This is a genomic window from Actinoallomurus sp. NPDC050550, from assembly GCF_040655075.1.
Classification (GTDB): domain Bacteria; phylum Actinomycetota; class Actinomycetes; order Streptosporangiales; family Streptosporangiaceae; genus Actinoallomurus.
Genome location: NZ_JBFAJC010000009.1, coordinates 171,458 through 227,735, shown reverse-complemented (window position 1 = coordinate 227,735; position 56,278 = coordinate 171,458). Strand labels below are relative to the sequence as shown.

General features: G+C 69.0%; 57 protein-coding genes (2 of these 57 cut by a window edge). 22 read left to right on the top strand and 35 right to left on the bottom strand.

Going from position 1 to position 56,278, the window contains the following annotated elements:
• Both menC and AB0I04_RS15720 read left to right on the top strand, forming a co-directional pair.
• Positions 1-888, top strand: the 3' portion of a protein-coding gene (menC, locus tag AB0I04_RS15725) for an o-succinylbenzoate synthase (protein WP_360884479.1). 237 nt of this gene lie to the left of the window's left edge; only the last 888 of its 1,125 coding nucleotides appear in the window; its start codon lies beyond the left edge, outside the window; it ends in the stop codon at positions 886-888.
• A gap of 59 nt (positions 889-947) precedes the next feature.
• A complete protein-coding gene (locus AB0I04_RS15720) occupies positions 948-1,847 on the top strand; it encodes an ABC transporter substrate-binding protein (RefSeq protein ID WP_360884476.1) in 900 nt (299 codons plus the stop codon).
• Positions 1,848-1,872: 25 nt separating this feature from the next.
• Here the strand turns inward: AB0I04_RS15720 and AB0I04_RS15715 are convergent, their stop codons facing one another.
• The 6 genes from AB0I04_RS15715 to AB0I04_RS15690 form a co-directional block, all read right to left on the bottom strand.
• Entirely contained in the window at positions 1,873-3,483 is a 1,611-nt protein-coding gene (locus tag AB0I04_RS15715; protein ID WP_360884473.1) for a helix-turn-helix domain-containing protein, read from the bottom strand.
• Positions 3,484-3,513: 30 nt separating this feature from the next.
• Complete coding sequence (locus tag AB0I04_RS15710; RefSeq protein WP_360884470.1) at positions 3,514-5,136, bottom strand: D-aminoacylase; 1,623 nt, start codon at positions 5,134-5,136, stop codon at positions 3,514-3,516.
• Positions 5,137-5,291: 155 nt separating this feature from the next.
• Positions 5,292-5,948 (bottom strand): isochorismatase family cysteine hydrolase, encoded by a 657-nt coding sequence (locus AB0I04_RS15705; RefSeq protein ID WP_360884467.1) that lies wholly within the window; start codon positions 5,946-5,948, stop codon positions 5,292-5,294.
• Positions 5,949-6,164: 216 nt separating this feature from the next.
• On the bottom strand, positions 6,165-6,590 hold the full coding sequence (locus tag AB0I04_RS15700; protein ID WP_360884464.1) for a hypothetical protein: 426 nt from the start codon (positions 6,588-6,590) through the stop codon (positions 6,165-6,167).
• Positions 6,591-6,789: 199 nt separating this feature from the next.
• Positions 6,790-8,214 (bottom strand): FAD-binding oxidoreductase, encoded by a 1,425-nt coding sequence (locus tag AB0I04_RS15695; protein WP_360884461.1) that lies wholly within the window; start codon positions 8,212-8,214, stop codon positions 6,790-6,792.
• Positions 8,215-8,250: 36 nt separating this feature from the next.
• Positions 8,251-9,105 carry an antibiotic biosynthesis monooxygenase gene (locus AB0I04_RS15690; RefSeq protein ID WP_360884458.1) on the bottom strand — a complete coding sequence of 285 codons (855 nt, stop codon included), beginning with the start codon at positions 9,103-9,105 and terminating at the stop codon, positions 8,251-8,253.
• Between the two features lie 50 nt (positions 9,106-9,155).
• Here AB0I04_RS15690 and AB0I04_RS15685 point away from each other — a divergent pair, with 50 nt between their 5' ends.
• A complete protein-coding gene (locus AB0I04_RS15685) occupies positions 9,156-9,704 on the top strand; it encodes a nucleoside deaminase (protein WP_360884455.1) in 549 nt (182 codons plus the stop codon).
• Positions 9,705-10,416: 712 nt separating this feature from the next.
• Positions 10,417-10,851, top strand: a complete 435-nt coding sequence (locus tag AB0I04_RS15680) for a DUF6196 family protein (protein WP_360884452.1) — start codon at positions 10,417-10,419, stop codon at positions 10,849-10,851.
• Between the two features lie 67 nt (positions 10,852-10,918).
• Here AB0I04_RS15680 and AB0I04_RS15675 read toward each other — a convergent pair whose 3' ends face one another.
• Complete coding sequence (locus tag AB0I04_RS15675; RefSeq protein ID WP_360884449.1) at positions 10,919-11,302, bottom strand: DUF5997 family protein; 384 nt, start codon at positions 11,300-11,302, stop codon at positions 10,919-10,921.
• A 55-nt stretch (positions 11,303-11,357) separates the two neighbouring features.
• Between AB0I04_RS15675 and AB0I04_RS15670 the strand changes: the two genes are divergently transcribed.
• Entirely contained in the window at positions 11,358-12,041 is a 684-nt protein-coding gene (locus AB0I04_RS15670) for a LysR family transcriptional regulator substrate-binding protein (protein ID WP_360884446.1), read from the top strand.
• 216 nt (positions 12,042-12,257) lie between these two features.
• Here AB0I04_RS15670 and AB0I04_RS15665 read toward each other — a convergent pair whose 3' ends face one another.
• Positions 12,258-12,860 (bottom strand): hypothetical protein, encoded by a 603-nt coding sequence (locus AB0I04_RS15665; protein ID WP_360884442.1) that lies wholly within the window; start codon positions 12,858-12,860, stop codon positions 12,258-12,260.
• A gap of 107 nt (positions 12,861-12,967) precedes the next feature.
• The gene (locus tag AB0I04_RS15660) at positions 12,968-13,207 is read right to left on the bottom strand and encodes a hypothetical protein (RefSeq protein WP_360884439.1); all 240 of its coding nucleotides are present in this window, start codon (positions 13,205-13,207) and stop codon (positions 12,968-12,970) included.
• 199 nt (positions 13,208-13,406) lie between these two features.
• Between AB0I04_RS15660 and AB0I04_RS15655 the strand changes: the two genes are divergently transcribed.
• Positions 13,407-13,805 carry a MarR family transcriptional regulator gene (locus AB0I04_RS15655; RefSeq protein WP_360884436.1) on the top strand — a complete coding sequence of 133 codons (399 nt, stop codon included), beginning with the start codon at positions 13,407-13,409 and terminating at the stop codon, positions 13,803-13,805.
• Positions 13,806-13,922: 117 nt separating this feature from the next.
• Here the strand turns inward: AB0I04_RS15655 and AB0I04_RS15650 are convergent, their stop codons facing one another.
• Positions 13,923-14,207 (bottom strand): hypothetical protein, encoded by a 285-nt coding sequence (locus tag AB0I04_RS15650; protein ID WP_360884433.1) that lies wholly within the window; start codon positions 14,205-14,207, stop codon positions 13,923-13,925.
• A 60-nt stretch (positions 14,208-14,267) separates the two neighbouring features.
• Complete coding sequence (locus AB0I04_RS15645; RefSeq protein ID WP_360884430.1) at positions 14,268-16,043, bottom strand: alkaline phosphatase family protein; 1,776 nt, start codon at positions 16,041-16,043, stop codon at positions 14,268-14,270.
• A gap of 488 nt (positions 16,044-16,531) precedes the next feature.
• On the opposite strand from AB0I04_RS15645, the gene sigJ reads away from it, so the two are divergent.
• From sigJ to AB0I04_RS15620, 5 genes are all read left to right on the top strand, one after another.
• Complete coding sequence (gene sigJ / locus AB0I04_RS15640) at positions 16,532-17,422, top strand: RNA polymerase sigma factor SigJ (RefSeq protein ID WP_360884427.1); 891 nt, start codon at positions 16,532-16,534, stop codon at positions 17,420-17,422.
• A gap of 200 nt (positions 17,423-17,622) precedes the next feature.
• Entirely contained in the window at positions 17,623-17,832 is a 210-nt protein-coding gene (locus AB0I04_RS15635; protein ID WP_360884424.1) for a hypothetical protein, read from the top strand.
• A 70-nt stretch (positions 17,833-17,902) separates the two neighbouring features.
• Positions 17,903-18,997 (top strand): PP2C family protein-serine/threonine phosphatase, encoded by a 1,095-nt coding sequence (locus AB0I04_RS15630; protein WP_360884421.1) that lies wholly within the window; start codon positions 17,903-17,905, stop codon positions 18,995-18,997.
• A gap of 2 nt (positions 18,998-18,999) precedes the next feature.
• A complete protein-coding gene (locus AB0I04_RS15625) occupies positions 19,000-19,140 on the top strand; it encodes a hypothetical protein (RefSeq protein WP_360884418.1) in 141 nt (46 codons plus the stop codon).
• Between the two features lie 64 nt (positions 19,141-19,204).
• A complete protein-coding gene (locus tag AB0I04_RS15620; RefSeq protein WP_360884415.1) occupies positions 19,205-20,122 on the top strand; it encodes an NADP-dependent oxidoreductase in 918 nt (305 codons plus the stop codon).
• Positions 20,123-20,185: 63 nt separating this feature from the next.
• On the opposite strand, the gene AB0I04_RS15615 is transcribed toward AB0I04_RS15620, so the two are convergent.
• The 18 genes from AB0I04_RS15615 to AB0I04_RS15530 all read right to left on the bottom strand — a co-directional run bounded on the left by AB0I04_RS15615 (position 20,186) and on the right by AB0I04_RS15530 (position 37,060).
• Complete coding sequence (locus AB0I04_RS15615; protein WP_360884413.1) at positions 20,186-20,854, bottom strand: hypothetical protein; 669 nt, start codon at positions 20,852-20,854, stop codon at positions 20,186-20,188.
• Between the two features lie 47 nt (positions 20,855-20,901).
• Complete coding sequence (locus AB0I04_RS15610; protein WP_360884410.1) at positions 20,902-22,095, bottom strand: SGNH/GDSL hydrolase family protein; 1,194 nt, start codon at positions 22,093-22,095, stop codon at positions 20,902-20,904.
• A 108-nt stretch (positions 22,096-22,203) separates the two neighbouring features.
• Positions 22,204-22,827, bottom strand: a complete 624-nt coding sequence (locus AB0I04_RS15605; protein ID WP_360884407.1) for an A24 family peptidase — start codon at positions 22,825-22,827, stop codon at positions 22,204-22,206.
• Positions 22,828-22,849: 22 nt separating this feature from the next.
• Entirely contained in the window at positions 22,850-23,788 is a 939-nt protein-coding gene (locus AB0I04_RS15600; RefSeq protein WP_360884403.1) for a pilus assembly protein TadG-related protein, read from the bottom strand.
• A gap of 110 nt (positions 23,789-23,898) precedes the next feature.
• Positions 23,899-24,459 carry a hypothetical protein gene (locus AB0I04_RS15595; protein WP_360884400.1) on the bottom strand — a complete coding sequence of 187 codons (561 nt, stop codon included), beginning with the start codon at positions 24,457-24,459 and terminating at the stop codon, positions 23,899-23,901.
• A 91-nt stretch (positions 24,460-24,550) separates the two neighbouring features.
• Entirely contained in the window at positions 24,551-26,062 is a 1,512-nt protein-coding gene (locus tag AB0I04_RS15590) for an OmpA family protein (RefSeq protein ID WP_360884397.1), read from the bottom strand.
• Positions 26,063-26,212: 150 nt separating this feature from the next.
• On the bottom strand, positions 26,213-26,440 hold the full coding sequence (locus AB0I04_RS15585) for a hypothetical protein (protein WP_360884395.1): 228 nt from the start codon (positions 26,438-26,440) through the stop codon (positions 26,213-26,215).
• Between the two features lie 147 nt (positions 26,441-26,587).
• On the bottom strand, positions 26,588-27,244 hold the full coding sequence (locus tag AB0I04_RS15580; RefSeq protein ID WP_360884393.1) for a response regulator transcription factor: 657 nt from the start codon (positions 27,242-27,244) through the stop codon (positions 26,588-26,590).
• Complete coding sequence (locus tag AB0I04_RS15575) at positions 27,245-28,426, bottom strand: ATP-binding protein (protein WP_360884391.1); 1,182 nt, start codon at positions 28,424-28,426, stop codon at positions 27,245-27,247. It lies immediately after the preceding gene.
• Positions 28,410-29,297 carry a type II secretion system F family protein gene (locus AB0I04_RS15570; RefSeq protein WP_360884388.1) on the bottom strand — a complete coding sequence of 296 codons (888 nt, stop codon included), beginning with the start codon at positions 29,295-29,297 and terminating at the stop codon, positions 28,410-28,412. Before AB0I04_RS15570 ends, AB0I04_RS15575 begins: the two co-directional genes overlap by 17 nt.
• Positions 29,298-29,306: 9 nt before the next feature.
• A complete protein-coding gene (locus AB0I04_RS15565) occupies positions 29,307-30,239 on the bottom strand; it encodes a type II secretion system F family protein (RefSeq protein ID WP_360884385.1) in 933 nt (310 codons plus the stop codon).
• Positions 30,236-31,564: a CpaF family protein gene (locus AB0I04_RS15560; RefSeq protein WP_360884383.1), complete on the bottom strand. Its 1,329-nt coding sequence runs from the start codon at positions 31,562-31,564 to the stop codon at positions 30,236-30,238. Before AB0I04_RS15560 ends, AB0I04_RS15565 begins: the two co-directional genes overlap by 4 nt.
• 3 nt (positions 31,565-31,567) lie before the next feature.
• On the bottom strand, positions 31,568-31,921 hold the full coding sequence (locus AB0I04_RS15555) for a TadE family protein (RefSeq protein WP_360884380.1): 354 nt from the start codon (positions 31,919-31,921) through the stop codon (positions 31,568-31,570).
• The gene (locus AB0I04_RS15550) at positions 31,918-33,471 is read right to left on the bottom strand and encodes an AAA family ATPase (RefSeq protein WP_360884377.1); all 1,554 of its coding nucleotides are present in this window, start codon (positions 33,469-33,471) and stop codon (positions 31,918-31,920) included. Before AB0I04_RS15550 ends, AB0I04_RS15555 begins: the two co-directional genes overlap by 4 nt.
• A 6-nt stretch (positions 33,472-33,477) precedes the next feature.
• Complete coding sequence (gene cpaB / locus AB0I04_RS15545) at positions 33,478-34,182, bottom strand: Flp pilus assembly protein CpaB (protein WP_360884375.1); 705 nt, start codon at positions 34,180-34,182, stop codon at positions 33,478-33,480.
• 40 nt (positions 34,183-34,222) lie between these two features.
• A complete protein-coding gene (locus AB0I04_RS15540; RefSeq protein WP_360884373.1) occupies positions 34,223-35,164 on the bottom strand; it encodes a hypothetical protein in 942 nt (313 codons plus the stop codon).
• A 93-nt stretch (positions 35,165-35,257) separates the two neighbouring features.
• Entirely contained in the window at positions 35,258-36,133 is an 876-nt protein-coding gene (locus AB0I04_RS15535) for a hypothetical protein (protein WP_360884370.1), read from the bottom strand.
• 36 nt (positions 36,134-36,169) lie between these two features.
• Positions 36,170-37,060: an SGNH/GDSL hydrolase family protein gene (locus AB0I04_RS15530; RefSeq protein WP_360884367.1), complete on the bottom strand. Its 891-nt coding sequence runs from the start codon at positions 37,058-37,060 to the stop codon at positions 36,170-36,172.
• A gap of 118 nt (positions 37,061-37,178) precedes the next feature.
• Here AB0I04_RS15530 and AB0I04_RS15525 point away from each other — a divergent pair, with 118 nt between their 5' ends.
• Positions 37,179-38,408, top strand: a complete 1,230-nt coding sequence (locus AB0I04_RS15525; RefSeq protein WP_360884364.1) for a helix-turn-helix domain-containing protein — start codon at positions 37,179-37,181, stop codon at positions 38,406-38,408.
• A gap of 474 nt (positions 38,409-38,882) precedes the next feature.
• On the opposite strand, the gene AB0I04_RS15520 is transcribed toward AB0I04_RS15525, so the two are convergent.
• Both AB0I04_RS15520 and AB0I04_RS15515 read right to left on the bottom strand, forming a co-directional pair.
• Entirely contained in the window at positions 38,883-40,319 is a 1,437-nt protein-coding gene (locus AB0I04_RS15520; RefSeq protein ID WP_360884361.1) for an MFS transporter, read from the bottom strand.
• A 109-nt stretch (positions 40,320-40,428) separates the two neighbouring features.
• Positions 40,429-40,797: a nuclear transport factor 2 family protein gene (locus tag AB0I04_RS15515; RefSeq protein ID WP_360884358.1), complete on the bottom strand. Its 369-nt coding sequence runs from the start codon at positions 40,795-40,797 to the stop codon at positions 40,429-40,431.
• 124 nt (positions 40,798-40,921) lie between these two features.
• On the opposite strand from AB0I04_RS15515, the gene AB0I04_RS15510 reads away from it, so the two are divergent.
• Both AB0I04_RS15510 and AB0I04_RS15505 read left to right on the top strand, forming a co-directional pair.
• Positions 40,922-43,117 carry an ATP-binding protein gene (locus AB0I04_RS15510; RefSeq protein ID WP_360884355.1) on the top strand — a complete coding sequence of 732 codons (2,196 nt, stop codon included), beginning with the start codon at positions 40,922-40,924 and terminating at the stop codon, positions 43,115-43,117.
• A 64-nt stretch (positions 43,118-43,181) separates the two neighbouring features.
• The gene (locus AB0I04_RS15505) at positions 43,182-43,619 is read left to right on the top strand and encodes a LuxR C-terminal-related transcriptional regulator (protein ID WP_360884352.1); all 438 of its coding nucleotides are present in this window, start codon (positions 43,182-43,184) and stop codon (positions 43,617-43,619) included.
• A 137-nt stretch (positions 43,620-43,756) separates the two neighbouring features.
• On the opposite strand, the gene AB0I04_RS15500 is transcribed toward AB0I04_RS15505, so the two are convergent.
• The 3 genes from AB0I04_RS15500 to AB0I04_RS15490 form a co-directional block, all read right to left on the bottom strand.
• A complete protein-coding gene (locus tag AB0I04_RS15500) occupies positions 43,757-44,626 on the bottom strand; it encodes an ABC transporter permease (RefSeq protein ID WP_360884349.1) in 870 nt (289 codons plus the stop codon).
• 3 nt (positions 44,627-44,629) lie between these two features.
• On the bottom strand, positions 44,630-45,610 hold the full coding sequence (locus AB0I04_RS15495) for an ATP-binding cassette domain-containing protein (RefSeq protein WP_360884347.1): 981 nt from the start codon (positions 45,608-45,610) through the stop codon (positions 44,630-44,632).
• Positions 45,611-45,674: 64 nt separating this feature from the next.
• Positions 45,675-46,379, bottom strand: a complete 705-nt coding sequence (locus AB0I04_RS15490) for a PadR family transcriptional regulator (RefSeq protein ID WP_360884344.1) — start codon at positions 46,377-46,379, stop codon at positions 45,675-45,677.
• A gap of 189 nt (positions 46,380-46,568) precedes the next feature.
• On the opposite strand from AB0I04_RS15490, the gene AB0I04_RS15485 reads away from it, so the two are divergent.
• Entirely contained in the window at positions 46,569-47,795 is a 1,227-nt protein-coding gene (locus AB0I04_RS15485) for an isochorismate synthase (protein ID WP_360884341.1), read from the top strand.
• Between the two features lie 18 nt (positions 47,796-47,813).
• Here the strand turns inward: AB0I04_RS15485 and AB0I04_RS15480 are convergent, their stop codons facing one another.
• On the bottom strand, positions 47,814-48,581 hold the full coding sequence (locus tag AB0I04_RS15480) for a TetR/AcrR family transcriptional regulator (protein ID WP_360884339.1): 768 nt from the start codon (positions 48,579-48,581) through the stop codon (positions 47,814-47,816).
• 103 nt (positions 48,582-48,684) lie between these two features.
• Between AB0I04_RS15480 and AB0I04_RS15475 the strand changes: the two genes are divergently transcribed.
• The 7 genes from AB0I04_RS15475 to AB0I04_RS15445 all read left to right on the top strand — a co-directional run.
• Positions 48,685-49,677: an ATP-binding cassette domain-containing protein gene (locus tag AB0I04_RS15475; protein ID WP_360884337.1), complete on the top strand. Its 993-nt coding sequence runs from the start codon at positions 48,685-48,687 to the stop codon at positions 49,675-49,677.
• Positions 49,674-50,501 (top strand): ABC transporter permease, encoded by an 828-nt coding sequence (locus AB0I04_RS15470; RefSeq protein WP_360884335.1) that lies wholly within the window; start codon positions 49,674-49,676, stop codon positions 50,499-50,501. The genes AB0I04_RS15475 and AB0I04_RS15470 overlap by 4 nt, the downstream gene beginning before the upstream one ends.
• 322 nt (positions 50,502-50,823) lie before the next feature.
• Positions 50,824-51,606 carry a tyrosine-protein phosphatase gene (locus AB0I04_RS15465; protein ID WP_360884332.1) on the top strand — a complete coding sequence of 261 codons (783 nt, stop codon included), beginning with the start codon at positions 50,824-50,826 and terminating at the stop codon, positions 51,604-51,606.
• Between the two features lie 60 nt (positions 51,607-51,666).
• The gene (locus tag AB0I04_RS15460) at positions 51,667-52,797 is read left to right on the top strand and encodes a winged helix DNA-binding domain-containing protein (RefSeq protein WP_360884329.1); all 1,131 of its coding nucleotides are present in this window, start codon (positions 51,667-51,669) and stop codon (positions 52,795-52,797) included.
• A gap of 97 nt (positions 52,798-52,894) precedes the next feature.
• Positions 52,895-53,317, top strand: coding sequence for a MarR family transcriptional regulator (locus AB0I04_RS15455; RefSeq protein WP_360884326.1), 423 nt, complete (start codon positions 52,895-52,897; stop codon positions 53,315-53,317).
• Positions 53,314-55,146: an ABC transporter ATP-binding protein gene (locus AB0I04_RS15450; RefSeq protein WP_360884323.1), complete on the top strand. Its 1,833-nt coding sequence runs from the start codon at positions 53,314-53,316 to the stop codon at positions 55,144-55,146. The genes AB0I04_RS15455 and AB0I04_RS15450 overlap by 4 nt, the downstream gene beginning before the upstream one ends.
• A protein-coding gene (locus AB0I04_RS15445) for an ABC transporter ATP-binding protein (protein ID WP_360884320.1) crosses the window boundary here: on the top strand, positions 55,143-56,278 show its 5' portion. Its footprint extends 649 nt past the window's final position; 1,136 of the gene's 1,785 nt are visible here — the first part of the coding sequence; its start codon is at positions 55,143-55,145; the stop codon falls past the right edge of the window. The genes AB0I04_RS15450 and AB0I04_RS15445 overlap by 4 nt, the downstream gene beginning before the upstream one ends.

Genomic DNA, 56,278 nt, shown 5'->3' with positions numbered 1-56,278 from the left:
CCGCCGCCTTCGGGGACGACGGTCGGCTGGCTCCGATCCGTCCTGAAGGACGTGCCCGGCAGCCCGATCGCCAAGGCGTTCGTCGAGTCGGCCCTGCTCGATGCCCAACTGCGCCGGCATGGCATGCCGCTGGTGGACTTCCTGGGCGCGGCGGCGGGCCGCATCCCCGTCGGTGTCTCCGTGGGCATCCCCGATTCCATCGACGAACTGATCGATTGGGTCGGCGGCTACCTCAAGGACGGCTACTCCCGGATCAAACTCAAGATCCAGCCAGGATGGGACCTCGAGCCGGTCCGCGCCGTCCGGGCGACGTTCGGGGACGACCTGCCGCTGCAGGTGGACGCCAACCAGGCGTACGAGCCGAGCGACATCCCTCACCTGCGCCGCCTCGACGAGTTCAACCTGCTCCTCCTGGAACAGCCGTTCGACCGCGACCATCTTCTCGCGCACCAGGCTCTCGCCGCCGCCTCGACGACGCCCATCTGCCTGGACGAGTCGATCAGCGGGGTACACGACACCATGGTCGCGATCCGCCTGGGCGCGGTGAACGTCGTGAACATCAAGCCGAGCAGGGTCGGCGGATACCTGAATTCGCGCGCGATCCACGACGTCTGCCAGGCCAACGGCATACCCGTCTTTTGTGGTGGCACCCTCGAGACCGCCGTGGGGCGCGCGGCCAACCTCGCCCTGGCCAGTCTGCCCGGCTTCACCCTTCCCGGCGACATATCGGCGACCAGCCGCTACTACACCAAGGACATCGCCCGCCCGTTCGAACTCGAGGACGGATGCCTCGCCGTGCCCACCGGGCCGGGCACGGGGGTCGATGTGGATCTCGGCACCGTCGAGGAACTCACCATCGACAAGCGCACCGTGTCACTCGGCCTCTGAACCACATGCGAGTGACGCGTGCACGTACACCAGGGAGAACGATGAAAAGGACATCGCAGATGACCGCCGCTCTCGCGGCGGTGACGCTCGCCTTCGGCGCGGGATGCACCAACGCATCCCAGACCGGCTCCGCGGAGAAGGCCAAGCCCGGCCTCTCCGCCCAGGCGGCCGACAGGACACTGAGCGCGATGGTGCCGGCCAAGATCAGGACGGCCGGCACGATCCGGGTCGCCACCGACGCGACGTATCCGCCCTTCGAGTCGGTGGCCAAAGACAACAAGACGCTCGAAGGGGCTGACATCGATCTCATCAACGGGATCGCCTCGTTGCTCGGTCTGAAGGCCGGGCTGCAGAACGCCAGCTTCGACGCCATCGTCCCCGGAATAGCCGCGGGAAAGTTCGACGTCGCCGTCTCCGGAATCCTTGACCGTCCGTCACGCCGGGAGCACATCGACTTCGTCGACTACGCGATGAACAGCACGATGTTCTTTGCCAAGGCCGAGAACAAGGGCAAGTTCCCGACCTGGGCGAATACCTGCGGTTTCTCGATAGCGGTACAGACCGGCACGTCGATGGCCGACGACGCCCAGGCCGTCACCAAGAAGTGCGCCGCCGCCGGAAAGCGGGCCATCAAGATCAACAACTTCCGCACCCAGGACGAGGTGGTTCTGGCCGTACAGAGCGGTCGGGCCGACGTCGGGGTGTCGACCGGTGGTTCCACGGCAGCGATCGTCAAGCAGACCGGCTCCCTCTTCGTCACGAGCACCCCGCCGGACGCACCCACCAAGCCCGGTGCGCTCGGCATCGCCGTCCAGAAGTCCGACCCCGAACTCGTCAAGGCCGTTCAGGCGGCGCTGAAGAAACTCATTGAGAACGGCACCTATGACCAGATCATGAGCACATGGGGCCTCAAGGACTGCTGTAGCAACAAAAGCGCCGAGATCAACGGCGGTACCTGATCGAGTGCCGGAAGAGCGGCACCGGTCAGATCGGCCGTTGGCCGGCCGGCCGGTGCCGATCCAACAGCAACCGTAGCTGCAGCCACATCACCTGCCGCAATCGCGGATCACTCGCGTCAAAGCCGAACTTCTCCTTGATACGGGCGAGCCGGTACCGGTAGGAGTTCTCATGGATCCCCAGTTGCCTGGCCGCGGCGCGGGCGTCGCCGAAGTGATCGAAGTGAGCCAGCAATGTCGCCGCATACGCCGTCTGGTGCCGCTCGTCGTACCCGAGAAGGTCCCGGACGTGCTGGACGAGACGATCGGCGTCCGCAACACCCGAACGCCGGATCTCCTCGAGAATGACCAGGTGCCGCTGCTCATCGACGTCGATGACGGCATGTCGTGAGCCCTGCATCGCCCTCAGGACCGTGGAGATGTCCCGCCGCGCTCTGATCACCTGATCGGTGTCGTTGATCGCGGCGATGAAGGCACAACCCAGCCTCCCGCCGTTGCTCGAATTCGCCGACCTGCCGACGTCCTCGGCGAGCCGCCTGAGCCGGGCCGATGAGCACCCGGCCGCCCTGGGCACCAGAGCGAAGATCGCGTCCTCCACCCGAGCACAGGCCGCCTCGGGCGAAATACGCTCGACATTGAGCCGGATGATCTGGGTGAGGCGCTGCTCATCGAGGTCCGGAGCGTCGGTCAGCGGGCCGAACCCCATGATCGCCAGGGGTAGCCGGTCGCGCAGCGTGCTCGTGTGATCCGATCCGGTGGCGCCGAGCTGCGCCGCGAGCTGCTCGGATCGGCGCCGCCGGGCCGCGTCCTCGCGGAACCCCACCGACATGATCGCCAACGCGACGGCGGGAGCAGCCATCTCCAGCGCTGCCACGGCACGGCTCGCAGAACCGGGTTCGCCGTCGTCAATGGCCCAGATCGAGCCGAGAAGGCGGCCGCCGATCCGGACGGGGACCACGACACGCGCCAGTTCGTGATCCGCCTGCGACGGGAACCGGACGTGGCCCTCGGCGCGGGCCACCGCGAGGTATTCGGCGTCGTACTCCGGGATCGCCTGCACCTTGCGGTCCAGGATCGATTCTTGGCGTACGGCGTCGATGGCCTGTCCCTCGATGCTCGAATACGCGAGAACCCGGCGTTCGAGGTCCTCGATGGTGATCGCCGCGCCGGCGATCGACGCGATGGCGTTCGCCATGCCGAACAGGTCGTCGGTCGCTTCGAAACCGGCGCGCCGCACCGTCGTGGCGCACGAGGCGATCGCGCCTGCCAGCAGGGCCTCCACGGTGCTCCACGGAAGCTCGTCACGCGCGACGAGCATGATGAGACCCGCCCGTCGCGCCGTCTCAACGATCCCGGTGAGGTCCTGCCCACGTCGTTTAATGACGGCCGCGACGTAACCGGCCTCGCCCGCGTCCACCAGGAGCGAGCCGAGTTGGGGGTGCATCACGGACGCACCGACGAGCAGCAGCACTCCGCCCGCAGCTGAAGGAAGCTCTTCGAGAGGGTCCCAGACCACGCAGTCGCAGACGGTCTGGTCGGTGACCGCCGTGCCGGGCGCCACGACGACGACCTCTCGATCGATCGACTCGAGGACCCCGGCCAAGGGGGCAACAGGTCCGATGAGCTGCGAGTCTTCCATTCGCGGCAGTCTACGAGGGGATCGTTCTCCTCAACGCGGCCGCAGTCTCCGCCCGCGCCGGACCCCGAGCCACCGCCCTGACCGTACGACGAGGCGCCCCTCCTGCATGACCCACTCGATACCGGCGACAGGCCGGTCAGGCGTCGCGTAGTCGCCCGGATGGCTGATCGCCAGTGGGTCGAAGCACACCAGGTCCGCGACCGCGCCGGGCGCGATGACCCCCCGGCCGGGAACGCCGAAGACGGCCGCCGGCAAGGAGGTCATGCGGCGAACCGCCTCGGCCAGGTCGACGATCCGCCGCTCACGGACGAACCGGCTGATCACGGTCGGGAAGGTGCCGAAAAGCCGTGGGTGCGGCTTGCCACCCGAACCCGGCGGCGTCCCGTCCGACCCCACCGAGGTGAACGGCGAACGGAAGGCGTCGTCGAGGTCCTGGTCGGCCATCGAGAACTCGACCATCGTGACACGCAGCCGCTCGGCGACCAGCACGTGCACCAGGGCGTCGAACGGCTCAAGCCCGAGCTCGTCCGCCACCTGGCGGAGGGTCATGCCCTCGTGGTCGTGTGATGCCGTCGAGGCGATGAGGATACCGTCGTACCCGCCCGCGCCACCGATCAGGTTCTCCCAGTCCTGCGCCTGCGGCGACTCGATGGAGCGGCGGGCGCGAGCCAGCGACTGCCGATCCTCCAGCCGGGCGAGCAGGTTCGTGTCGCCACCGTCGTGCATCCACGGCGGTAGGCAGGCCGCCAGGATCGTCGAGGCGGCGGTGTACGGATAGATGTCCTGGGTCACGGCCACGCCGTCGTCCCGCGCCTCGTCGAGATACGCGATCGCCTGCGGGATCGACCCGTGGTTGTCCTGGCCGGTCGCCTTGAGGTGGGAGATCTGGAGCCGGCACCCGGCCTCGCGGGCGAGCCGGACCGACTCGGTCAGGCTGGCCGCCAGGTCGAAGCTCTCGTTGCGCATGTGCGTCGCATAGACCCGGTCCGGGCCGAGAACCCGTGCCACCTGGACCAGTTCCTCGGCGTCGGCGTAGACGCCGGGGGCGTAGATCAGGCCGGTGGACATCCCGAACGCGCCGGCCTCCAGCGCGTCCTGAAGCATCACGCGCATCCGGCGGATGTCCACGGATTCGGCGGCACGCGCCCCTGACCCCATCGCGGCCATCCGCAGGGCTCCGTGCCCGACCAGGGGGCAGACGTTCACCACGGTGCCACGGTCGTCGACCATCTCATAGAGCTCGGGAACGCTTCCCCAGGTCACCTCGTCGATGGGAAACAGCTTCCGCAGCGCGGACGTGGCCTCACGCGCCTGCTCCCCTGCCGGGATCGGGGCGAGCGAGAAGCCGCAGTTGCCGGTGACCTCGGTCGTCACCCCTTGGTTGATCTTGGTCAGATCGTCCTCGACCAGCAGCGGGGCATTGTCGGCGTGGGAGTGAACGTCGATGAATCCGGGACAGACCACAAGGCCCTGGGCGTCCAGGGCGGCGCCGGAGTCCAGCACGACACTTCCGGGCGCGCCGAGGCCCCGGATACGCCCCGCATCGACGACGATGTCCGCCTCCGCACTCGGCGCACCGGTACCGTCGACGACCGTCGCGCCTCGGATCACGAACGGCGCCGAGCCGTCGACCTCCCAACCCCCCACGGCCATGAGACCTCGCCTTCCCGCAGACCGACTCGACAACCGGACACGGCCATTCTCGTGCCGGCGCCCGCTCCCGCCCTGGTGCCCGAGACCAAACGATCGCCCAGGATTTGGCGAGATACACAAGGTTGGGGGGCCGACCTGGACGGTGCCGATATCGGTCAGGCCTGGACCATGTCGAGCAGGTCGGACGTCGAGCGCACGTCGCCGAAGGACCGGTAGATGGTATGCAGCGTGGCGTTGTGGTCCTGGTCGCGCCGGGCCGCATTGGCGTCCGCGACCAGGATGACCCGCAGTCCGAGGGCGGCGGCGTCGCGGGCGGAGGATTCGCAGCACACATTGGTGACGGTTCCGCTGATCAGAACGGTATCGACTCCGCGCTCTTCCAGCACTCCCGGAAGGACACAACGGCCGGGGAAGAACGCGCTGGGAGCGGATTTCTCCACCAGCACATCACCGGGACGGACCACCAGTTCCGGCCACAGCCGCCCGGGCAGCGGACCCGTCCCGCCGGACACGCGGTAGGCCTCGGCTGTTTCCGGCCCGAAGAACTCATCCAGCACCGGCGTCCTTTCGCCGACTGCGGGAAGGACCCAGGCGACCGTACCGCCTGCTACTCGAAGGGCATCGGCGATGCGGCCGATGTTCGGCACGATGCCGCGGCAGTACGGGTTCTCGGACACGAAGAACGGCACCATGTCGATCACCACGAGCGCGGTACGGGCCGGGACAAGGTTCACGAACGCGAACCGGCGGCCACGGCGAGCCTCATGCCGGGCATACTCCCGAGGATCGATCCACCACTCGTGCTGTCGCACCTCGGCATCCGACGGCAAAGCCCTCTCGATCCGGGGAAAGTCGCCGGCAGAACTCATGCGATCTTCGCCCATCTTGTACGGGGAATCCGAGTCTGGCGAATTCACAAGGGGCCTCTCTTTGAACCCGGATGGTGAGCCGAACGGCGCTGTTGTCAAGCGAACGTCCTGGGACGGCGAGTTTCCGTCCCAGGACGTTCAGTGACCATAGCGGTCAGGTCATCGGACGGTGACCTTGACGAGGTTGGAGGCTCCCGCGCCCCAGGCGTGCCAGTGGTGGTGGCGGTCCTGCCGGTAGGCGACGGCCCGGAAGGTGTAGGTGCCCTTGTGGACGGCGGGCTTGAGGGTCAGGGTGAACCGTTCGGCGCCGCTCTTGCCGGTGCGACCGTGGGTGGTGCAGAGCAACTTCTCGTAGCCGGGGCCCTTGGGCAGGGCTCGCTGCAGGCACAACTTGAGCCCGTGGATGTGGTCGCCGCTGCTGTCGGAGAAAGCGTCGGCGCGGAAGGTGACGGTGCGTCCGTGCTGGACGGTGTGGTGGTCGACCGAAAGGTGCAGGCCGGTCTTGGCCTGGGCGGCCCCGGCGGCGAGGATGACGGTTCCGGTCGCGACGGCGGCGACTCCCGCCACGGTGAGCGTCTTGCGCATGTCCTTCTTCCAATCGTTGTTGAATCGTCCGAACGGGTGAGATGTGAAACGGTCAATTAGAGTTCGACAGAAGGTCGATTTTTACGGGCTTTTAACCCGGAGACCCGTGGGCGCCCACCGACTCGAGAAGCACGGATTGTCCGGCGAGCAGTAGGTGCCGTTCAACAGACGCAGATCATCCTTGGAAGGGCCACGTTCGTCACCACCGGGATGCCTTCCGGTCCCGACATGAGGGATCCGGACCATGCCACGGTCGTCCGGCGGCGTACGGGTCAGGTCGTCGTGAGGTACGTCTGGAACACACCACCCGGGTCGTACGCCGCCAGACGCTCCCAGGCGGCCGGTGTGAACGAGCGCCGGGCGCGTGACGGGGCGGCCGGCAGGTCCGTCTCCGCGACATAGTGTCCGACTCCGAGGGCTCCACCGCCCGCATCGTCTGGTGCAGCCAGCGGAGGTTCACCTCGTCCTCCGACCGGTCCGCCCAGATGGCGTACGGGACGAGGAAGGTCCTGCCGAGCGCCGCGAACGCCGTGTCCGGCGTCGCGGGCGCCTCGGGCCCGCCCGGCGACAGGAGCGCGAGGACGAGGGACTTGTCGGATGGCGCCCGTTCGACGTGACCGGCGATCCGCGGCAGCAGAATCCGGAAGTCCTCGTGCGACCACAGGGTGTCGACGGCGGCGCGGTGGCGTTCGGGCCAGAACGCCGCGGAGTCCGCGTACAGCGACTCGAAGGTCGTCGGCCGGTCCACCTCCCGGACCAGGGCACGCCCCGCGAGCGGGCAGTCCCGTAGTGGTCCGAGCGCCCGTACGGCCTCATCGCGTGAGCCCGCGAAGGCGATGGCCGTGACGGTGGCGATCGGCGGTCGCGGGCGCCCCGCCTCCGGCGCCTCACCCGGCGTGAGGGCCATTCCGAACTCGACGCTCGCCGGCAGCTCCTCCGCGATCTCGTCGGCCCAGCGTGCGATGTCCTCGACTTCCGCCAGCGGAAAGACGTATCGCGTCCTCATGATCGCCGTAGGGAGGGGATGCAGGCGGAGCCGGAAGGAGGTGACGGCGGCGAAGAATCCGGGCCCCGCGCCGCGCGCCGCCCAGAACAGGTCCGCGTTCTGCTCCTCGTCGCACCTGAGCAGTTCGCCGTCGGCGGTCACGGCCTCGATCCCCTGGACGCTGTGGCACGCGGGCCCCCAGACTCCGGGGTTCCAGCCGAGGCCGCCGCTGAGCAGGAATCCGCTCAGTGCGACGGTCGGGCAGTGGCCCGTGGGGAAGGCCAGACCGTGTTCGGCGAGCGCCAGGGACAGCGTGCGTCCGGTGACACCGGGCTCGGCGACCGCCGTCGCGGCGCCGGGATCGATGGCGTGACCCCGGAGGCCGGAAAGGTCGATCAGCATCCCTCCGTCGCGCAGTGGTGAGCCACACCAGCCGTGTCCGCTCCCACGTACGGCGATCCGGAGCCCGCGGTCACGGGCGAGGCCGACCGCCTCCCGTACGATCTCCGCCGAGCCGGCCCGGACGATCACGTCCGGGAACCGCTGCGGTTTGAGGTCGTTCCACAGCATGCCCGCCCAGAGGTCCGGGTAGCGCGCGTCGTCCCGCCACGTCAGGGCGTCCTCCAGCCGATCAGGCACGGGGCACCTCCTCGTGTCACCATCCGCCGCGGCCGGCTAACCCGCGATCACGCCGAAGATCCCGACGAACAGCAGGTAGCAGAGAACGACCACGGCGACGCCCGCCACCTGCCGAGGGAGCGCCCCTCCGGGCGCCAGCCAGAAGGCCAGAACCCTGTTCACCAGCGGCATCATCAGCCAGGTGAGGATGCTGACGCTCAGCACGTTGCTGAGGAACATCGCGGCGTATCCCGGTATCCCCGCCATCTCGAAGACCTTGCCGGCCGTCAGCGTGAGGATCATTACGGTGGGATACAGGGCGAGCAGCACGCACATGGCCTGCTTCCAGTTGGGCGGAAGCCCTGCCTCGGATTCGCCGCCGAACCGGAACCAGCCGCTGAAGGCCGAGCCGATCTTGCTGAGCTCGTATTCGGCGAAGTATCGGCGGCCTTCCGCCAGCAGTTTCTGCCGGGTTTCCGACTCGAGCCAGTCATTCAGATGTTCACGCGTGTCGAACCTGAATATGGCGACCCAGTTCTCCTGAATACCCGGCACCGGTCTGAAGAGTTCGAAGCCCATGAAGCCGGGGAACCGCCCCTGGGCGTTCCGCGCCTTCTCCTGCCAGCGCACGAAGTCCTGCTCGCGACCCGGTCTCACCCGGTGCGAGATGACCGCGGTGATGGCATCCTGCCTCGGCGCCTCCCCGGCGAGGACCTCCTGCTTCGCCGGACCGTCGAACAGCGGCCGGCCCTCGTCGAGCAGCTCTCCGCGCGCTGGGGAGCCGAGCCACGCGGTCAGCCGGGTGAGGTCGGAGAACCGGTAGATGACCACCCATACATCCTGAGCTCCGGGCCCGGGCGGGTGCGCCTCCGTCTCCTCGAATCCCTCGAAGGCGCGCGCGACCGTGTTCACGCGTTCCTGCCAGCGCCGATAATCGTCTTCGCGGCCTTTGCGAGGACTTCATGGCGGAAGCCGTGCGCCTGGCCACCGAGTCCGTCCGTAACGCCTGGGGCGGCCCCTTCGGCGCGGTCATCACCCGCGACGGCGAGATCATCGCTCGCGGCCAGAACCGTGTCCTTCTCACCGGCGACCCCACCGCCCACGGTGAGGTCGAGGCGATCCGCAAGGCCGTGCAGATCCTGAACCCCCGCGCTCCCTCCATACCGGAGGAGCACAACAACGAGGCGACGCTGACGCTCATCCCACGTCCCGAGGGATCCCCTGACATCGTTCCCGAGCGAGCACGGATGCTGAAGGGCTGCTCGGTCTACAGCAGTGGCGCCCCCTGCCCCATGTGCATGAGCGCCATCTACTGGTCGCGGATCGACGCCGTCTACTTCGCCTGCGACTTCAAGGCCACCCGGGAGATCGGGTTCGACGACGCCTTCCAGTACGAGGACTTCGAGAAGCCCATCGAACAGCGGAGGCTCTCGATCAAGCAGATCCACCCTGAACTCGGCGCCCGGGCGTACCATGCCTGGGCGGACAAGCCCGACCGGCACCCGTATTAGTGCCGCGTTCAACCAACGTTGGTCGTGTATCGACCGTGTTGGTCGATCTTCGCCTGGCGGGCGAGCGACTCCCCACGGAGCCGGGGAAGACGCCTGCTGGGCACCGATCCGTCCCTGCGCCACTCCGCACGGGCTTCGCCAGCCCCACCCGTGTCTGGATGGATGACGACGACATCCCTGAAGTGCCGAAACACGAGCGTCTGCGCGGGTGTCACCCGGTGAGGATCGTCACGTTGGGTACCGCACTGGCCTGACCGGCGAAGAAGCGCGCGATCTACTCGGCGCCTTCGATCGGGTGGAGTTCGGCGCTCGGTTCGACGAGACATCGCATCGAACTGTGAGGTCGGCGCGTCGCCTGACATTCCGAGGGGCTGTGTCGTCGTACTACTGAGACCACAGGGACCGTCGCCAGGCGAACTGGTGGCGGTCAGATTTCCTGAGCGGAGGCTGCAACAATGACTTCGAACGATTCCGAGATCAGGGTGCTCCTCGACAGCCGAGTCGATGCCATTACGCATGAACATATCTCAATGGCAGGCACCTGGCCTTCTCCTGGTTCAGAGGCCGAACAGGCACGGCCAGGAACGAAATAAACGAGGCCGCGACGGCGTTACGATGGCCGTCGACTTGCCGAGGCGCCACGTCTGGCATGGGACGACCCTCCGATAACCCCCAGAGCAGATCCCTGCCGCAAGAATCAGGAGACCTCGCCATGGTCAGTGTCAGCGTGGAGACTCCGCAGCAGACAGAAGAACGTCTACGTCGTGTGATCGCCCTGGCCGAGATTGTCGTGCACGACGGCATCTGGTGCTTCGAAGAATCCCCCGCAGACCGGCCACCGGCGCTCACCGGTGACACACTGGCGGTAGTCCGAGACAGCGAGAGCTGGAGCCGACTTGTCCCGCTCGCACAAGAGCACCGGGATGTCGAACAATTCGGGATCTTCTCCTTCCACTTCCCGCCCGAACTGGACAACAGCGGCTTCGTCGGATGGCTGGCCACCCACCTGAAGACCGAGCTGGGCACCGGAGTATTCGTCATCTGCGGCAGTAACCGTGCTCGCGGAGGCATCTACGATTACTGGGGCTGCCCCATCGACTTGGTGGACGAGGCCACCGCGATCATCAATGCATTGCGCACCAGCTGAGCTGAGCGCATCACGGCTGCGGCCAATCCGTGCCCGGTACCGCAGAGTCCTACCGCGTTCCCGTGGGTCAGGCCTTGGCGCGCTGCTGCTTGAGGCGGAACTCCTCTTGGCGGACCCCGGTTTGGATGGCCTGCTCGCGTTCTAGCCAGTCGGGGTTTTCGGCCTTCAAGGTCTCGATCTCGGCGGTGGTGAGGGGGGCCGTGATGCCGGCGCGGGCCAGGCCCGAGGCGGAGACGCGGAGCTTGGCGGCGACGACCTGGCGGGGGTGGGGACCCTCGCGACGCAGCTCGGCGAGCCAAGAGGGCGGGTCGGCCTGGAGCGCGTTCAGCTCGTCCCGGGAGACGACGCCCTCCTGGAATTCGGCGGGCGCTGCCGACAGCAGGATCCCCAGCTTCTTGGCCGCGGTCGCCGGCTTCATGGTCTGGGGGGTCTTCGCCTTGGACGTGCTCATGACGTCAAGGGTAGCCAGCGGGAGGGAGCCGTCTGGACGCGGCTAGGCTGAGAAGGTGACGACGGGTGAGTTCCGGTTGGCCTACGCGCCGGGGGTGACGCCCGGGAAGTGGGCCGGGGTGTGGGCCGAGCGGGTGTGGGAAGTGCCGCTTCGGCTGATTCAGATACCCGCCGCCGAGGCTGTCCCCCTGCTGCGGGACGGCGGCGTGGACGCGGCGTTCGTGCGCCTGCCCGTCGACCGCGAGGCCCTCCATGTGATCCCGCTATACCTGGAGACGACCGTGGTGGTGGTGCCGAAGGATCACGCGGTGGCCGCGGTCGAGGAGGTGGAGCTTGCCGATCTCGCCGACGAGGATGTGTTCGAGCCGCTCGACGAGGTCTTGGCCTGGGTCGACCGCCCCGGGCAGCCTGCCTTCACCCGTCCCAAGAGCACGGCGGACGCGATCGAGCTGGTGGCGTCGGGGGCCGGCGTCCTACTGCTCCCCCAGTCTCTGGCCCGCCTTCACCACCGCAAAGACCTCACCTACCGCACCGTGACCGACGCCCCCCAGTCCCAAATCGGCCTGGCCTGGATCGAGGCCGCGACGACCGACCTCATGGAGGAGCTGATCGGCATCGTCCGCGGCCGCACCCCCAACAGCTCCCGTGGCCGCACCCCCCAACAACAACCCGCCCGTAAGAAGCCCCCGCAAAAGCACTCCGCTCCCAAGCATCGCCGCCGGACGCGCCGCCGGACGTGACAACCGTGCTCACGCTCCTGACACGAGGATGACCTTTCCCGCGACCGTGCGGGCACCAGATCCTCGGTATCGTTCGATATCGGGCCGGTGGTGACGATTTCGCTGTGCCGGTTCACGGGCTTCTCCTCTACCGGATGCCGTGGGTGAGTTCGACGCGGAGCAGGGCGGCGTTGCGGACGACGCCCTGCGGCGGCGCGGTCGTGCCGCCGTCCGTGGTCACGTACAGCACGCGGCCCTCATCGCTACTGGGGACGCGAGCCCGCGCACGCCGTTGACGCCGGGCTGCGGCGGCCAGGGGATTTCGCCGTCGGGGTCCTCGGCCATGGTGTCGTGCTCGGCCCAGACCCGCGCGGTCGCGCCGCGGGCCCCTTCGGTCAGGTCGACCCGCCAGATCAGGCCGGCGAAGCAGTCCGCGACGGCCAGCACGCCCGGCCCGAGCAGGCAGCTGCCGTTCAGCGCTCGCACTCGGTCGTCGAAGGTGAAGATGACCTCAGGGGTGACCGGGGTGCCCGGGGCCCAGCCGTTCAGGTCGAGCCGGACCAGGTGGGACTCGTGCGTGGTGTAGCCCTCGGTGAGGCTCAAGACGAACATGTCCGGCTCGACCTCGACGATGCCGGTGACTGGGTGGTCGAAGGCGTGCACGAGCACCGGGTCGGCGAGCGCGCGGGCGGGGCCGGGAACGTACCAGAGCTCCTGCTGGAGCACGGCGGTGATCAGCACCGACCCGTCGGCGCGCACGGCCAGGTTCTCCAGGAAGTACTTCTCGGGGAAGTAGGCGATCGGGGTGACGGTGACCTCGGGCAGTGGGGCGATGGCCATGGCATGCTCCTGCCATTCGGATGGGTATCAACCGCCCGAACGTGCCGAACGCGTCCGGATCCTCAAGCAGGGCCCTGGTCTCATTGATATCGGGCATGACCTCCTCCTTAGGGGAGCCAGGCGACGGCACGGCCCGCGGGGACGTCGTACGCGTTGAGCAGGGTGCCGAGCGCCAGGTAGTGGATGACGATGAACACCACCGCGTCGAAGCCCGGCCGGCCGAGCCGGGCGACCGCGGTGTCGGATAGCAGCCCGGGCGGCGCGCCGCAGGCGTCATACAGGGCACGCTGCCCGGTGGTCAGCTCCGCCGGGCGGAGCAACGGCAGCCGCGTGGATCTTCTCCTCACATCGATTTCGACGCGCTCCGCACTTGAAAGCGCCAGTTGGTCGTTCCGCTGGTCCCCAAGGCCGGACATCGAATATTAGAAGTCTAGCTTTGCAAGGTCGACCTTGCAAAGCTAGACTTCTAATGTGACTTCACGAGCATCGGACGACCGCACCGAAACCCTTGACTCGAACCCCGCGTTGATCGGGGTTGCCACGAGGTTGCGGATCAGCATCAGCACGTTCAGGCGCCGCAGTCACGAAGCGCTGAGCGAGGGAGATTTGACGGGCCCGCAGCTGACGGCCCTCTCGCGGCTCGAACGGCTGGGTCCGGTCACCACTGCAGAACTGGCCAGGCGTGAGCAGATCACTCCCCAGGCGATGGGCGCCACCGTCGCGGTTCTGGAAGACCGTGGGCTGGTGACCCGTACCGCTGATCCCACTGACGGGCGTCGCTGGCTGCTCACGGTCACCGATCCCGGCCGGGCCGCGCTGAGTTCCGAGCGCAGCGCCGTCGCCGACAGGATGGCAGCGGCGATGGCGACGTCCTTCACTTCCGAAGAGATCGCGACTCTCGACGCCGCGGCGCCGCTGATCGAGCGGCTGGCCGACCTGTTCTGACCGGCGACCGTGATCGTTGAGTCTCACTCCAAGGAGCGGAGGGCGTGCCATGCCCGAGCCGGAGTCTGACGTCGTCGCAAGCGCCCGGAGCGAGGCGTCGGGTGCTGCGCGTTCGGGTCACACGCAGCTCGGCGAGCAGTACATGATCGGCCAGTCCTGGCTGTGCTCCTGGCGCACGCGGGGGTGGGCCCCCAGAACGCAGCCGGGAAGTTCTTCCACGGCCTGCAGCAGGCCCCACACGAAATGGGCCGCGTATGAGCGCCGGCGGCCGCCATCGGGTGCGGAGAAGATCACGTGCCATCGGCTTGGTACCGATTCGGCCTGGTGCCGGACTGGCGCGAACCGTTCGGCCACGTCGTTGACGACATACCGCCACGGGGCCAGGTCGTCAACCTCACCCACTACCGGAGCCATGCGCCTGTGCCGCGCCTCCCATGCGTGAGATCAAGGCCGCGCACGGGGTCATGGCCACACGTCGTTGAGCGGTACGGCGTACTTGTCGTTCCTGGTCAGGGTGGCCAGGCCGAGCGCGCTCTCCATCGTCCGCAGCATGCTGTAATGCGTGTAGTGGACGTCGGACCGGTAGCCGGTCCTGGTCGTGCCGGGCGAGCCCACCACGATCGTTGGGATGCGCTGGGCGTGCGCGTCGTCGTCCTCGTCGAACGTGATGATCAGCAGGGAGCGCTGCCGGGTCCAGGCCGGCGAGTTGAAGATCTTCGGCATGTTGTTCCTGAACCAGGTGTCGCCCGTCGCGGTGTCGCAGTTGTGCATGCTGTTGCAGCTGTTCGGCTCGAACCAGACGAAGTTCGGCGTGGTCGCGGCCGTTCCCAGGTCGGTCCAGAGTCCGGTGATCGGCTGGATCTTGTCCTGGCACCGGGCGCCGCCCACCGGCATGAGGTCCTTGAAGAACCAGAACGGCACGTCGTCGGGGTCGTAGTTGCCGTTCTTGGTGGAGTTGCACGGCGTCCCCATGTCCTCGACGTACGAGCGCCACGTCTTGCCGACACTCTCGATCCGGTCGCCGATGTGCGGGGCATTGATCTTGCCGATGTCGGACGGGAACGGATTGCTGGTGTAGCCGAACGTGCTGCCGCCCGCGACGGCCATGTAGTTCGGGTCGCTCGGGTGCACCACGCCGTACGACTGGGCGAGCGTGACGTTGCCGCCCGCGAGCCCGGTCAGGTAGGGGGCGGCGCTGTTGCCGATGACCTGGTCGTACGCCCGGTTCTCCAGAACGGTGAAGAACACGTGGTCGAAGCCCGGGACGCTGGACGGCGGTGGCGTGAGCGTGCCCGGAGTGACCGAGGCGCCGGTCAGGCTGAGGGAGAGGCTGTCGGCGTACGCGTCGTTGTACTTGTTCGCCGTGTCGCGCGCCGGGTCGCCGGTGAGCGAGACGACGACCGCGATGCTCCGGGTTCCGGACGGCACGCCACCGGACGCCGCGCGCTGAAGTAGGGACGTCGTGTTACCGCGGTCCGAGGCGGTGACCGGCCCGATCTGGCCCGTGCCGAGCGATGATCCGCCCGCGTTCTGGAACGTGATCTTCACCGTCGCCGACGACATCTCACCGGCGTAGCCGCCGAGCCAGCCGGACAGCGAGTACGTCACGCCGCCGCCGTCGATCTGACTCGCGGCGCTCGACACGTCCACGGTCTGGGTGAGCGATCCGCTGCCCACCGGCCCGCCCGCGAAGAACGCGCCGCCCCGGTTCGACGGGCCGGGCGTGGAGGAGGTGGGAAAGCCCGCTCCGACGCTGTACGAGACCGCCGTGGGGGTTCCGGTGACGGTCCAACCGGGCAGCGTCACGCTGTCGTACCCGCTGGTGGACGGGTCACCCGACTCGGCGTCGCCGTTCACGATCAGGTTGGTGCCGGCGGAGGGAGCCGTCACGGTGAACGGCTGCGGCCCCGCGAGGACCGTGTACCCGTCGTTGTAGAGGAGGTAGGCGACGTAGCTGCCGGTCGCCAGCGAATCGGTCGCGAAACTGACGCTCCCCGACGCGTTCGGTGCGTACCTCCACATCGTGGACGCCACACTGCCCGGCGTCTGGCCCGACTTGTAGATCCCGACCCAGTTCGTCGAGCTCACCTGGGCCGCGGTGTAGGAGGCGACGATCGTCTGGCCCTGCACGTACGAGCTCTGGTCCAGGCTCAGCGAACTGGTCGCCGCGGACGCGGGCGTCACCCCGGCCAGTGCCGCCGCCACCACGACCAATGCCATCAGCACACGCTTCAGCATCGCGTTGCCCTCCACCGCCTCGCCGGCCCTCGACACTGACAGCCAATCCCCAATTTCGCCCTAATACCAGAAGAAGTTTCGGGTTACCTCGGCTGCCGGACCGAGACCGGGGCCGACGAACAACCCGGCGGCGCTTCGCCGGGTCGGCGAAAGGCCTCTCACCGGTCGTGGTCGTTGAGGCCGGTGAGAGGAGCACGCGATCGCCGTGCCCGTCGCCGCCGGCGGTGGGCAACTGGTCCAGCCGCTCGTCCCGGGTGTACCGAGCGCGGATCCGCCTCCGCGGCGAACACGTCGTATCCGTCGAGCCTGGTCACAGCCAGGACAGCACGTCGGGCGATGTCATCGTCGGTGCTTCCGAAGATCTCCGCAACGCCCCGGGGGGTGTCTTCCCTGTTCACAGGGTTGTGGTCATGGAATCGGGGGGCGAATAGTTGGGCTTAGGCAGCCACGCCGGCCGGCGTCCGAAGTTGGAGGAGGTTGCGATCTGTATGGGTGACGGGCACGGGCCCGGACGGTCTGAGCAGGAGGACCCGCTCGGAGCCGATTGGGAGAGGCACCGGCCTGCGGTTTTCGGTGTGGCCTACCGGCTGCTGGGGAGTGTGGCCGATGCCGAGGATGTGACCCAGGACGTGTGGCTGCGGGCGGCCGGAGCCGATCTGCAGGGCATCGGTGATCTGCGGGCCTGGCTGATGACGGTGGCCGCGCGACGGTCGTACGACATTCTCAAGAGTGCCCGTTTCCGCCGGGAGACCTATGTCGGGCCGTGGCTGCCGGAGCCGCTGCTGACAGGACCGGATGCGTCGAAGCCGGTACTCGTCGACGAGTCCGTCAGTTCGGCGATGCTGCTGATTATGGAAGAGCTGAGCCCGCCGGAGCGGGTGGCCTTCGTCCTGTACGACGTCTTCGGTCTTGAGTTCGGCCGGATCGCCGAAGTGCTGGATGTCTCTGTACCGGGTGCCCGGCAGCTCGCCTCGCGGGCACGACGGCGGGTGGCCAAAGCGAAGCAGTCCACGCCGCAGGCGTCGAAGGCGGAGCGTAAACGCGTCCTAATGGTCTTCCGCGCCGCCTACGAGGCCGGGGACCTGGCCGGCCTGATCAGGCTCCTGCACCCGGACGCCGTCTACGTCACCGACGGCGGCGGCGAGGTCTTCGCGGCACGCAAGCTCATCCACGGCGGTGAGCGCGTCGCCGAGGTGATGGTGCGTGTGGGGCGCCAGTGGCGTCCGGACCGCATCGACTTCGTCGAGGTCGGCGGTGAGCTGGCCCTCGTGTTCCACCGGGAAGGCCGGGTCTACTCCGTCGACACGGTTCAAATCACAGACGGTCTGATCACCGCGTACCGCAGGGTCATCAACCCGGACAAACTTGTGCGCGTCTGAGCTGTCACATCCGGAGGGGCTACCTCGTCTCCCTAATGAGAACGCAAAACGGCGTGACGGAATGCGCCCGAGCAGGTGAGATCGATCATGCGCAACGGTATATATCCACCTGCTGCATCGCCTCGATGACGAGCCGCTATGGCCCTGCGTGTGCAGGGGCTGCGCGCTCGAATCGTCCCCCTCCCCCAGTAAGGACCTGTATGCGAGCCATCACTGTTCGAGACCGTGACGCCGGTCTTGCCGGGCTGTCCCTGACGGACATGCCCTACTCTCACGCCGCCGAGAAGGACGTAATCGTACGGGTGTACGCCGCGGGCTTCACTCCTGGAGAGCTGGACTGGCCGGCAACGTGGACCGATCGCGCCGGCCGCGTCGCCCGGCTGAGCGTCCTAACCGTCGAAGAGAGCTGATATGCACTGGTTTGGCCCTGCCGCCCTACCGCGGACGCGGATACCGAGACAAGCACTGATCGTGATCCCCGTGTTCCTGGTCCTGGCCGTCCCGGCGATCGACCATGTGACGCCGCCCTACGTTCATCTCGCTCCGACGCTGTTCGTGGCGGCCGCCATGACCGCGACGTTCGCATCGGCGCTGGTCACCGCGTTGATCGGCGTGGGGGCGGTCGCTGCGGTGATCGTCGCCGCGCTGGACCGCGGCACCCTGACCAGCGAGGACGTGATCATGCAACTCGTGGGCCTGATGGTGCTGTCGGGGTGCATGGTGCTGTTCTGCCACCTGCGGAAGCGGCACGAGCGGGACCTGGTGCGAGTGCGGTCGATCTCCAAGGCCACGCAGCGGGTGGTCCTGCGCCCGTTGCCGGAGCGGTCCGGGCCGGTCTCGATCGCCTCGGCGTACCACGCCGCCGAGGCCGACACCGACCTCGGCGGTGATCTGTACGCCGTCACCCGCACCGCGGACTCCACCCGGGTGCTAATCGGCGACGTACGAGGCAAGGGACTCGCCTCGATCAGCGGTACCGCGATCATGCTGGAGGCCTTCCGTGCCTCCGCGCGGCTCCGGACGTCGCTCCAGGAGATGGTCGCCGACCTGGAGGAGAGTGTCCGCTGGGGAATAGCGGAGTTCTCCGGCGCCGGCGTGGACGCCGGTGAGCGGTTCGTCACGGCGGTGGTGGTCGACATACCGGACGACGAACCCGTCGTACGCCTGGTCAGCCGTGGGCATCCGCCGCCGTTGCTGCTCCACCACGGTAAGGCGTCGCCGTTGCAGGTGTCCCAGCCCGCGCCGCCGTTCGGGCTGGGGGACCTTGACTCCTACGCCGTGGAGGCCTTTCCCTTCGGAATGGGCGACCTGCTGTTGCTCTATACCGACGGCCTCACCGAGGCCCGGAACCTGGACCGGACCTTCTATCCCCTGGCCCAGCGGGCTGCGGCCTGGTCCGACTGCGATCCGCAGGCTCTCGTACAGAGGATCGCGGCGGATCTGGGTGAGTACGTGCCTGGCGCGTTGTGCGACGACATGGCCATGATTGCGATTCGGCGCGAGGAGCCGCCGGCAGCCGGGGCGGCGTCGCTCGTCTCCGGAGCCGTGTCCGAGCGGCGCCGGCCCTCGGAGTGATCATGCCGGTGAACAACCGCGGGCGAGGCGGACCGCGACTGCTGACCAACATCGGCACCGTCGCGACCCTCGACAACGCCGTCGCCGCCTTCAATCCGACCGAGCGGATCAGCGGGCAGACGATCATCCGCGTTCGTCCGTGAGCGACACGCGCCCATCGATGCGACATTTCCACCAAAGAGACAAATGACCGAGGAGAGAATTCCCATGAAGGCGATCGTGGTGACGGACCAGGCTGCGGGAACGGCCGGGATGACACTGGTGGAGCGGCCCGAGCCGCCCGCGGCGATAAACGACGTCGTTGTGCGGGTTCATGCGTCGGGATTCGTCCCGACTGAGATGGAGTGGCCCTCGACCTGGACCGATCGCGCCGACCGCGACCGCACACCGTCGGTCCCTGGGCACGAACTGGCCGGAGTGGTCACCGTTCTCGGCTATGGCACGACGGGGCTGTCGGTGGGGCAGCGGGTGTTCGGCCTCACGGACTGGCATCGCGACGGCACCCTGGCGGAGTACGTGGCCGTCGAGGCACGCAACCTCGCGCCGCTGCCGGGCGACGTCGACTTCACGGTGGGCGCGAGCCTGCCGATCTCGGGCTTGACCGCATGGCAAGGGCTGTTCGAGCATGGCCGTCTTCAGGCGGGGCAGAGCGTCCTCGTGCACGGCGCGGCCGGCGCAGTCGGGACGATGGTGACGCAACTCGCACGTGAGTTCGGCGCGTACGTCATCGGCACCGGACGCGCGGCCGACCGTCAGAAGACGCTCGACTTCGGCGCGCAAGAGTTCGTCGACCTTGAGAACGACACCCTGGAAGACGTCGGCAGCGTCGACCTGGTGTTCGACGTCATCGGCGGCGACATCCAGAGGCGGTCCGCAGGCGTGATCCGGGCCGGAGGAACGCTGGTGTCCGTCGTCGGGCCGACCGAGGCGCGGCCCACCGACGGCCTGACGGTCGACTTCGTCGTCGAGTCCGATCGTGGCCAACTGGGTGAGATCGTCCAGCGGGTGCGGGACGGACGACTGCGGACCAACATCGGCACCGTCGCGACCCTCGACAACGCCGTCGCGGCCCTCAACTCAACCGAGCGCCGCAAGGGGAAGACGATCATCAGCGTTCGTCCATAAGGAGAGCGCGTTCGAGAAGGTGGGGCCACCAGCTCGGCCCCGCGCGGGACCAAGCTGGTGTGGTCAGCCCAATTTCTGACGGGCTTTGTTGTAGGCGGCGGTGGCGAAGGCATCCATCTGGGCGTTGGTCACCTCCCCCTGCATGAAGACCACGCCGACGTAGCCGTTGCCGACGAACGTCACGACCCATGTACGCCGACTGTTCGGCGACGACGGTGTCAGTACGGCACCGCGGGAACCGTTGCCGAGCAACGGCGGCGGCTTCTCCTCGAAGGTCAGAGTGTTCCCCTGATGACTTACCCAGACCGTGCGGCAGCCTGGCCGCAGGCCGGCGCCCAGCGCCGCCTGCCGGGACTGACCGGCCGACGAGACCAGTTCCTCCCACGCCTGTACGCCGCCGGGCGAGGTGTCCCCTGATTTGCGGAATGCCACCACGGACGCGGCCGCCGTGCCGAACTGTTTCCCGTCGGGGCCGGCCCAGAGCGCGCAGTTCATGGGCTTGACGGTCGCGCCCGGTGGCGTCTGCTGTACGCCGGCGGCCAGGGTTGCGGCCGGAAGCGATGAGTACGGCCCGCTCTTCGGTGCCGTGATCGGGATCAGCTGTTGAAAGCTCTGCAGCAGCGCGTCTTCGAACCGGTCCTGTGCCACGGCCGGCTGCGCCGTCTGGCGCGAAGGCCGATCTTCTTTCACCGCCGGAGAGCCCGCACAGCCCCCGACGGTCGCGACGATCATCGTCGTAGCCGACCACCGCAGCAGTGTCCCACCCATTGTCTCTCCCATCACGGGTCGTAGAGGGTCCGGTTCGGGCCATTCTCGAGTTGTCTTCGTACGGCTCGTTCAAAGGATTCCTGGCCATCGGCCGTCGGGTGGAACGTCCCCGTATCCGCGGAAGGAATGAGCTTACCCGACTTGCAGTTCTGGTTTGAGGTTGAAAGGCTAAGGCCGACGCACATACTGATCCCGTTCACCCACGGGTTCTGGGTGGTGATCTCGTGCCCCTTCAGCCCATCCGAGTTGTCGACATACTCAACACTTCCCATTTTCTGCTGGCCGTTCCCATAGAACTTATGGTCCGCGGCGTTGATCGCCTGCATGATCCGGCGGTTCAGCTCATCGGCCATCCGGTTCAGGAACGCCTGATCACCTTTGGTGATGGTGGTATAGCCCTTTTCCGGCGGGGCGGGGAACAGATGCGGGTATCCCACGACCAGGATCCGGGCATTCGGCGCTCTTTGGTGGATGGCCTCGAGGAACTGCTCATACTTCGAGGGGTCGCCGCCGAACAGGGCGTTGATATTATTTTCGATCTGCGCCTGCTGTGCCTGGCATCGGTCGGGCTGGGGGGCGCTTCCCGGCCAGAGGTCACCAGGAGAGAAGTGAGCGTCGAGGACACAGTTCTTCATCACGTCCGCGAAGCGAACGTCGTTGCCTCCGACACTCAGCGTCACCAGCGTCGTACGTGGGCTGAGCGCACCGATTTGCGGCCCTTCTCCGTGCCATCCGTTGAGGACGCCATCGGTCGTGGCGCCGCTGCACGCGACGAAATTCGAGCCGTCACGGAACGTGAAGTCGTGCTGAAGGGGCTGCGAATACGCTCCGGCCGCTCGATGACAGCCGGTGTTCCCGCTGGTTCCCAGATACTGCTCGGCGGCGCCTTCCCCGGAGGAGTAGGAGTCGCCCAGCGCGACGTATCCGCCCTTGGTGGCGGCGGTCACCGGATCCGAAGGATGGATCGGGTTGTTCGCCGTGGGGCAGAATGCCTGGCAGTGGTTCGAACTGTGGCCGGACGCAACGCGCGGCTGCTTGCCGCAGTCTCCGGATGAGAATATCTTGCAGATCGCTGACTTGCCGCCCGATTCCGCCCTGCCGGGAAGGCCGGCCGCGAACACGCCTGCCACCACGACCGCGAGAACCAGCAGAAGCGCGGCGTACTCGAGTGTCGCTATCCCTTTTTCGCTGGCCCGTAGTCGCACAACACCTCCCCATCACATTGATGGGGACACGATAAGAAATAGCGTCCGCCGACGCCTGGGCCCGCTGGACCAAATTTGGGCCCAAATTCGTGGGCCGCCCTGCGACATTCAGCCGGCGAGAATGCCGACAAGAGCTCCGGCGAGCATGAACGGGCCGAATGGGATCTCGGACTTTCGCGATGCGCGACGCGTGATCAGCGCACCGGCGGCGTACAGGCCGCCGAGGACGAATCCGGCGAGTGTACCGAGCCACCATGCCTGCGCCCCGAGCCAGCCGAGATAGAGGCCGAGCACTCCGGACAACTTGACGTCGCCCCAGCCGATCGCGCCAGGCGCGAAGAAATGTTGCAGGGCATAGAGCGCCCACAACACGGCCAGCCCGGTGAGGGCGTGCGCGAGCCGCATCGGATGGCCGCCGAGGAGCGCAGCGCCGCTCAGCAGTGCGAGGCCGACGAGGTACGACGGGAGGGTGAACGGGTCCGGTAGACGTTTCACCGCGACGTCGATGAAGGCGAGCAGCGCACCCACGACCGCCAGGTAGAGATAGGCGGGCAGGTCGGCTCGCCCGGAGAACCGCCAGGCGAGCGCGCCGGACGCGGCGGCCGTGGTCACCGCGATGCCGGGCCGGGCCGCGCGGATCGGCTGCTCAAAGTAGCTCGACGCCAGTGGTGCGCAGAGCCAGCCGACGACCGCACCGCCGACGGTGCACAGTGGTACCAGCCAGCTGAGCAAGGGCTCGCCTTCCCCGGTCAGATCAGTACCAATGCGGCCAGTGACTGAGCCAGAAGGCATAGGCGGCACATGGGTTTCCGTAGACGCTGGAAATGTAGTCGAATCCCCAGCGGATCTGGGTGACCGGATTGGTCAGATAGTCGCCGCCGTATTTGGCCATCTTCACCGCCGGCAGCGCCTGCGGAATTCCGTACGCGCCGCTGGTGGGATTGACCGCGAGATGGTTCCAGCCGCTCTCGCCCGTCCAGAGCTTGTCGAGGCAGACCCAGTTCGCGCCGGTCCAGCCGTACATGTCCGCGAGCTGCCGCCCGGTCTCACGGTCGCGCGTGGTGTAGTCCGGATCGAACGCGGTCGGGTCCTCCTCGTCCACGAGGCGCACGGCGAACATCCGTCGGGCAGCGTCAAAGCCCCGCGTCTGGAGACCGTTACAGAAGATCCCGATGGTCGGCGGGATGAAACCCTTTCCGTGCTTCTTGCCGTCGTGGAAACCCCGTGGCCCGCACGCGGGAAATGCGACGCGGGCGATCGCCGTCGCCGTCCCGTGCAGACCCCGTTCGCCGTGTTCGCAGGTGAAATGCATCGGCGCCTGGTCGGTGCCCGGCTTGGGCTGGCACGCTCGCGTGTGCAGCGTGACCTTCACGGTGAGGCCGAAGTATCCGGAGGCGCGCACCTCGTCGACGACCGCGCCATTCTTGGCGGCGTAGTCACGTGCGGCCCCCGCCGAACTGCTGAGGTAGATCTCCCCGTCCGGGATGAGCCCCCGGGCGATGTCGGTGGCGCCTCTGTCGCGGATCTCCGCCGCGGCGGCCAGCGCGGAGGCGTCCGCCGCCGTCTGGGCCCTGGTCCGCAGGCCGTTGGCGCGGGCGATTTTGCTGAGGAGCAATGTGGCCGCGACCAGCACCAATGCCATTGTGACCACGAGAATCGTCGTGGCCGCGCCTTTGTCCGCGCGTCGCCTCATGTAAAACCCTCGCCTTGCCGAGTACGGTCTTCCTCGGATCAAGAACCTAGAGGTCGGGGTGACCGGTGAACAGGGCCCGCGGGCCCAAAAGCGAGTGGGCCCGCGGCGTTTTAATCGACCGCCAGCGAACGGCCGATCGAAGTGACGACCGAGAAGTCATAATGCTCGGTGAGAAATCCGACCCGCACATCGACTACGGTGCCGTTCTTCAACTGCGCGAACCAGTCCACGGTGTGCAGCCGCTGCGACGATGTGCCGATACAGCCGTTGCACTCCTTGCGCACCCGATAACCGGTGCTACCGTCCACGTCGATGCGTTCCTGCCCGATCAGCTGGAACCCGCGCTGGGCCCGGCTGATCCGCAGGAAGTCCGACACCACATCGTCGAGCAGTTGTGCGCGGCCCCAGTACGTCAGGATGTCGAACGATCCGGCCGTCGTCGTCACCTCGAACGACGATCCGGGAACGGCTCGCCGGTCCGAAGCGGACTGTGCCCACGCTTTCGGATATCCGACTGAGAATCCCTCTCCGCGGTACCGCCTCAACGACGCGTCGAGCTTCGGGTCTTCCTTCAGGCCGAGACACCCGGATGTCGAGAGGATGGCCGGCACGAGCGTGACGGCCGCCAGGAGCCGGCGACAGTTGCCACGTCCCCCTCTTCGCCTGCGCATGAGACAAAGGATCGCGTCAGGAACGGAATTCTCACCAGGGCCCGGGGACCCTTTGTTGCTGGGCCCCCGGGCGAAACTCAGACGAGTCCGATCACCTGACCGGCACGCCGCCCACATCGATTTTCTCGGCGAACCAGCTGATCTGCACGTCCATCCTGCTCAGGGCCACCGGCGGCTTGTAGACACCGGAGTAGGTGACGCTGCTCTTCGGATGGAGGATCTGCGTGGCATAGACGGCCTCGCTCGTCGAGCTGCACACGCACACGCCCTGACCGTCGCGCGACGGCCAATAACGCATCTGCCCGACCCTGTCGACGAGACCGGCCCCGGAGGTCGTGGTGGCGCCCGGGTACTCCAGCGAGAGCCACTTGTCGAACGACCCGCCGATCATCTGATCCTGGGCGCCGATATCGGTGACCGTCCAGACGAGTGTCACGAGGCCGCTCGACTCGCGATGCAGGCTGTTGACGTCGAACCGGAGGTTGTCGGCCCCTTCGATGGTGGTGTTCCCGTCCGCATGGAAGTTCGGGCGCGCGGTGGCGAGCACGGGGAGCCTCCCCTCGCCGCTCCACCGGAACGCCGGACCCGCGGACGGCGCGGTGGTCTGCGGCTCCGGGGGCTTGGCGAACGCCACGGTCACCCGACGGTTCCGCTTCCGTCCCGATTCGTCGTCGTTCTTGGCCACCGGGTTCTGTGATCCGTGGCCGGCCGACTGGAAGGTGAGGCCCTGCCTGGTCACCAGGCTCTTCAGCGCGTCCTGCATGGCTTGGGCCCGCTGTTCGGACAGCGGCTGGTTCACGGCGTCGGTACCGGTGTTGTCGGTGTACCCGTCGATCTTGATGGTGTCACCCCTGGACCTGTCGATCTGCTGGGCCACTCCCCGCAGCACGCCACTGGCCTTCGACGTCAGAACGGCTTTGTCGTAGGCGAACAGCACGTCGGCGGAGAGCCGCATCGTTCGGTCGTTGTCGTCGTCATCGACGTCCTGTACGGCCGATTCGCTGCTGTTCACCAGTGAGCGGACGTTCGGCTGCCCCAATGAGACCTTCGCCGGATCCACGCTCTGTCCGGGAGCCGGGGGTGCCTGCCCCACACCGATCGGCACGTCGGCGAACTGCACGGTGTCGGGGACCGACAACGTCACCCGGGTCGTTCGAGGATCCGCGTAGACGGCGTACAACTCCTGCGGCTTGCCCGGGGCCACCTCCACATTGGTGACATCACTGCAGAGGCAGGAGCCGGTGCTGGTCGTCATGGGGTAATAGACCTTGTCGCCGACACCGTCCACGAGGGCGATGCCGTTCGCGAGTTCCGAGCCCGGCGAGTTGGGCGCCATGTCCTTCAGCGCCGTGAGCAGCCGGAGTCTCCGCTGACCGTCATTGACGATGCGCAGGCGGACCGTGACGGTGTCCTGCGCGGTCCGGTCGACGGCGAGCAGGTCTACGTGAGCCGGGCCGTCCTCGTGCTCCATCGGCTCGGACGCGATCGGCTTCTCGCTCACCGGCCCGCCACCGGCCGGTTTTCGACCGTCCGGCTTCTCGCCGTCGCCGCTGCACCCGGGAACCGTCAGCATCAGCGCCGATGCAGCGGCGGTGAAACGCATGAACGCCGCTCTGCCGGAAAGCCTGTCCGCCTTGAACGCACGCATTTCTTCTGAAGCCCGCATTATTCCCTCTCTGGTCACTGGGAGCAGCAATGCGGCGGAGGAGACCACCTGAGGTGGTCTCCTCCGCCACACGAGGAACAGGTTCTGTCATCCACCGGCCGAGCTGAACACCTTGTTGACGGCCGAGACCGCCTTGGACTTGATGGTCTGGTCGATACCAGACCCGTGAACAGCGGCGACAATGAGCGCGACGATGAACAGGAGCGCAATGTACTCGACGATACTGGCACCACGATCATCGCCGACATAACGCTTCTTGATACGCTTTGCATTGTCCTCGACGAGAGTCGAAAGAATTACGAAGAACGGAATCATCTGGTCCTCCCGGGTGCGTTCCCGATTCGCCTTTGTCAGCAAAGACGTTACGGACCCGCGAGCAAGGTTCCCAGGGTCCGCCGGCCCAGTTTCCGTTAGGGCGGGGGCCCATTTTCTCCTGGGCCCCGAGTCCCACGACCTGGTCGGTCACGACCAGCCCTTCCGGGCCGTTCCCGATCCCAGCCACAGGGCGATCGCCGCCGCCCTCGTGGTCACCCCGAGCTTGGCATAGATGTGATTGACGTGATTCTTGATTGTCTTGTCCGCGAGGAACAGCCGGGCCGCGATGGCACCATTGGGATAGCCCTGGGCGACGAGTTCCATGACCTCCATTTCGCGAACGGACAGGCCGAAGCGGCTGCGCGGAGACTCCGGTGGCGCTTTCGCCTGGTTCTGCACCGCGCCGACGAGGACCGCGGCGGCTACCGGAGAAAGCGGATTGGCACCGCTCACCGTCTCGCGCACGGCATCGAGGAGTTCCGCGGGCGTGAAGGTGCCGTGCACGAGATAGCCGGCCGCGCCGTTGCCGATGGCCGCACGGATGATCTCCGGCGTGGCGGTGTAAGTCAGCATGAGCACCCGCGTCGTCTCCGCGAGCCGCTGCGCCGCCGTCACGCCGTCGAGCAGCGGCATCCGCACGTCGAGCAGCACCAGGTCGGGACGGTGTCGCTCGGCGAGGGCGATGGCCTTCTCCCCGTCGGCCGCCTCGCCGAGCACCTCCACACCGCCCGCCTCCAGCAACGAGACCAGACCGGACCGGACGACGACGTTGTCGTCCGCGACGATCACCCTGGGCGTTCCCACTCAGATCACCTCCGCGACGCGCAGACCACTGGACGATGCTCCGGCCACCGGGAACGTCACGGTGATCGTGGTGCCCGCCTTCGGCTCGGACATCAGCGAGACGGCACCACCGGCCCGTTCGGCGCGTTCCCGCAGGCCGAGCAGCCCGTAGTGCCCGTCTCTTGCCAGATCCTCGAGACTCCTCAGCCGGAAGCCCTTGCCGTCGTCCCGGATCGTCAGGACCACGGCGCCGCGCTCCGCGGCGAGCCGTACGTCGACCGAGGTCGCGGCCGCGTGCCGTACGACGTTCGTGAGCGCCTCCGAGCAGATCGCCACCGCCTCATAGCGGGCACGCAGCGGCAGGTCGGCCCCGGAGTCGATGTCGCATCGGACACTGATCCCATGGGCGTCACGCCAGCTCTCCGCGATCGCGCGTACGGCCGTCGGCAAGGGCAGGGTGATGCTCTCGTCCCGTAGCCCGTTGATGAGGTTGCGCGCCTCACGGGAGGCGACCTCGACATCCGCGGCGATGCGGACCGATTCCTCGACCATCCGTTCGGGATCCTGGCGTGCCCACATCGGCAGCGCCGCCGTGGCCATCGCGATGCCGCGCAGTGTCTTGGCGAGTGAGTCGTGCATCTCCCGCGCCAGCCACGTCCGTTCCTCAGCGGCGGCCGCCGTGGACTCGGCCTCGGCCTGGTCGTCGATGAGCTTGCGGAGCGCCACTCCCGCGAAGCCGATCAGCGGGTAGTACAACGGCTGACCCGCGAGGGCCTGGAACGTCTGGTCGGCGGCCGGCACGTGACCGGCGGCCAGGGTCAGGTAGTACCAGAACACCTGGAACGCGGAGATGGCCAGCATGCCCGGCCAGCGGAAGAGCAGCCCGGCGACTCCGGCGGTGACCACGGTCGAGAGGAAGAACGGTCCCGTGGGCCCGCCGAGCCTGAGCGCGGTGAACGACGCGGCCACGTCCGCCGCCACCAGCAGCGGATGCAGCAGCAGACGCGGCACTATCAACTGCCAGTGACGGGCGGCGATCCAGGAAAGTGCCGCGAAGGAGAGCAGCAGCACCACGGCCGTCGGAGGGTGCGCCGGCAGGATCAGGACCAGCGTGACCATTGCCGTGAGGGTTCGCAGCTGCATGAGCAATCGGAACGCCGCCCCGACCCGGGCCGGCACCATCGGATCAGCGAAGGAGGCCACCGAGATCAGCTCCTGAGGAGTAGAACATCCCGCCCACGACGATCGCCATGATCGCCGGGAGGGTCAGGGCCGCCGAGACGGCCGTGATCCGTGGGGTGATGCGCTGTGCCTTGCGTTTGGCCCACTGCGCCGACTCCCGGCGCATGTCCGTGCTGAGCTCCATGAGCGCCGTGGCCAGCGGAGCGCCGAGCTCCTCCGCCTGCAGGATGGCCGTGACGAACTGGCCGAGCATCTCCGCCCTGTTGCGCCGGCGCAGGTCCTCGAACGCCTCGCGGCGCGGGGTGCCCAGCTCCATCTGCTGCAGCGAGATGGTGAACTCCTCGGCCAGCGCGCCGGGCATGCTCTCGGCGACCCGGCTCAGCGCGTGCCGGAAACCCAGCCCGGCCGTGACCGTGACCGCGAGCACATCGAGGAAGTCGGGCAGCATGCGCTCGATCTCGTCCTGACGCTGCCGCGTACGCACGGCGAGCAGCAGTTCGTTCTGCCCGACCCCGAACATGAGGAGGATGCCGAAGAACGTCTGTCCCTGCAGCACGAACAGGATCCCGGGCAGCACGAAGAGGATGATGAGCCCGGCGGTCTGCCGGGCGTACGACTCGACGGTCATGTCGCCGGGTCGGCCGGCCGCGTCGATCCGGCGCCGGATCTGCCGGCGCCTCGGTCCGAGGAACTCCAGCATGGGACGCGTGAGCGGGCGCCCCAGCACGTCGGCGAGCTGGTTCAGGATCGTTCCGTCGCTCCGCGCCTTCCGCTTCTCCGGCGGCGTGAGGATGTCCTGCGCCACTCGCTCACCGGACCTCATGAGCGCGAATCCCCAGACTCCGAGCACGAAGCAGAGCGCCGCGGCCGCGGCCATCAACAGGATCTCCATCAGGCGACCTCAGACGTCGATTCGGGTGATGCGCCGGATGATGACCAAGCTGAGGATGAAGACGACGGAGCTCACGCCGAGAATGACCTGGCCGGGGAGGTGCTCGCTCATCGTGCGCAGCACCCCCGGCGAGACCAGGTTGACGACGAACAGGATGCCGACACCCATCGCCGCGATCGCCCAGTTGGTCACGACCGCTTCGCCCATGATCGTCTTGACCTCGCGCCGGATCTCCTTCCGGTCCTCGAGCGTGCCGGCGATGCTGCGCAGCGCCGTGACGAGCGAGCCTCCGGACCGGGAAGCGACGATCAGCGTGCTGACGAGAACGGCGAGCTCCCGTGACGGCAGCCGCTCGCCGAGCTCGTGCAGCGCCTGGTCGGTGTGCTGCCCCAGCCGCAGCGCGTCGGCGGTCCGGCGCAACTCCAGGCTGGCCGGGTCCTCGAGCTCCTCGGCGGCCATCTCGATCGCGGTACGCATCACCAGCCCCGCCGCGGACGCGTTCGACAGCACCCGGGCCAGTTCCGGCAACTGGGCGATGAACTCCTCACGCCGCCGGGCCTCCTGGCGGCGGAGGAAGGCGAAGAAGAGAAAGACCACTCCCACGCCCGCGGCGACGCCGAACACCGGCGCCAGGTAACTGCCGATGAGGTAAAGCGCGGCGACGAAGCCGATCACCATCAGCACCAGGAAGGTGGAGACGCGCATCCGCACGTTGGCCGCGTTGAGGCGTCTGGCGACGAGACGGCCGACCTCGGTACGGCGCAACCGGGAGTCGAGACGGCCGAGGACGCTGTTCGCGCGTCGTTGCGCGTCGTCCAGCGCGGTCCGGCCCCGCAGCCGGCGGAGCTGCTCCCAGCCGAGGACCAGGTCGTACACCGCCAACGTCAGCACGGCGAGGGTCACGCCCATGATGGTGAGGATCGCCGGGTACGGGAGCGTCATGAGACCTCCCTCAACTGAGAGTCGTCGTCACTCACGCCGAACACGGCGGGCACGGTCTCCCCGGCGGTGAAGAGGCGCCTGGCCAGACTCGTCGGGAGGGGATGGTGGCGGTATTCGCCGCGCAGCACCCGGTCCGGGCCGACCGGCTCGGGCTCGAACCGCATCACGGTCTGCAGCCGGAACCTCTCCCGGCGGTTGGAGCCGACCGCCGCGATCTCCACGATCCGCCGGGAGCCGTCGACCCCGCGGCCGAGGTGGACCATGACGTCGATCGCGCTGTTGATCTGGTCCCGCACGGTCTCGAAGGGCAACTTGACGTCGCTCATGCTGGCCATGGTCTGCAACCGGTAGATCGCGTCATCGGCCGAGTTCGAGTGCACGGTCACCATCGAGCCCTCGTGACCGGTGTTCATGGCCTGCAGCATGTCGAGCGTCTCCGCCCCACGGACCTCTCCGACGATGATGCGGTCGGGCCGCATCCGCAGAGAGTTCCGGACCAGGTCGCGGATCGTCACCTGACCTTCGCCCTCGATGTTCGGCGGGCGGGTCTCCAGCCGGATGATGTGCTCCTGATCGAGCTGGAGCTCGGCGGAGTCCTCGATCGTGACGATGCGCTCCTCATTGGGCACGAACGCCGACAGCGCGTTGAGCATCGTGGTCTTGCCGGTGCCGGTGCCCCCGGAGATGACCACGTTCAACCGCGCCAGGATGAACGAGGCGAGGAGAACGGCGCTGTGCTCGTCCAGGCCGCCCGTCCGCACCAGCTCGTCGATGGAGTACGCCCGGGGGAACCGCCGGATGGTCAGCACCGGGCCGACCAGTGAGAGCGGCGGAATGATGACGTTGACCCGCTCACCGGTCGGCAGGCGCGCGTCCACCATCGGGCTGGACTCGTCGACCCGGCGGTTCACCTGGGCGACGATGCGGTCGATGGTCTGGTAGAGCTGGTCCTCGCTGGCGAACGTCGTCTCGATCCGCTGCAGTCGACCGGACCGCTCGATGTAGACGTCGTTCGGCCCGTTGACCATGATCTCTGTGACGCTCTGGTCGGCCAGCAGGGGTTCGAGCACGCCGAGCCCGAGGGCCTCGTCCACGATCCGGCGGATCAGCGCACCGCGCTCGCCGGGCGACAGGACGGGTCCCTCGCGGCTGATGATGTGGCCGGCGACCTTCTCGAGCCGCGCCCGCCGCTGGGCGAGGTCCAGTTTCGTCAGCTCGTCGAGGTTGATCTCTTCGAGCAGCCTTCTCCGCCACAGGGACACTCCGGCGGCGCTGGTCTTGCCGGTGACGGTACGGCTGTCGTCGATGCGGTCTTTAAGTGCCATCGCTCACCCAACCGGCATCTGGACCGTACGGTCGATCGTGAAGTCGAGGTGCGCGCCGGGGAACAGCACCGGGACCTCCGCGCGGACGTGGCAGTAGAGGCCGTTGCCCCGCCAGCCGCCGTCCGCCTGAATTCGATCGAGCCAGCTCGGCGCCGCGTTCATCGCCGAGTCTGCGCATGTGCCGGCGTTCTGCTCCTGGCTCGCGAGCCGGGCGCCGGTGCGGGCGGCGTTCTCCACGCGCTCGACCGTCGTCTCCGCCAGCAGCGCCTCGAAGGCGACCAGGATGATGACCAGGCCGATCGGCAGGATCGCCACGAACTCGGTGATGGCGGCGCCGTCGTCTCCGGTTCCTCTCATGGCATGTCCTCCCCGTCCTCGTAAACGATCTTCGATCTGGTGCTGATCCCCCAAGGGCTGTGCATGCCCGGCAGCACGGCCGGGGCGTCGATGGTGACCTTCACATAGCCGTCGGTCACGCTCAGGTGGAAGTGGTCCTTGTCGCCCCACTGGTCGGACACCCGGGCGACCGCCCGGCGCTCCACCTCCGCCCGCGCCTGCGGCGTGTCGTACCCGAGTACGGCCACGGCGCGCGCCCCCTCGCTGGCGGCGTGACTGGAGTACATCGAGGTGAGACCCACCAGGATGGCCTGCCAGACCAGCAGCAGCAGCAGTCCGAGGAACGGGATGAGCACGACGAACTCGGTGATCGCCACGCCGCGATCGCCACGCCCGCGCCGCCCGCCGCCACCGTCGCCGCTGACGATGCCGATCTCACGCACCACACCGGAGATCGCCTTGCGGTAGTCGCCGCTCTCGACGGACTTCGGTGTCCCGGTATTGGCCGCCTCTTCCAGAGAACAGAAGCAGGCCGGGACCGTCGTCTTCAGCATCGGCAGGCCGAGGATCTTGCGTGCGAAGTCCGGCTGAACCTCGTTCTTCCGGTCGGCGCGGACGAGCACGACCGACAGGTCGTCTCCCTTGCGGACCTGCAGGCGTTCCCACATCTTGGTGAGGCGTTGCACCGCCCGCAGGCACGGCAGGTCGGGCGTCGCGGTGACCAGCACGGTGTCGGCGAGCTCGATCGCGACGGCACTGGCCTCGGTCATGTAGGCCCCACAGTCGACGATCACCACGTCGTACCGGCCGCGCAGGCCGCTCAGGATCTGGCGGGCGGCGCGGGCGGGGACGTCTTCGGCCTGTTCGCCCTCGGCCGGGGCCATGAGCACGTGCGGTCCGTCGCGGTGCACGTAGAGCGCCTCTCCGAGGATCACGCCGTCGAGTTCGGAGGCCGTGGCGACCAGGTCGACGATGCTGCGTCGATGGGTGATGTCCAGGTAGCTGGGGACGTCGCCCTTCTGCAGATCCATGTCGACGATGCAGACCTGCTTCTTGTCCGCGGCCGCCGCGAGCGCCGCCTGTACCGCGAGCGTGGTGGTGCCGGTGCCTCCCTTGGCTCCGCACAAGGCCACGATCGTGCCCATTCGCGTGGGCATCACTCCGGTGCTGGCCGGGTCGAAATGCCGCCGCATCGTACGGGACCACTCCGCCGCCGAACCGATACGGCTCTGGAGCTCGGCCTGGGTGGGCTCCGCGGAGACCACGCCTCGCGCCCCGGCCTCCATGGCCGACCGGTAGATCTCCGCCGAGGCGTCCTCGGCGATGACGATCACGGCCAGATGGGGATGCCGCATCGCGAGCTCGCGGATGAGGTCCATCGCGGACAGGCCATCGATGTCCTGGTGCACCAGCACGACGTCGAGCAGGTGATCCTGGCTCGCGGCGGTCACCACGTCGGCCGAGGAGGTCTCGACCCCGACGATCTCGACGTCGGTCAGTTCGTCCACCTGTGTGCGCAGTGAGGCGGCCAGGCCACCGTCACTTACGCCCATGAGAACGCGTACGCTCATCCGGCATCACCTCGCCACCGGCGCGGCGCACACCGGAGCCATTTTCTGGACGGCCTCGTCGCCCAGTCCGCCGATGAGAGCCAGCCGAACCTTGGCCGCGAAGCTCTCCGCATAGGTGAGATTGAGGCTCTCCCGGACGCTCAGCGCGAACGTGACCGGCACGACCTGGGTAACGTCATTGGGGTTCTGACCGGCCTGCTTGCGCAACTGCCCAACATTGATCACGCGCGCCTTGCTGATGACTCGCATCGAACACGACTTCTGGGTCGTGCCGTTCTGCTGCTGGAAGGACGCGTAAATGTCGACGAGCATGCCCGGCTGCACCTTGCCGGCCACGCCGGTCTCGGCGTCGATCATGATTGCGATCTCACGCTGTCCGGGCTGCAGTGTCGGCGCGTTGACGAACATGCCCTTCTCCAGGAGGGCGCCTTCCGGCACGTCCGTTGCCGCGACCTTCCCGGTCAGGTCCTGAAGATCGGTGAGGAGCGCATCTCGAGGCATCCCCTGTGCGGTCACCCGCACCCGCTTCACCGCGCTTTCGTCGACCTGGCTGTATGCGGTCACGGGCTTGGTGAGCTGGAGAACCGAGATCTTGTCACGGACCTCGGCCCGCACCGATCCCACGTACCCGATAACACTGGAAAAGACAACAATCGCGCCGATTATTGCCAGAATTAGCAACACTGCTCCACGCCGCTGGCGGGGGTTCATGCGGCATCCTTTCGAGGGCTCGGCACCGAGTGCCCAGGGATCAGGTTTCTACGGACTCTGCCGCGTGGACTTCGCCTTTCCGCCCGACCGGGACCTGGTCGTCGGGGGCGGACGCGGCCTGCGCGGAAACCGCCTCGGGCGTACTCTCCTGGAACATCCCGCAGATGGCGCAGACCTCCAGCGATGTCGGCTGCCGGCACCACCGGCACATCCAGTACGGCGTGGACCGTAGAATTTGAGAGAAGGCCTTTGGGTGCTCGCTGAACGCGACGAACTCCACGTGTTTGCGGGTGCCCCAGAAGGTCGCGCCAAGGGGTTGGGCGGCAACCGTTTTGACGACCTGGGGCCGCAGGCTCTCCGTCAAATCCTTTTCGAAGTCAGCGAAATCCGAACCGTGCGGAGCGATGAGCAGGTGCACCGGATCGGTGGGGCGAAAGTCGCCCGGGTCGAGCCGCCTTCGCTTGGAGATGCGATCGATTCGGGCGCGTGGTGCGGCCCACGCGAGAAATCCTGATCCTGGATTATATGAGGCCATATGGTGCGTCATTCTGGTCTCGATGTGCTCAAGCCTGGCCACGGTCCCCAGCCGGGCGCCGGACAGGATCTCGCGCTGCATTCGCCGGCCCAGGCCGGCGAGGTGACCGATCCGGAGATGCGACGCCGAGCGGGTCAGCAGGTCGGCGACCAGCGAGCACGCCAGCGGCGGCAGATCCAATCCGACGCTCGCGACCTGGTCGCTGTCGAGCATTCCCCTGGCCAGCCTCATCAGCCGCTTCGCCGGCTCCGCCTGCCATTCGGGATAAACGACGAGGATGCCCTCCGGCGCGGCGGCGAGGCTACGGGCGATGAGATCAAGGAAGATCGGCGCCGCTTCCTCTGGTGAGCTCAGATCCGGCCCTCGCAAGGCCTCGGTGTTTGCGAAATGGCCGGTCGCCGGGATATCCCCGAGGACGACAATGACCCTCGCCGATCCTCCAGCCACAGTACCCCTTCCTTCGCCCTATTCGCCGCGAACAGCCGACGGACGGCGTAGTAAAACTCCCGGTCGGTGGCGTTCGCCGTATGTCGTTGGCGGTCAGCCGGTCTTCGCGTAGTGCTGGAGGTACAGGAAGATCCGCTTCAGACCCGATCCGACATGGACGATGTGCAGCTGGCCGCCGGTCGGACCGAGGTCCCAGGCGGCGATTCCCTCGACCTCGTCACCGGCCTCGGTGTCCTGGTGGAACTCGTAGGCGACCTGGCCGGACACCGGGTCGATCGTGTAGACGGACTTGTCGGTGTCGACCGAGGCGTAGAGCTTTCCCTCCCACACGGCCGCGCCCTGGATTCTGCTCAGCGGCTGCGAGAGGGGCACGGTGTTCACCACCGGAAGCGTGGCGCCGGCCGGAAGGGTCAGCAGGTCGCTCAGGCGGTAGCCGACCAGCTTGTTCGTCCCCTGCGCGGAGTCCTGGGCCCAGGGGGCGGTGTAGACGAGGCCCGCGGTCGCGTCGACCGCGACCCACGGCACCCCACCCGGCATCTGCCCGAGTGGAAGCTGCACGTATCGCCCGGTGTAGGACAGGTCGCTCGCGTTGTAGAGCGCCAGCAGCGGATGCTGGTAGCCATTGCCGCCGTCCTCGATCGGCGCGATCACGTATCCGCCGTAGTACTCCACGTCACCGATGTGGTCGGAATGGTATGTCCCGCTCAGGGACGATGGGATCGGGAACCTCGTCGAGGCGACCTCGCTGTCGTTGGAAATGGTCGCCTTCACCATCCCGCCGGGGCCCGCGTAGTAGAAGTACGTGCCGTCCGTCGCCACGCCCTGACCGCGCTCGAGGGCGTTCATCCCGGTCCACCGGTAGTACTGCGCGGTCCGGGTCCACGTCGCGGCCGACGCGGGCGTCGCCGTCACGCCCGCCGCCAGCCCGACCGCGACCAGGCACCCACCGAGCCTGCTGCGCAGCTTCATCTCCGCCTACCTCCATTTTTCGACCCCACGGTGGTGTCAGCTCCCGGCGATCTGGTTGCCGATGATGTCGGCGTAGGCGGCCTCACCCTGAGAGTTGGGATGCAGCGGCGCGGCCGGGTGGGAAGAGACGACGCCTTCGACCCAGCGTGCGGAGACGGACCGGCAGGCGTCGTGGCCGACGCTGGGACCGGCGACGTCGACGTATTCGGCGCCGTGGGCGGCGGCCTGGGTGGAGATCACCTGGTTGAGCTGGTCGACCTTGCTCTGCAGGTAGTCCGCGTCCGGTGCCGGCCACGGCTGGGTCGGCCAGCAGCCGCCGGGCTTGATGTACAGGCCGTATCCGGTCACGAGCACGCGGGCATGGGGCGAGCGGGCCCGGATGCCGTCCACGGCCGCGGCGATCTTGGGCGCGAAGGCCTCGATCCGCTGGCCGATCTGGTCCACACCGCCGGCGGTGTACTTGTCCTTGCACGGAGTCGCGAACGGGTTGAATTGGACGCAGCCCTGGGCGACGCCGACCAGGCCGACATCGTTGCCGCCCATGGTGAGGGTGACCAGAGTGGTGCCGGAGGTCAGCGCGTCGAACTGGGCGGGGACGGTCCCGGCGGGCACTCCTCCGATGGACAGGCCCATGGGGTTGGTCAGGTCCTCGGTGGCCGCGCCGCTACAGGTCACGTCCTTGAACTGGGTGGCAGCGAACCGAGTGGCCAGGAGGTGGGCGTAGTTGTGGGTGGAGCGGCCGCACGCGACCGGTCCGGTGATGTCCGGGACGAGCGGGCCGGAGGCCATCGAGTCTCCGAGCGCGACGTAATCGGGACCGGAGGCCGACGCCGGTGCGGCGGTGAGGAATCCGGCGCCCGCCAGGCCTGCCGCGACGAGCGCGGCCACACCCGAACGGAGCCAGACGGAGCGGTGTTCGACTCTCATGGGGGACTCCTGGAACTGGAGAGGGGGTTGATGCGGGGCATTCCAGTCGTGACACATGATGCAAACTCGGACATCATTGGTTCACTGTCATGGCGGTCAGAGTTCGGCGGCGAGGTTTGTGACCGGAAACAAGAAGCGGGAAGAACAGCGCTTGGTCGTCGCCGAACAGCCGGCCGCCGCTCGGCTGCGCGCCGCGGCGCCGGAACTATCGCGTCGGGTGGTCGAGAGAATGCTGGCGGAGATCCCGGCCTACTCCGAATTGCCGCAAGAGGAGATCGCCGGAGATATCGCCCGCATCGTCCAGTACTGCCTGCGAATGGCCGCCGATGTCGTCGAGCGCCGCCGCCCGGTCGAGGCCGACGCGTTCGGGCCGCTGCGTGATTCGGCAGCGCAACGCGCCGATGAGGGGGTGCCGCTGGAGGCGATCGTGTCGGCCTACCAGCTGGGAATGGCGATGTGCTGGGAGCGGCTGTCGGCGGATGCCGGCCCGGACGACCTCGCGGCGCTACAAGAGGCCATCGGGCACATCTTCGAGGTGCAGCGACAGATGGTGGTGGCCGCGACCAGCGCCTATATGGAAGCCCGCAAGCTCCTGGACGGCCAGGACCAGGAAGACCGGCACGCCGCGATGGTGGCGTTGCTGGCCGGTGAACCTGCCGATCGGACCAGGCCGGGGTCGGCGCCGCTGTACGTCGCGATGACCGTAGTGCTCGCGCGGCACCCCGACGAGTCCGGAACGGGGACGAAGGCGAGGATCGCTGCCCGCCGCAAGATCCGGCGGGCGCGATCCGTGCTGGACCGCTTCGGTACGGGCCCGGCGCTGGCAAAACTGGACGGTTCGAACGGCACGGTGCTTCTGCCGGTGGAAACCCGACCGGACTGGAGGGACCTGTGCCGGCTCATCCGGCGGACGGCGAAGTCGGCCGACGTCGCAATCACGGCGGCGGCCGAGGTGGCCGAACCGGCCGCGATCCCCGCTGCGGTCAGACAGAACACGGAGATCACCGAGCTGGTGCTACGGACCGGACGCCCGGCGGGCCTGTACCGGCTCCAGGACGTGCTACTCGACTACCAGCTCAGCCGGCCGAGCGCGGCGCTTCCCGGTCTCGCGGACGTCCTCTCGCCGCTTGACCACAAGCCCGAGCTGCTGCACACGCTGGAGACCTATCTGCGGCACGGACTCGACCGGCGTGCCACTGCAGCCGCTCTGCATGTCCATCCCAATACCGTCGACTATCGAGTGCGGCGCATCGACGAGCTGACCGGGCTGTCTCCGGCCAGGCATATGGACGTTCCGCATCTATCCGCGGCTCTGATCGCCCGCGCACTACAACGCCCAGGTGAATAGCCCCCCGGTGGATTATGTACCGCGCCGGACGGTGCGCAATTGTGATCGTTATAGTGCCGCTGTATTCGGCGAGAATCTTGGACAGATGCCTGTGGGTGCCAGAAACTCGGCCGTAGGTTCTGAGCTGGGATGACGCGTACTCGAGCCTAGAGGCGTCGAGCGATGGATCCTGGTCGGCGGTCTCCCAGTACAGCATCCGAGACGCTCATCGAATAGGTCACGCTGCGCATCAGAAGTCCTCCTCGGTAACGGAAACGTAGCCTGTCTACCGGCCGGAACGTGGCCGGCGCACCACCTCGGAAACCCGCTGCGGCTGGCGATTCGCCTGCCCGGCCCGGTGCGAGGAAACCTCACCGATGCACACCGGGTCGATCTGCGGATTTCCTGAGCTGGTGCGCCGGCTGTGGACGCCCGTTGAAGGCCCGAAGGGTCGACGTCGAACGTACGTGCGCTGGTCTCAGGGAGTACGGTCCGTCATCCGCGACGCCCCGGCAGGGCCTGCACGGTCGCGGCAACGGCGACGCTGACACCGACCAGAAGGATCAACCCGAGGGCGAAGGCATGCGGGTAACCGCCGAGGCCGGGATGAGTCCCGAGGGCGCCGTAGAAGACCACCCCGATGAGGGCGACCCCGATCGCACCGCCGGCCTGCTGGGCGGTGTTCAGGACACCGGAGGCGGAGGCCGCGTGGTGCGGGTCGGTCCCCGCCAGCACGATGGCGGGGAGCGGGGCCATCACGAAGCCCATCCCCGCACCGATGATCAACAGGCTGGGGATGATCGCCGCGATGCTCCCATGGGCGCCGAGCGCGGAGACCGTCCCGGCCAGCAGTGCATACCCCACTGCGACCACCAGGGCGCCGAGCGCGAGGACCTGGCGGCCCAGCCGCGCGGTGGCCTTGCCGGACAGGAAGGAGCAGACGAAGTAGCCGATGCCGAGCGGAAGGAAGATCAGGCCCGATGCCATGGCCGAGAGCCCACGGCCGTCCTGCAGGTAGAGCGCCAGAACGAGGAAGAACGACGCCGTGGTCATCGAGTAGATCAGGTTGAGCGCCGTGCCCGCCGAGAACGCGCGTCCGCGGAACAGCGCCGGGTCGATCAGCGGTGAGCCACCGCGCGCGGACAGCCGGCGCTGGTGGAGGGTGAAGGCGACCAGCAACGGTACCGATCCGGCCAGGCACACCCAGGTCCACTCCGGCCAGCCCTGCTGCTGCCCCTGCACCAGTGGGTAGACGATGGCGACGAGCCCTAGGGAGACCAGCACGGTGCCGACCAGGTCGAGGCGGGCGCCGGCGGCGCGCGATTCGGGAACCAGACGCGGCGTGAGGGCGAGCGCGACGGCGCCGATCGGAACGTTGATCAGGAAGATGCTGCGCCAGCCCAGACCGGCGATGTCCGCCTTGATCAACACACCGCCGATGAGCTGGCCGAACACGCCGCCGAAGCCGATCGCCATGCCATAGGCGTTGAACGCCTTCGCACGCTGCTCACCGGTGTGGACGGTGTTGATGATGGCCAGTACCTGCGGCATCAGCAATGCCGCGCCGACTCCTTGGACGACGCGCGCCCCCACCAGGAATCCCGCGGTCGTCGCCGTGCCGCAGGCCGCCGACGCGATGGTGAACACGGCGAGTCCGATGGCGAACAGCCGACGCCTCCCGTAGAGGTCGCCGAGCCGTCCGCCCATGATCAGACCGGCTGCCAGCGACAGGCCGAACCCGGCGACGACGAACTGGATCATCGACGAGCTCGCGTGCAGGTCGCGTTGGGTCGCCGGGATCGCCACGTTGACGATGAAGAAGTCGAGGGTGGTGATGAAGGCGCCTCCGAGGAGGACCAGCAGGCCGGCCCACCCGGCGCCTGCCACGGCGGCCGAGGCCGCCGGGCGAGCCGGGGACGTGGTCACGGTCATGGCTTTCGAACATTCCTCTCTGGTGAGCTGCGGCCGAGGGGACGGCCGCCGGGTGCGGGCACGGCCCCGGGTCTGCCCGGGGCCGTGCGGTGGGGCGGACCGGAAGGGGTCAGACGCCGGCGGGGACCTTGTCCAGGAAGCCGTGGACCTTGTCGATCAGGCCGTCCTCGGTCAGCACGGCGACGTCGAACCCGACGACGAGGGCCTCACCACCGGCGGGCCCCAGCTCCCACGTGAAGCGGGCGATGTCGTGGTGGGCGTCCACCGGGCCGGCCAGGGTGAAGGTCAGACCGGCGAACTGGCCCTGTACGGCGGCGATGGTGGCGTCGATCGCCTCGCACCCGCGGGCGACTCCCATCGGGTCGGTGTAGGCGCCGTCCTCCGCCCAGAGTTCGTCGATCGCCGCACGGCGGGCGGCCGGGTCCGTCTCGTTCCACGTGTCGATGTAGCGGGCGATGAGCTGGTCGATGTCGCGCATGGCGTGTTCCTTCCGTCTCGCGTTGTTACGGGCACGACGCTACGGAGATCTGTCGCACAGGGAATCTGTCGCGATTAGGTAATCCGGTTGGCCGTAATCGGCAGCGGATCGGTACCGTGCCGCCATGCTGTACGGGCGGGATGCGGAGATATCGGTCATAAGCGACCTTCTGGCTACGGTCCGTACCGGGGGGAGCGGTGCCCTGGTGATCCGCGGGGAACCTGGCATCGGGAAGACGGCGCTTCTGGAGCATGCCGCGGACAACAGCGCGGGCGTCCAGGTCATCCGCAGGGTCGGGGTCCAGTCCGAGAGCGACCTCGCGTTCGCCGGCCTGCATCTGCTCCTCCGCCCCGTCCTCGACCGGCTGGACGCGCTGCCCGGCCCGCAACGGCGCGCCCTCGAAGGAGCGCTCGGGCTGGCCCAGGCGGAGGGGACGGACCGCCTGCTCGTCGGCCTGGCCACGCTCTCCCTCCTGGCCGAGGTGGCCGAGGAGGGACCGGTGCTGTGTCTCATCGACGACGCGCACTGGCTGGACCGGCCATCGCTCGAGGCCCTGGTCTTCGCGGCCCGCCGGCTGGACGCCGAGAGCGTCGCGCTGATCATTGCCACGCGAGGTGACGATCACGCGCGCGGGCTGCCGGAGCTCAGGCTGCGCGGTCTGAGCACGACCGCCGCGACCGCCCTGCTCGACGCCGTACCGCTCACCCCGGCCGCGCGCTACCGCGTGCTCGCCGAAGCGCAGGGCAATCCGCTCGCCCTGATCGAGCTGCCCACCGCGTTGCGCGCCGGCGGGACCGCCGGATCGTACAGGCCGGGAGCCCTGCCGCTGAGCACCCGCCTGCAGGAGACGTTCCACGGCCAGGTAGACGAGCTTCCCGACGCGACCCGGACCCTCCTGCTGATCGCCGCCGCGTCGGAAGGGCTCAGCGACGTCCTGACGGCGGGCGCGCGGTTCGGCGCGAACGCGGCGGACCTGATCCCGGCCGAGAAGGCCGGCCTGGTCAGAATCGACGACGACGTCGTCGCGTTACGCCACCCGCTCATCCGGGAAGTGGTCTACCAGCAGGCCCCGCTCGGGCTCCGCCTCGCCGCGCATGCGGCCCTCGCCGAGGTCCTCCCTGGTGACCACAACGCCGACCGCCGGGCGTGGCATCTGGCCGCGGCCACCGTCGGTGTCGACGAGGAGGTGGCCGCCGGCCTGGAACGAACGGCGCTGCGCGCCGCCGAGCGCCGCGGGTTCGCCGCCGCGGCCGCGGCCTACGAACGCGCGGCCGGCCTCACCAGCGAGCCCGAGGCGCGGACGAGGCGTTTCACACTCGCCGCCGAAACGGCCACGGAGGCAGGAGAGCTGGATCGGGCCGGCACGCTGGCCAGAGCCGCCGGTGACCAGAGCACCGATCCGCTGCTGCGGGCCCGGCTCGCCCACGTACAGGCCACCGCCCACTTCTGGCGGGGCGCGCACCGCGAGGCCCACCGGCTTGCCATCCTCGCCGCGGACACCGTCCGTGAGATCGCTCCGGCGCAGGCGGTCCGCATGCTCGTGCAGGCCTTCCACACCGCCTGGTACGTCGGCGAAGACGAGCTGAAGGCGGTGGCCGACCGGATGAGCGCGATCCGGCTTCCGCCCGACGAGCCCATCGGACCGCTGGCGCGCCTGCAGTTCGGCGCCTTCGCCAGACTGATCGGCAGAGACGTGACCGACCTGCCCCCGCTCGGTACGGCGTTCGAGGAGGCACTGGCCGCCTCGTCGGGCCGGCCCCGCGAACTCGTCCTGGTCTGCGGCGCTCCCTTCGTCATCGGCGCGGATGCCCACACCCTGGAGGCGGCCACCCGCCTGGCCGCCGAGTGCCGCGCGCAGGGCGGCATCGGGATCCTGCCGACGGTACTGTTCTTCCTCGCCGAGGCCGAACTCTTCCACGACGGACGCCATCACGACGCGCGAGCCACCGCGAGCACCGCGCTGAGCGTCGCGGAGGACACCGGCCAGCACCAGTGGGTGATCCAGCTGAAGAGCTTCCTCGCCTACCTCGCCGCCATCGAGGGGGACGAGGAGCGCTGCCTGCGCCTCTGCGCCGACGCCATGAGCGGCTCCGCCATTCCCATGCAGGGCGCCCTATGGGTCGACTGGGCACGCGCGACGCTCGACCTCGGGCACGGCCGGGTGGACGCGGCCATGAACCGCCTGGAGGCGCTCACCGAAGGGCCGGGCTGGTACACGTCTCGGCAATGCGCTGTGTGCCGACCTGGTCGAGGCCGCCGTACGGTGCGACGAAGCCGGACGCGCGCGCCGCGCCTTCGATCGGTACGCCCGCTGGGCTGAGCGGTCGGAACAGCCCGCCGCACAAGCCCTGGCAGACCGCTGCCGGGCGCTCCTCAGCACCGACGTGGAGGTCGAAGAGCATTACCTGGCGGCGCTGAAGCCCGGAGGATCGCCGTTCGACCACGCGCGCACGGTACTGCTGTACGGCGAGTGGCTGCGCCGCTCTCGCCGGAAGACGGCCGCCGCCGCCCACCTTCGCGACGCGCTGGAGACGTTCGAGCGGCTCGGCGCCCGACCGTGGGCCGCCCGCACCAGGGCCGAGCTCGAGGCGACCGGCGCCAAGGCGCCCGACACTCCGGCTCGGGGCATCCTCACCGACCTCACCCCGCAGGAACTGCAGATCACCCGGCTCGCCGCGCAGGGGCTGTCGAACAAGGACATCGCCGCGCAGCTGTTCCTCAGCCCGCGCACCGTCGGATACCACCTGTACAAGGCCTATCCCAAGTTGGGCATCTCCTCGCGCGCCGACCTCGCCGCGCTCGACCTGAGCGATTCGACCTGACCGGCCCGACCAGCCCGGTCTGGTCTGACTTGACCGCCCCGGCCACGCGCCGCCCATCGGTCCGACCCTGAAGTGCTGAAACCGAGCGCCTCGGCCACCGCATGACAGGGGTGAACGCGACGCGTCCGTGGCGCCGTTCAGTCGGTCCGCTTGAACTGCAGAACGGCGGCGCCCAACAGGACGGCACCCAGCGCCAGGACGATGAGGACCTCCAGCGCGGGCGGCACCTGCCAGCCGAACCAGGTGACCCCGGGGTTGAACCGGTGCAGCAGCGCGGGGCTGGCGGTGATGTGGGCGAACACCACGTGCCGCAGCGGGTCGACCGCGTAGGTGAGCGGGTTGATCCGCGTCAGGACGCCCAGCCAGCTCGGCAGTCCCGACAGCGGGAACAGCGCGCCGGACAGGAACAGCATCGGCATCATCGCCATCTGCATGATGCCGAAGAAACTCTGCATCTTCTTGATCCGCGCGGCCAGCACCACGCCGAACGCGGTGATCGTGAACGCGCCGATGAACATGACCAGCACGAGCAGGAGGAGCATCGCCGGGTCGTACGGGACACCGGCCAGTCCGGCCAGGGCGAGGAGCACGATGCCCTGGAAGGTGGCGACGATCGCCCCGCCCAGCACCTTGCCGACGACGATGGCGCCGCGGCTGACCGGCGCGACGAGCATCTCCCGCAGGAAGCCGAACTCCCGGTCCCAGACGATGGAGGCGGCGGAGAACATCGCGGTGAACATCACCGACATGGCGACGACACCGGGGAAGATGAACGTCTTGAGGTTCACGCCGTTGCCGCTCGCCACGAGCGAGGACAGCCCGGTACCCATGACCAGCAGCCACAGGATCGGCTGGACCAACTGGGAGATCATGCGGGTGCGGTCGTAGAGGAAGCGGAGCAGTTCCCGGTGCAGCACGATCTTGATCGCCCGCAGGTCGTGGCGCGCGCTGCGCCGCGCCACTCGTACCTGGGCGATCTCGGCGACCGGGTGGGTGTCAACGGACATCGGTCATCTCCTCATCATCCGCATCCAGTCGTTCGCACCGGCCTCGGCGTCGCGGATCGTGCTGCCGGTGTAGTTGAGGAACACGTCGTCGAGCGAGGGGCGCGCGACGTGCACCGAGCGGATCGGCACGCCGAGCTCGGCGAACAGGCGCGGCACGAACTCCTCACCCGAGGGCACCGCGAACGTGACGGTGCGCTCGTGGATCCCGGCGTCGATCGCGAAGTGCTCCTTGAGGGCGGCGATCGCCGCCTCGTCGTCGGCCGTGGTGATCTGCACGCGGTCCTTGCCGACGCCGGCCTTGAGGTTCTCCGGGGTGTCGAGGACGACGATCTCACCGTGATCGATGATCGCGATGCGGTCGCAGTACTCGGCCTCCTCCATGTAGTGCGTCGTGAGGAAGATCGTGATGTCCTCGGTGTCCTTCAGCTGCCGGATGTATCCCCAGATCGCGGCGCGGGTCTGCGGGTCCAGGCCGACGGTCGGCTCGTCGAGGAAGAGCACGCGCGGCGAGTGGAGCAGCCCCCGGGCGATCTCCAGCCGCCGCTTCATACCGCCGGAGAACGTCTCGACCTTGCCGTCCTTGCGGTCCGCCAGGTCGACCATGGTGAGCACCTGGCCGATGCGCTCCTTCATGGCCTCCTTCGGCACGCCGTACAGCTCGCCGTGGAAACGGAGGTTCTGCTCCGCCGTCAGGTAGGCGTCGAGGGTGGGGTCCTGGAACACCAGGCCGATGTTGCGCCGGACCTCGTCGCGTTCGGCGACGATGTCGTGGCCGGCGACCCGCGCGGTGCCGCCGGTGGGACGGACGAGCGTGCACAGCATGCTGATCGTCGTGGTCTTGCCGGCGCCGTTGGGGCCGAGGAAGCCGAAGACCTCCCCCGGCGCGACCTCGAAGTCGATGCCCTTGACGGCTTCGAGGTCGCCGTATCTCTTCGCCAGGCCGTCCACCGCGACGGCGGGCCCTCTTGCATCGGTCGAGGTCACGAGCCCTCCTTCGTCGGCCTTATGACCGGGGTGCTGTGCTCATTGGCTCCCTCGCTTCGCTCGGTCACGAATCCTCCTCGGGATCTTCGGCGAGCAGGCGGTACAGGGCACGGCGGGTGTCGGCGAGGATCTTCCGAGCGTCGTCGCGCTGGCCCGGGCCACCGGCCACCATCACCTGGCGCATGGCCATGCCGACCTGGGCCAGCAGGCGGTGCAGGTCCACCATCTCCTCGCTGACCGAGTCGGCGACCTCCTCCCACGGGTCGGCGGCACCCTCGCGGCGCTCGCGCAGGTGGGCGAATCCGGCCTCGGTCAGGTGGTACGTGCGGCGTCCGCCGTCCTCCTCCGACCGGACCAGCCCTTCGTCCTCCAACTGCTGCAGCGCCGGGTAGACCGAGCCGGGGCTCGGCCGCCAGATGCCCTGACTGCGCTCGGCGATCTCCTGGATGATCTGGTAGCCGTTGCGCGGTCCCTCGGCGAGGAGGGACAGCGCGGCCGCGCGGACGTCCCCCTTCTTGACCTTCGGGGCGGGGCCGGGTGGCATCGGACCGCCGAACCCGAAGCCGAATCCCGGCGGACCGGGCGGAGGTGGCAGCAGGTGGGGCATCGGCGGCGGTGTGGGCGGCCCCGGCGGGAACGGCAGGCCCCCGTGGTCGTGCGGCCTTCCCCTGGCCTCGTTCCACATCGGATGCCCGGCCGGATCATACGGATGGCCCCCATGGGGCGGCAGATGGCGCATGGCCGCTCCCCCAATCTTCTCGACGATCATCTAGATACGTTAACGATATATCTAGAATGTTCAGCGAACAACCTGATATCCGGTGATGTTTAGCGGCAAGTACGGCGGCTACGCTCCAAGCCGGACATACATCCAGGTGGGATCGGTCTCCTGGGGCTCGCGGAACCCACCGGACCCCACTGTTTGAACGGGTTCAACTTTCCCGTACAGTGGGTTCTCGTGAACCTCGCTGTAGGAGTGCCGGAGCGCCTCGCCGTACGCACCGTCCCCGTGCGCGCGCCGGAGGACCTGCTGGCCCGGCTCCCCCACTCCGACGCGCTCGCCTGGATACGGCACGGCGAGGGTCTCGTCGGCTGGGGCGAGGCCGCGCGCGTCGCGGTCCCGGCGGGCGAGGATCGCTTCACGTGGGCCCGGCAGTGGCTCACGGCGCTCTTCGACGCCGCCACCGTCGACGACCCCCTCCAGGTGCCCGGATCCGGGCCGGTCGCCTTCGGCAGCTTCTCCTTCGACCCGAGGTCAGGGGATTCGGTCCTCATCGTCCCGCGCACGGTCCTCGGCCTCCGCGACGGCCAGGCCTGGTACACCACCATCGGCGACCACGCCGAGCCGCTGACGCTGCTCCGCCGCCCGGCGCCGCCCTCCGGCGTTCGCTGGGCCGACGGCGACGTGACCGCGCCGAGGCACATGCGGGCTGTCGCCGCGGCCGTCGACCGCATCCGCGCCGGCCATCTGTCGAAGGTGGTCCTCGCACGGGACCTGCTGGCCGTGGCCGAGCAGCCGATCGACAGCCGGGTCCTGCTCCGACGCCTCGCCCACCGCTTCCCCTCCTGCTACACGTTCGCCTGCGGCGGGCTCGTCGGCGCGACGCCCGAGCTGCTCGTCCGGCGGATGGGCGGCGCGGTCGAGTCACTCGTGCTGGCCGGGACGATCGCCCGCGGCCCGGACGAGGACTCCAGCGCCGCCAGCCTGTTCGCCTCGGCGAAGGACCGCGAGGAGCACGCCTACGCCGCCGACATGGTCCGCGCCGCGCTGGCCCCGCTCTGCAGCGACCTGACGGTGCCCGCCGAGCCGCAGATCCTGCGGCTGTCCAACCTCATCCACCTCGCCACCCCCGTACGCGGGCGGCTGGAGGAGGAACGCTCGGTCCTGGACGTCGTCGGGGCGCTGCACCCGACCCCGGCGGTCGGCGGTACGCCCACCGACGCCGCCCTCGATCTCGTCCGCGAGCTGGAGGCCATGGATCGCGGCCGCTACGCCGGGCCCGTCGGCTGGATCGACGCCCGCGGCGACGGCGAGTGGGGCATCGCGCTGCGCTGCGCGCGGATCGAGGGCCCGCGCGCCCGGCTGTACGCGGGCGGCGGCATCGTCGCAGGATCCGATCCGGAGGCCGAGCTGGCCGAGACGCAGACGAAGCTGCGGGCCATGCAGTACGCCATCGAAGGCTGACCGCCAGGACGCCGCAGCTCAGGAGGAACGCGACTCCACGAGCACGCCGATCCCGTCAAGGACGCGACCGAGCCCGAACTCGAAGGCGTACTCCGGGTCGTAGGCCGCCTGGAGGGCCTCGCCCGCCGCCGCCCCGACCCGGGCCGCGACCGGGTACCGGTCGGCGTCGAACACCTTCTCCAGCAGCGGGGCGTGCGCCGCCCACCACTCCTCGTCGGTCATTCCCGTACGGCTCTGCGCCTCGACCGCCTCGGCTTGCAGGCGCGCCGAGCTCACGGCGTACTGCAGGACGAGGGTCAGCACCGAGTCCATCTCCACGTCGGTCAGGCCGGCCCCCTCGACGGCGCGGAGCTCCTCGTCGTACTTGGCCAGGGTGTTCGGCCCCAGCCCCGGGCGGACGGTGGCGATCTGCAGCATCCACGGGTGCCGCCGGTAGAGCGCCCAGTTGGCCCGTGCCACCCGCTCAAGCCGCTCGCGCCAACCGCCGTCGTCGGCGTCGGCGGGCGCCGGCCGCTCGCCGTAGACGGCGTCGACCATGAGGTCGAGCAGCTCGGCCTTGCCGGGCACGTAGGTGTACAGGGACATCGCGCCCACATCGAGACGCTCGGCCACCCGCCGCATCGAGAGCGCGCCCAGGCCCTCCGCGTCGGCGACCTCGATGGCGGCCTGCGTGATCCGCTCGATCGTCAGCTTCGGCTTCGGCCCGCGCCGAGGACGTGCCTGGACCCCCCACAGCAGCTCCATGGTGCGTGTGGGGTCGCCGCTGCCGCTGTACTCCGTCGTCACCCCGCCATTGTCCTCGGATCACCGCACCGATTTGAACTCCGTATGCCGTACGCTATTCTTGCCGCAGTGCACTCCGTACGATGTACAGAGTTAAGGGGATGGGATGACAACGACTGACGTGGCGGTCGCCGCCGAGGGACTGCACAAGCGGTACGGCGACACCGCCGCCCTGGACGGGCTCGACCTCGCGGTGCCCGCGGGCACCGTGCGCGGGCTCCTGGGACCGAACGGCGCCGGCAAGACCACGACCGTACGGATCCTGACCACGCTCCTGCGGCCGGACGGAGGCCGCGCGACCGTCGCCGGCTTCGACGTCGCCGACCGGCCCGCCGAGGTCCGCCACCGGATCGGGCTGCTCGGCCAGCGGACCGCCGTGGACGAGATCCTCAGCGGCCGGCAGAACCTCGAGATGTTCGGCCGGCTCCACCACCTGGGCACCCGGACCGCCCGGGCCCGCGCCACCGAGCTCCTGGACCGCTTCGGCCTCGGCGACGCGGGGAGCAAGCCGGTCGGGCGGTACTCCGGCGGCATGCGCCGACGTCTCGACCTCGCGGCCGCGCTGATTCTCGCGCCGGCGGTGCTCTTCCTGGACGAGCCGACGACCGGCCTGGATCCCCGCGCCCGCCTGGAGATGTGGGAGGCCGTCCGCGCACTCGCCCGTGAGGGCACCACCGTGCTGCTCACCACGCACTATCTCGAGGAGGCCGACCACCTCGCCGACACCGTCTCCGTCATCGACCGCGGCCGGGTGATCGCCGAGGGCACCCCGGACGAGCTGAAGTCCCGGACCGGGCACGACCGGATCGACGTTGTCGTCCGCGACCCCGCCACGCTGCCGGCCACCGCCGAGATCCTCGGCCGAGTCAGCGATGTCACGGCCGACACCGACCCGGACCTGCGGCGCGCCGGCGCCCCGGTGCGCGACCGCGCCACCGCCCTCACCGAGGTCGTCCAGGCCCTGGCCGACGCGGGGATCGAGGCCGAGGACATCGGGCTGCGCCGTCCCACCCTCGACGAGGTGTTCCTGCACCTGACCGGGCGTCCCGCAGCCGACGCGGCGGCCCCTCAGGAGACCGGACGGGAGGTGGCGGCATGACGATGGACGTCCCCGCGATCCCCCGGACGCCCATGGCCCGCCTGCGCTGGGCGCTCGCCGACGGATGGACGCTCACCCGCCGCGCCCTGACCCACTGGGCCCGGCAGCCCGCCCAGGTCGTCGTCGGCCTGCTGTTCCCGATCATGGTCGTCCTGATGTTCCGCTACCTGTTCGGCGGGCAGATGCGGGTCCCCGGAGGCGGCGGATACGCGGAGTTCATGCTGCCGGGCATGTACGCCATGACGATGGCCTTCGGGCTCGAGACCACGTTCGCGGCGATCAGCGGGGACGCGGCCAAGGGCGTCACCGACCGGTTCCGGTCCCTGCCGATGGCTTCCTCGGCCGTGGTCACCGGCCGCGCCGCCGCCGACCTGCTCAACTCCGCGCTCGCACTCGCACTGATGATCGCGTGCGGGTTCGCGGTCGGCTGGCGCTGGCACGACGGCGCTGGGCGGGCGCTGGCCGCGGTCGCGCTGCTGCTGCTCCTGCGGTTCGCGCTGCTGTGGACGGGGATCTACCTGGGGCTGATCGCGGGGAACCCGGAACTGCTGGCGGCCGTGCAGATCCTGGTGTGGCCGATCGGCTTCCTGTCCAACGTGTTCGCCGCACCGTCGACCATGCCCGGCTGGCTCGGGGCCGTCGCCGAGTGGAACCCGCTGTCGGCCACCGTGTCGGCGGCCCGGGAGCTGTTCGGGAATCCCGGCTGGGGCGGCGGCTCCTGGGCGGCGCGCCACTCCCTGCTCCTCGCGCTCCTGTGGCCGGCGCTGATCACGACGATCTTCTTCCCCCTGTCCGTACGGAGGTTCCGGCGGCTGAGCCGCTGAGATCCCGCTCCCGGCCGGGCCCCGTCGTCCGGCCCGATCCGTCATCGACTGGCTGATCGACTCATACGCTTCGTCGAATTGAAGGGGGCGGGCCACTACCTCGCCGAGGAACGCCCCGACGAGGTCGTTCGGGAACTCACCGAGTTCTTCGCGTAATCTCCGACCACGACGGGCGCTCGGCCACGGCCCGCTTCCTGCGCCAGGGCACCGAACGCGGCCGACCCGCCCGGCGGTGGCGCGCCCCGCACGCGCCACCGCTCCGTCACCGCCCGGACGATCACCGCGCGCCGCACCGTCGCCGGCGCCGGATAGGGTCCGGTTCATGAGCAAATGGATCGATTTGGAGGGCGCGGTCAACGTCCGGGACCTCGGCGGCCTGCCCACCACCGACGGCGGCGAGATCCGCCCAGGCGCGCTGCTGCGTTCGGACAACCTGCAGGACCTCACCCCGGACGACGTCCGCCGCCTCGTCGCGGATCTCGGCCTGCGCAACGTCATCGACCTGCGCAGCGAGGCCGAGGTGAACCTCCTCGGCCCGGGCCCGCTCACCCGCGAGCCCGCCGTCACGATCCACCACCTGTCCCTGTTCACCGAGGGCGGCCGGTACACCGACGTGGAGGCCGACACCGTCGACACCGACAAGGTCCTGCCCTGGCAGAGCCGCAAGGACGCCGGCCCGGAGAGCGACCGCTCCGTCCTGCACTACCTCGCCTACCTCGCCGACCGTCCCGACTCCGTCGTGAACGCCCTGCGGGTCATCACCGGCGGCACCTCGATCGTCCACTGCGCAGCCGGTAAGGACCGCACCGGCGTCGTCGTCGCCTTCGCCCTGCACGTGGCGGGCGTACCGCGCGAGGAGATCGTCGCCGACTACACCGCGACCGGAGAACGCCTCGAGGCCATCCTCGCCCGGCTGCGCTCCAGCCCCGTCTACGCCCAGGACCTCGACTCCCGGCCCGCCGACACGCACACGCCGCGCGCCTACACGATGGAGAAGTTCCTCGCCACCATCGACGAGCGCTTCGGCGACCCGCTCGGCTGGCTCGAACGCCACGGCTGGACCGACGACGACACCACCGCCCTCCGCACAACCCTCCGCGGCTGACGGACACGTTCCGCTCATTGCGGAAGGGAACTGACCGCTTTTGCCCGTACTGTGCCGGGCATGGAGATCCTTCGCTCGTCCGAACCGGCGCTGACATCCGCGAATGAGGTGCTCACCAGGCGGGCGCTGAACCGCGCGTTGCTCGCCCGCCAGATGCTGCTCGCCCGCGAGACGGTTCCGGCCGTGCGGGCGGTCGAGCGGCTGGTCGGCATGCAGGCGCAGGCGCCGCTCGCCCCTTACGTCGGGCTGTGGACCCGGGTGGAGGGCTTCCGGACCGAGGATCTCGCCGATCGGATCATCGGTCGCGACCTCGTCCGCATCGTGGTCATGCGCGGCACGATCCATCTGGTGAGCGCCGACGACTGCCGGTGGCTGCGGCCGGTGATACAGCCCATGCTCGACCGCGCCCTCACCGGGTACGGCCGGCATCTGACCGGCCTGGACGTCGAGGAGGTCGTGTCGGCGGGCCGGGCGCTCGTGGAGGAACGGCCCCGCACGTTCGCCGAGCTGGGCGCGCTCCTCGGCGAGCGCCTGCCGGACCGCGACGGCGGCGCGCTCACCGCGGTCGTACGGACGCGGGTCCCGCTCGTGCAGCTGCCGCCGCGGGGGATCTGGGGACGGGGCGGCCAGGCGGTGCACACGTCGGCCGAGGCCTGGCTGGGCCGGCCGCTGGCACCCGACCCCGAACCGGAGGATCTCGTGCTCCGCTATCTCGCGGCGTACGGTCCGGCGACCGTCAAGGACCTGCAGACCTGGTCGGGCCTGACCCGGCAGCGCCAGGTCGTCGACCGGCTCCGCCCCCGCCTGCTGTCCCTCCGGTCCGAGGACGGCACCGAGTTGCTCGACCTGCCCGACGCGCCGCGGCCCGACCCGGACACCCCGGCGCCACCGCGGTTCCTGCCCGAGTACGACAACCTGCTGCGGTCGCACGCCGACCGTACCCGCGTGCTTTCCGACGAGCACCGCGGCAGGCTCGCCACCCCGAACGACTCGCCCCGGCCGACCTTCCTCATCGACGGGTTCGTCCACGGCACCTGGCGGATCATCCGCGAGCGCGACCGCGCCGTCCTGAACGTGGAGCCGTACGCGCCGCTGTCCGCCCGGGACCGTACGGCACTGGCCGAAGAGGGCGCCCGACTCTTGGCCTTCGCCGCCGACGGCGCCGACCACGACATCGAGATCATGCACTGAGCCGTCGCCTGATAGTTCGCATAAGCGCATCGACTTCGGCCGGAGAGGCAGGAAATTCGGTGGACTGGTACGTAGATGCGAACTACATTGCGCTCTCATGGATGACACGGCGGAGGTGGTGTTCCGCGGCGCGACGAGCCTGGCGCAGCGGATGCGAGCCGAACGGCCGCGTGACGGGTTGACGCTGTCGATGGTCAGCGTGCTGAGCCACCTCGACGGCTCCGGCCCGCTCGCCCCGGGAGTCCTCGCCGAGCGGCAGAAAGTCGAGCCGCAGACGATGACGCGGACCCTCGCGCGGCTGGAGGAGGACGGTCTGATCGACCGGGTCCCCGATCAGGCCGACCGCAGGCGGCTGCGGATCAGGCTCACCGACGCCGGGCGAGAGCGCCTGGCCGACCATCTGCGGCCGAGGGTCGCGTGGCTGGAGCAGGCCATGGAGCGGCTGACGCCGACCGAGCGGGAGCTGCTGCGGCTGGCGGGGGCGCTGATGGAGTCGCTGGCCTCGTGGGAGGTGTCGTGAGGGCGCTGGACGCGCTGCGGGCCTCGCCCCGCTATCGCGTGCTGAAGGCCCTCGCGGCCGACTCCCCCGGCCTGCTGACCGGCGCGCTCGTCTTCATGATCGCCGAAGGTCTCGTCCCGAACCTGGTCCTGATCGCCATGGGCCGTACGGTCGGCGCGATCCCGGGCGCGGTCCGGTCCGGGCTCGGCTCCCACGACGGGCACGTCCTGCTGACGCGGCTCGTCGTGGCCGGTGCGCTGTACACCCTGTCGCTGCTGCGCGGCCCCGCCGAGGACGTCCTGACGGCGATGGTGCGGGCGAAGATGAGCGCGGTGCAGCAGCGACGGCTGATCGAGGCGGTCTCCGCACCGGCCGGAATCGCGCACCTGGAGGACCCCACCGTGCTCGACCGGCTGGCGTCCGCGCAGGGCGAGCTGTCCGCGTACGAGCCCGCCGGCGCGGCGATGACACTGATCGGGCAGCTCGGCGACCGGCTGTCGGGGGCGCTCGCCTGCCTCGTCCTGGCCGGGTTCCGGTGGTGGCTGGGGCTGGGCCTGTTCGTGATGTGGCTGCTGGTCCGAAAGCCGCTCCGGGCTCTGGTCCAGACGCGGATCGCGACGTTCAAGAAGGCCACCGAGCCGCTGCGGCGCAGCTGGTACTACCTGCACCTCGCCTTCCGGCCCGCCGCCGCCAAGGAGGTCCGCGTCTTCGGCCTGGGCCGCTGGCTCGTGGCCGGCTACGGCGATCGCAACACCGAGGCGATGCAGCCCGCCGCGGAGGAGATCCGCCGGCTGAACCGGCGGATCGCCCTGTCCAGCGTGGCCGTCCTCGCCGGGTACGGCACGGCCGCGGTGACGCTGGGCACGGCCGCGTACCAGCACACGATCCCCCTCGGCACCCTCGTCACGATGCTGACCATGCTGCCCGCCACCCTGCAGGTCGGCGGGCTGACCGCGGCCGACATCGCCTTGGAGACCATGCTGTCGTCCGTCCCCGACCTCGACACGCTGACCACGGACCTACGGCCCCCTCCCCCGCCCGAAGGCGGCGGACGGACCGTCGCCGGAACACCCCACCGTGAGATCCGCTTCGAGGGCGTCTCGTTCCGCTACCCCGGCGCCGACCACGACGTGCTCCACGACCTGAACCTCGTCCTGGAGGCGGGCCGGTCCACCGCCATCGTCGGCGTCAACGGAGCGGGGAAGAGCACGCTCATCACCCTGCTCGCCGGGCTGCGCACGCCGACCGAGGGCCGCGTCCTCGTCGACGGTGCTCCCCTGGAGGAGTTCCCGGTGCGCGACTGGCAGCGGCACGTCTCGGCGGTGTTCCAGGACTTCACCCGGCTGCCGCTCACCGCGCGGGAGAACGTCACGATGGTCCTGGACGGCGAGCCGGTGGACACCGATGTCCTGGCGGCGGTGGCGCGCCGCGCCGGCGCGGTCGACCTGGTCGCGGACCTGCCGGACGGGTGGGACACCATCCTGTCCGCGCAGTACGACGGCGGCCGCGACCTGTCCGGCGGGCAGTGGCAGCGGATCGCGCTGGCCCGCGCCCTGTACGCCGTCGAACGCGGCGCGGGGGTGCTGGTCCTCGACGAGCCGACGGCCCAGCTCGACGTGCGCGCCGAGGCCCGCTTCTACGACCGGTTCCTGACCATCACCGAGGGCGCCACGAGTCTGATCATCTCGCACCGCTTCTCGACCGTCCGCAAGGCCGACCGGATCGCCGTTCTCGACGGAGGCCGCATCACCGAGCTCGGCAGCCACGACGAGCTGCTCCGGGCCGGTGGTGCCTACGCCGAGATGTTCACGGTTCAGGCCGCACGTTTCGCCCGGGAGGCACGCCGGTGAGCAGCATCCGCACCATCGCGATACTGATCGGCACGGCCTGGCGGGCGGCTCCCACGACGCTGGTGTGTGCGGTCATCGCCGCGACCGTCTCGGCCGTCGCCTCGGCCACCTTCCCCCTCGGTTTCCACTCCATGGTCGACGGGGCCCTCGACCATCGCTCCGGCGAGGTCGTCGCCGGCGTGGTCGTCGTGGCCGTGCTGTTCACCGTGTCGACGACCGTCGGGACGCTGTCCGTCACCGGGAACTGGACGCTCACCGACCGCCTGAACCGCTTCGTCTCCGAACGCATCGCGCTGCTGGTGAGCACCGCGCCCCGGCTGGAGCACTTCGAACGCCAGGACCTGCTGTCGGAGATCGACCAGCTCCGCGGCGACCGGCGCACGCTGGCCTCGGCTCCCCGGCAGCTCCTGCGCGCCTGGCAGGTGGTGATCAGAAGTGGTGCGATCATGGTACTGCTGGCGACCGTATACCCGCCCGTCATGCTGATGCCGCTGTTCGGGCTGATCCCCGCGCTCGCCGACCGGCGGGCCGCGCGCGTCCAGGCGCGCACCGGCGACGACCTCGCACCGGTCCAGCGGCTGATCGGCGACCTGTTCACGCTCGCGACGACGGCCGGCACCGCCAAGGAGCTGCGGACGTACGGCGTCACCGGCGCCCTGGCCGCCCGTCACGCCGCGCTCACCGAGGACGCCCGCCGGCGCGACGTCCGGGGAGCGATCCGGAGCGCGGCCTGGGAGGCCCTGGGCTGGACCGGGTACGCCGTCGCCTTCGTCGCCGTCATCATCGTGCTGGTGCTGCGCGCCGCCCACGGGCACACCTCTCCCGGTCAGGTCGTCATGGCCATCAGCCTGATGCGGCGCGCCCAGAGCCAGGTCGCTGGCGCCTCCGACACCGCCGGGTCGCTGGCGACGGCGCTCCGCACGGCCCGGCGGCTGCGGTGGCTCGAGGACTACGTCACGGAGGAGACCCGTACCCCCGCCACGGCGCGGGTCCCCGACCGGCTCGGCACGGGCATCCGCCTGGAGAGCGTGGGCTTCCACTACCCCGAGAAGAGCGATGACGTCCTGCACGACCTCACCGTCGACCTCCCCGCCGGGGCCACGATCGCGATCGTCGGCGAGAACGGCGCCGG

Bases quoted from the DNA above. Each gene is read 5' to 3' on its own strand.
- AB0I04_RS15550 (WP_360884377.1), bottom strand. From the start codon at position 33,471: ATGAGCGTACGCGTTCTCATGGGCGTAAGTGACGGTGGCCTGGCCGCC.
- AB0I04_RS15565 (WP_360884385.1), bottom strand. From the start codon at position 30,239: ATGACGCTCCCGTACCCGGCGATCCTCACCATCATGGGCGTGACCCTC.
- AB0I04_RS15455 (WP_360884326.1), top strand. From the start codon at position 52,895: ATGGATGACACGGCGGAGGTGGTGTTCCGCGGCGCGACGAGCCTGGCG.
- AB0I04_RS15635 (WP_360884424.1), top strand. From the start codon at position 17,623: ATGCGAGCCATCACTGTTCGAGACCGTGACGCCGGTCTTGCCGGGCTG.
- AB0I04_RS15625 (WP_360884418.1), top strand. From the start codon at position 19,000: ATGCCGGTGAACAACCGCGGGCGAGGCGGACCGCGACTGCTGACCAAC.
- AB0I04_RS15620 (WP_360884415.1), top strand. From the start codon at position 19,205: ATGAAGGCGATCGTGGTGACGGACCAGGCTGCGGGAACGGCCGGGATG.
- AB0I04_RS15515 (WP_360884358.1), bottom strand. From the start codon at position 40,797: ATGCGCGACATCGACCAGCTCATCGCCCGCTACATCGACACGTGGAAC.
- AB0I04_RS15560 (WP_360884383.1), bottom strand. From the start codon at position 31,564: ATGGCACTTAAAGACCGCATCGACGACAGCCGTACCGTCACCGGCAAG.
- AB0I04_RS15645 (WP_360884430.1), bottom strand. From the start codon at position 16,043: ATGCTGAAGCGTGTGCTGATGGCATTGGTCGTGGTGGCGGCGGCACTG.
- AB0I04_RS15555 (WP_360884380.1), bottom strand. From the start codon at position 31,921: ATGAGAGGAACCGGAGACGACGGCGCCGCCATCACCGAGTTCGTGGCG.
- AB0I04_RS15500 (WP_360884349.1), bottom strand. From the start codon at position 44,626: ATGTCCGTTGACACCCACCCGGTCGCCGAGATCGCCCAGGTACGAGTG.
- AB0I04_RS15470 (WP_360884335.1), top strand. From the start codon at position 49,674: ATGACGATGGACGTCCCCGCGATCCCCCGGACGCCCATGGCCCGCCTG.
- AB0I04_RS15465 (WP_360884332.1), top strand. From the start codon at position 50,824: ATGAGCAAATGGATCGATTTGGAGGGCGCGGTCAACGTCCGGGACCTC.
- AB0I04_RS15600 (WP_360884403.1), bottom strand. From the start codon at position 23,788: ATGAGGCGACGCGCGGACAAAGGCGCGGCCACGACGATTCTCGTGGTC.
- AB0I04_RS15520 (WP_360884361.1), bottom strand. From the start codon at position 40,319: ATGACCGTGACCACGTCCCCGGCTCGCCCGGCGGCCTCGGCCGCCGTG.
- AB0I04_RS15715 (WP_360884473.1), bottom strand. From the start codon at position 3,483: ATGGAAGACTCGCAGCTCATCGGACCTGTTGCCCCCTTGGCCGGGGTC.
- AB0I04_RS15490 (WP_360884344.1), bottom strand. From the start codon at position 46,379: ATGATCGTCGAGAAGATTGGGGGAGCGGCCATGCGCCATCTGCCGCCC.
- AB0I04_RS15700 (WP_360884464.1), bottom strand. From the start codon at position 6,590: ATGCGCAAGACGCTCACCGTGGCGGGAGTCGCCGCCGTCGCGACCGGA.
- AB0I04_RS15510 (WP_360884355.1), top strand. From the start codon at position 40,922: ATGCTGTACGGGCGGGATGCGGAGATATCGGTCATAAGCGACCTTCTG.
- AB0I04_RS15535 (WP_360884370.1), bottom strand. From the start codon at position 36,133: ATGAAGCTGCGCAGCAGGCTCGGTGGGTGCCTGGTCGCGGTCGGGCTG.
- AB0I04_RS15570 (WP_360884388.1), bottom strand. From the start codon at position 29,297: ATGGAGATCCTGTTGATGGCCGCGGCCGCGGCGCTCTGCTTCGTGCTC.
- AB0I04_RS15675 (WP_360884449.1), bottom strand. From the start codon at position 11,302: ATGAGCACGTCCAAGGCGAAGACCCCCCAGACCATGAAGCCGGCGACC.
- AB0I04_RS15710 (WP_360884470.1), bottom strand. From the start codon at position 5,136: ATGGCCGTGGGGGGTTGGGAGGTCGACGGCTCGGCGCCGTTCGTGATC.
- AB0I04_RS15720 (WP_360884476.1), top strand. From the start codon at position 948: ATGACCGCCGCTCTCGCGGCGGTGACGCTCGCCTTCGGCGCGGGATGC.
- AB0I04_RS15595 (WP_360884400.1), bottom strand. From the start codon at position 24,459: ATGCGCAGGCGAAGAGGGGGACGTGGCAACTGTCGCCGGCTCCTGGCG.
- AB0I04_RS15685 (WP_360884455.1), top strand. From the start codon at position 9,156: ATGGCGGAAGCCGTGCGCCTGGCCACCGAGTCCGTCCGTAACGCCTGG.
- AB0I04_RS15615 (WP_360884413.1), bottom strand. From the start codon at position 20,854: ATGATCGTCGCGACCGTCGGGGGCTGTGCGGGCTCTCCGGCGGTGAAA.
- AB0I04_RS15665 (WP_360884442.1), bottom strand. From the start codon at position 12,860: ATGGCCATCGCCCCACTGCCCGAGGTCACCGTCACCCCGATCGCCTAC.
- AB0I04_RS15585 (WP_360884395.1), bottom strand. From the start codon at position 26,440: ATGATTCCGTTCTTCGTAATTCTTTCGACTCTCGTCGAGGACAATGCA.
- AB0I04_RS15590 (WP_360884397.1), bottom strand. From the start codon at position 26,062: ATGCGTTTCACCGCCGCTGCATCGGCGCTGATGCTGACGGTTCCCGGG.
- cpaB (WP_360884375.1), bottom strand. From the start codon at position 34,182: ATGAACCCCCGCCAGCGGCGTGGAGCAGTGTTGCTAATTCTGGCAATA.
- AB0I04_RS15530 (WP_360884367.1), bottom strand. From the start codon at position 37,060: ATGAGAGTCGAACACCGCTCCGTCTGGCTCCGTTCGGGTGTGGCCGCG.
- sigJ (WP_360884427.1), top strand. From the start codon at position 16,532: ATGGGTGACGGGCACGGGCCCGGACGGTCTGAGCAGGAGGACCCGCTC.
- AB0I04_RS15460 (WP_360884329.1), top strand. From the start codon at position 51,667: ATGGAGATCCTTCGCTCGTCCGAACCGGCGCTGACATCCGCGAATGAG.
- AB0I04_RS15475 (WP_360884337.1), top strand. From the start codon at position 48,685: ATGACAACGACTGACGTGGCGGTCGCCGCCGAGGGACTGCACAAGCGG.
- AB0I04_RS15680 (WP_360884452.1), top strand. From the start codon at position 10,417: ATGGTCAGTGTCAGCGTGGAGACTCCGCAGCAGACAGAAGAACGTCTA.